Raw genomic sequence first — 57,671 nt, 5'->3', positions numbered from 1 at the left:
CCCACACCGCTGTGGAAGTCCTGCACCACGACCTGCCGTTCCTGGTGGACTCGGTCCGCACCGAGCTCAACCGTCGCGGCTACAGCATCCATACCCTGCAGACCACCGTGCTCAGCGTGCGTCGCGGCAGCAAGGGCGAGCTGCTGGAAATCCTGCCCAAGGGCACCCAGGGTGAAGGCATCCAGCAAGAATCGCTGATGTACCTGGAGATCGACCGCTGCGCCAACGCCGCCGAACTCAGCGTGCTGGGCAAGGAGCTGGAGCAGGTACTGGGCGAAGTGCGGGTGGCCGTGGCCGACTTCGAGCCGATGAAGGCCAAGGTCCAGGAGCTGATCGAAAGCATCGACAACAGCCAGTTCGCCATCGCCGCCGATGAAAAGACCGAGATCAAGAGCTTCCTCGAATGGCTGGTGGGCAACCACTTCACCTTCCTCGGTTATGAAGAGTTCGTGGTTGGCGCCGACCAGGACGGCGGGCATATCGAATATGACCCGAGCTCGTTCCTCGGCCTGGCCAAGCTGCTGCGCGCCGGCCTGACCAGCGAAGACCTGCGCATCGAAGACTACGCGGTCAACTACCTGCGCGAACCGACGCCGCTGTCGTTCGCCAAGGCCGCGCACCCGAGCCGCGTGCACCGTCCGGCCTACCCGGACTTCGTCTCGATCCGCCAGATCGATGCCGACGGCAAGGTGATCAAGGAATGCCGCTTCATGGGCCTCTACACCTCTTCGGTGTACGGCGAGAGCGTGCGCGTGATTCCCTACATCCGCCGCAAGGTCGAAGTCATCGAGCAGCGCTCGGGCTTCCAGGCCAAGGCGCACCTGGGCAAGGAACTGGCCCAGGTCCTGGAAGTGCTGCCCCGCGACGATCTGTTCCAGACCCCGGTGGACGAGCTGTTCAGCACCGTGATGTCGATCGTGCAGATCCAGGAACGCAACAAGATCCGCGTGTTCCTGCGCAAAGACCCCTACGGCCGTTTCTGCTACTGCCTGGCCTACGTGCCGCGTGACATCTATTCCACCGAAGTGCGGCAGAAGATCCAGCAAGTGCTGATGGATCGCCTGCAAGCCACCGATTGCGAATTCTGGACCTTCTTCTCCGAGTCGGTGCTGGCTCGCGTGCAGCTGATTCTGCGGGTCGACCCGAAACAGCGCATCGACATCGATCCGCTGCTGCTGGAAAAAGAAGTGGTGCAGGCCTGCCGCAGCTGGCAGGACGACTACGCCAGCCTGGTGGTGGAAAGCTTCGGCGAAGCCCACGGCACCAACGTGCTGGCAGACTTCCCGAAAGGCTTCCCGGCCGGCTACCGCGAGCGCTTCGCAGCGCACTCGGCGGTGGTCGACATGCAGCACCTGCTGAGCCTAAGCGAAGCCAACCCGCTGGTGATGAGCTTCTACCAGCCCCTGGGCCAGGTCTCCGGCCAGCGCGAGCTGCACTGCAAGCTGTACCACGCCGATACCCCGCTGGCCCTGTCCGACGTGCTGCCGATCCTGGAAAACCTCGGCCTGCGGGTGCTGGGTGAGTTCCCGTATCGCCTGCGCCACAACAATGGCCGCGAGTTCTGGATCCACGACTTTGCCTTCACTGCCGGTGAAGGCCTGGACCTGGACATCCAGCAGCTCAACGACACGCTGCAGGACGCCTTCGTCCATATCGTCCGCGGCGATGCCGAGAACGATGCCTTCAACCGCCTGGTGCTGACCGCCGGCCTGCCATGGCGCGACGTGGCGCTGCTGCGTGCCTACGCCCGCTACCTGAAGCAGATCCGCCTGGGCTTCGACCTGGGCTACATCGCCAGTACCCTGAACAACCACACCGACATCGCCCGCGAGTTGACCCGGTTGTTCAAGACCCGCTTCTACCTGGCGCGCAAGCTCACCAGCGATGACCTGGAAGACAAGCAGCAGCGCCTGGAGCAAGCGATCCTCAGCGCCCTGGACGACGTTCAGGTGCTCAACGAAGACCGCATCCTGCGCCGCTACCTGGACCTGATCAAGGCCACCCTGCGGACCAACTTCTACCAGACCGACGCCAACGGCCAGAACAAGTCCTATTTCAGCTTCAAGTTCAACCCGCACCTGATCCCCGAACTGCCCAAGCCGGTACCGAAGTTCGAAATCTTCGTCTACTCGCCACGGGTCGAAGGCGTGCACCTGCGCTTTGGCAACGTCGCGCGCGGCGGTCTGCGCTGGTCCGACCGTGAGGAAGACTTCCGTACCGAAGTCCTCGGCCTGGTAAAAGCCCAGCAAGTGAAGAACTCGGTGATCGTGCCGGTCGGCGCCAAGGGCGGCTTCCTGCCCCGTCGCCTGCCGCTGGGCGGCAGCCGGGACGAGATCGCGGCCGAGGGCATCGCCTGCTACCGCATCTTCATCTCCGGCCTGCTGGACATCACCGACAACCTGAAAGATGGCGCCCTGGTGCCACCGGCCAACGTGGTGCGTCACGACAACGATGACCCGTACCTGGTGGTGGCGGCGGACAAGGGCACCGCAACCTTCTCCGACATCGCCAACGGCATCGCCATCGACTACGGCTTCTGGCTGGGTGATGCGTTCGCCTCTGGTGGTTCGGCAGGTTACGACCACAAGAAAATGGGCATCACCGCCAAGGGCGCGTGGGTCGGTGTGCAGCGTCACTTCCGTGAGCGCGGCATCAATGTGCAGGAAGACAGCATCACCGTAGTGGGCGTCGGCGACATGGCCGGCGACGTGTTCGGCAACGGCCTGTTGATGTCCGACAAGCTGCAACTGGTCGCGGCCTTCAACCACCTGCACATCTTCATCGATCCGAACCCGAACCCGGCCACCAGCTTCGTCGAGCGCCAGCGCATGTTCGAGCTGCCGCGTTCGGCCTGGTCCGACTACGACACCAGCATCATGTCCGAAGGCGGCGGGATCTTCTCGCGCAGCGCGAAGAGCATCGCCATCTCGGCGCAGATGAAAGAACGCTTCGACATCCAGGCCGACAAGCTGACCCCGACCGAACTGCTCAACGCCTTGCTCAAGGCGCCGGTGGACCTGTTGTGGAACGGCGGTATCGGCACTTATGTCAAGGCCAGCACCGAAAGCCACGCCGATGTCGGCGACAAGGCCAACGACGCCCTGCGGGTCAACGGTAACGAGCTGCGCTGCAAGGTAGTGGGCGAGGGCGGCAACCTCGGCATGACCCAGCTGGGTCGTGTGGAATTCGGCCTCAATGGCGGCGGTTCCAACACCGACTTCATCGACAACGCCGGTGGCGTGGACTGTTCCGACCACGAAGTGAACATCAAGATCCTGCTCAACGAAGTGGTGCAGGCCGGTGACATGACTGACAAGCAGCGCAACCAGCTGCTGGCCAGCATGACCGACGAAGTCGGCAACCTGGTGTTGGGCAACAACTACAAGCAGACCCAGGCCCTGTCCCTGGCCGCGCGCCGTGCCTACGAGCGTGCCGCCGAGTACAAGCGCCTGATGAGCGACCTGGAAGGCCGTGGCAAGCTGGACCGCGCCATCGAGTACCTGCCGACCGAGGAGCAGCTCGTCGAGCGCGCCGCGACTGGCAAGGGCCTGACCCGTGCGGAACTGTCGGTGCTGATCTCCTACAGCAAGATCGACCTCAAGGAAGCGCTGCTCAAGTCCCTGGTCCCGGATGACGACTACCTGACCCGTGACATGGAGACTGCGTTCCCACCGAGCCTGGTGGCCAAGTTCTCCGAGGCCATGCGCCGTCACCGCCTGAAGCGCGAGATCGTCAGCACCCAGATCGCCAACGACCTGGTCAACCACATGGGCATCACCTTCGTGCAGCGCCTGAAGGAGTCCACCGGCATGAGCCCGGCGAACGTGGCCGGTGCCTACGTGATCGTGCGTGACATCTTCCACCTCCCGCACTGGTTCCGGCAGATCGAAGCGTTGGACCACCAGGTCTCGGCGCAAGTGCAGCTGGAGCTGATGGACGAGCTGATGCGCCTGGGGCGTCGTGCCACGCGCTGGTTCCTGCGCAGCCGTCGCAACGAGCAGGATGCTGCCCGTGATGTGGCGCACTTCGGTCCGCACCTGGCGGCGCTGGGCCTCAAGCTCGACGAACTGCTGGAAGGCCCGACCCGCGAAGGTTGGCAGAACCGTTATCAGGCGTATGTCGAAGCCGGTGTGCCAGAGTTGCTGGCGCGCATGGTTGCAGGCACTACCCACCTGTACACCCTGCTGCCGATCATCGAAGCCGCTGACGTCACCGGTCAGAGCGCTGCCGATGTGGCCAAGGCCTACTTCGCCGTGGGCAGTGCCCTGGACTTGCCGTGGTACCTGCAGCAGATCAGCGATCTGCCGGTGGCCAACAACTGGCAGGCCCAGGCGCGTGAAGCCTTCCGCGATGACGTGGACTGGCAGCAGCGGGCGATCACCATCAAGGTTCTGCAACTGGCCGATGCGCCAGAAGACATGGAAGCCCGCGTGGCCCTGTGGCTGGAGCAGAACGCGAGCATGGTCGATCGTTGGCGCGCCATGATGGTGGAAATCCGTGCCGCCAGCGGCACCGACTACGCCATGTACGCGGTGGCCAACCGTGAACTGCTGGACCTGGCCATGAGCGGTCAGTCGATCCTGTAACGGTCCGACCCCGCTGTAACGCAAAAGCCCCGTGTCGCGAGACACGGGGCTTTTTTATTGCACGATGATTGTGCGTGTAGCGTTCAAGTCCGCCTTCAGGCTGCCCTTATAGAGGGGTGTGCCCGGGACCTGAGTGGGTTACCGGGTCTTGGCCGAGGCGTCCTGCTCGACCACCATGTCCAGTACGTAGACTTTGGCAGGTGCGTCGGCGGGCGGGTTCTTCCAGTCGTATTGCTTGACTCGCAGGACGTTGCGCACGCCGTCCTGGTGTGCATAACCTTCGATGGACTGGTACAGCGGATGCCACGGGTCCTGGGTGGGCAACTGCAGGCCGGCGGCGTCATAGCGGCGCTCGCGTACTTGCAGGCACTGGTAGTTGGGGATCAGCGGGTGGCTGCACTTGACGGTGCTGGCGGCGACTTCCAGGAAGCGGATTTCGCCCTGGCTGCCGTAGCGGGTTTCCGGGGTGGCTTCACCCGCGAATTTGAGCACGGCGCCGTCCTGGGTGGTCAGTTGCAGGCCGGGCTCGGCGCTGTCGCCGATGACGACGGTACGCAGTTCGCCCTTGAGGCGCTTGCCGACTTCGGCGTCCAGGTCCATCAGGCTGCGCTCGCAGGCCATCATGGTGGAGGCCAGTTGGGTGACGTGCAGCACGCCATTTTCATAGCGATAGCCGCCGAACTGGCCATTGCAGCCGCCGCTGATGTTCAGTCGTTGATCGCCAAAGCTCAGGCGCAGCTTGCGCTCGATGCCCTTCTGCAAGGCGGCGATCGGCTGGCCCGCCGCGTCGGTCGCCGAGACCAGGTGCCAGTAGTAGGCGGACAGCGCCGGCTGGGCGGTGGCGGACGTGGTGGTGGCGGGCACGGAAGGCGATCCTTCATGAGAGGTAGAGACCGGGGCACAGGCCTGGAGCAGGGCAGCGCAGACGGCGACTAGGAGAATATTTTGCTTCATGGTTCGCTCTTTCAGCCTTGAGGGGGGAGGCGGCATTCTGCGCTAGCAGGATGCACACGCCGGTAAACAGGGGCACCGCGGTCGCTTGAAGATCATTGTGCAAGGTCAAAGGTGCCCGCAGTGCGGGCCTGGGCCATCCACTGCAATTCAGAGTGGGTGGCCTCGGCCTTTACCGATTGCAATGTGACAGCACCACGTGGCTTCGGTTTCATTGCCCAGCCCGCCCGGGAGTGTTACCAAATTTTGCGTGACCGTCGTGACGTGGCCGCGTGCGATCCCCCCGGATCAACGATCAGCCCTGTCTGCTTTGCGGTTTCGCGGTGCTTGCGTTCAATGGGCCAGGGGCGTCAGCACTTCATCCTTGGCCTCCATCAGCATGAACACCAGCAGCTTGGCCGGTTCGGTCTGGCTGGCGTTGGCCGACACCGGGTGCTGCGAGCCGGCCGGTTCGAACCAGGACTCCCCGACCTTGTAGGTGATGCTCGGGCCATCGTTGACCTGTGAGGTGATGGCGCCTTGCAGCACATAGGCCATGGCCGCACCGGCGTGGCGATGGGGCACGGTGGCCTGGCCCGGGGCGTAGTCGACGGTGAGCAGCATGACCTTCTTGCCCGGCAGGTTGCCGAGGGCATGCTCTTGCAGCACCGCGAGTTTTTCCTGGCCATACACCGGGTCATGGGCAACGGCGCCCAGAGAGGTCATCAGGGCCAGGGCGGCAAGGGCAGCAGTCAGGGTTTTCATCTTCGGCTTCTCCAGCAGGTTGAGATGGACCCAGGCTAAGTCCCCAACCGCTGAAGCCCCATAACCAATCCCGGCAAAGAACGGCAGACCAATGCGACGTGCCGGGACACAGCGTCAGGCGATCTGCCGCAGGAGGTCGCGCACCTTGTCCAGGGCCGGGTCGATATCCAGGGTTTCAATGGCGCCGAAACCGATGAACAGGCCGTCGCGCACCGGGCTGTCATGGAAGAAGTGATGCAGCGAGTAGAGGCCCACCTCGACCTTCTTCGCCAGCTCCAGCAGCAGCGGGATATTCACCGGCACCTTGCACAGCGCCGCCATGTGGAACCCGGCGGTGCAGGGCACCGCTTCGAGCCAGGGCGCCAGATCGCCCTGCAGGCGCAGGAGGATGCGTTCCCGGCGCCCGGCGTACACGGTGTGGCAGCGGCGGATATGTTTTTGCAGGCAGCCGTCGTTGATGAACCTGGCCAGCGCCCACTGGGTCAGGGTCGGGGTGTGGCAGTCGCTGAGCTGCTTGGCCTTGATCACGGCCGCGAGGATCGCCGGTGGCAGCACCGCATACCCCAGGCGCAACTGCGCCAGCATGTTCTTGGAGAAGGTTCCGACGTAGGCCACCACGCCGCGGTTGTCCAGGCTTTGCAGGGAGTCGGTGGGCCGGCCTTCGTAGCGAAATTCGCTGTCGTAGTCATCCTCGATGACAATCGCCCCCAGCTCCCGGGCGCGTTCCAGCAGGGCTTCGCGGCGGGCCTGGCTCATGGGCATGCCGAGGGGGAACTGGTGGGACGGCGTGACATAGATCAGCCGCACGCCGTCGGGAATCAGCGCGACCTGGATGCCTTCGTCGTCTACCGGGATGCCCAGCACCTGCGCGCCCTGGGCGCTGAACAACAGGCGCGCCGGGGTGTAGCCGGGGTCCTCCATGGCCACTAGGCTGCCGGGTTCCAGCACCACCCGGGCGATCAGGTCCAGGGCCTGTTGTGCGCCGTTGCAGACCACGATGTCCTGATCGCTGCAGACCACCCCCCGGGAAAACGCCACGTGCCCGGCGATAGCGCTGCGCAGGGCCGGCAGGCCTTCGGGCTGGCTGTAGAAACCGCCGCTCTGGGCCATGCGCCGCAGAGCGTCCTGGGTGCAGCGGCGCCATTCCTCCTGGGGGAACTGGGCGCGGGTCGTGGCGCCGCCGATGAACTCGTAGCGCAAGGTGCCTTCCAGGGTCGGATGGCGCAGGGGCGCGGGCAGCGCCTGCCAGCGCGCCAGGCTCTGGGCACAGGCCAGATCCTGGGCGCCCTGTTTTCGCTCGGTCTTGACCGGGCGCGGGGTGACGAAGGTGCCACGGCCGATTTTGCCTATCAGGTAGTTTTCATAGGTCAGCAGGGCGTAGGTATCGGACACGGTCTTGCGCGAAATACCCAGCTGCTCGGCCAGCAGGCGGCTGGGGGGCAGTTGCGCACCGGCCGCCAGACGGCCGCAGTCGATGGCGGCGCGGAGCTGCTGGTAGAGCTGTTCGGCCAGGTCCTTGCGGCCATTGATGACGACGTGAAGTTCCATTGCTACACCAGGATCTGATTTATCGGCGCAAGGTTACTCGTCCTGCCGGGCTTCGTGTAGCTGCCCGGCGGGCCAGTGATAGGGCGTTGCAGAGGGCAGGGGGCCAGACCCTGTCCCGGTGTTCTGTTCGCTGGCCTGGAGCAGGCCTGGCACTGCGCAGTTGTGTAAATAACTGCATATAAGCCCGGTCGGGGGTGTCGATGCTCGGGCTTTTACAATTATTTAATGTTTATCACAAGATAACTGGTGATCTGTCCCCCCAATACGGGCTACCAGAACCAATAAGGGAGGAACTTTGGTGTGGGTTCGTTTGCCAGTTCGAGGTGGTAGGTTATGGAGTTGAAGAAGAATGCATCCAGCGAGAGAAAGGCAGTTGCGCCAAACGCCAGAATAATGAGTTCACGTTGTGGGTGCCTGGAGTAGTTTCGCTCAATGAAGTAGCGAGCGACCAGAAGAACTGCCAGGCTGATCAGAATGCCGGGGTAGTTCGGTTTCAATGCTGTTGTGGCGTATTGATTGTAAATAAGCGTAAACAAGGCCAGGGCCGGGCCGGCCATTGGAAGTTTCAGGCAGAAACCCAATAGCCATTTTTTTACACCCTGAAAAATCCCACTCTTATCAACGAAAATATACGCCGCCAACAATGAAATGGCAGGCGTGATTGAAAGTATGTAGCGAGCCTTTTTCGAGTTGGGAATGGTAAAGAACACCAGCAAGGCAATGAGCCAGGCGCTGAGATAGAACAGCAGGCTGGTCTCCGGCGGTCGTGGTTGGGGGAAGAATTGCTTGTAGGTCCTGGCGATCACCATCAAGGCGAAAATCGCGGTGAAACCGTAGGTCAGCAAGCCCACGGTAAAGTAAAAGTAATAGCGTGGCGCATGGTCGCTGGCGATGCGGTCCAGGCCCTGCATCATCAGCACCTCGCGCATGAAGGCCTCGCCGCCCTGGACGTAGGCGGCCCAGGCCAGCAAGGCGACGCCGATGCCGAACAGCAGGCCGCTGAACAGTGAAAACCAAAACAGCCGGGACCACTGCTTGCTCAGCAGGTAGTAGGAGCCGACCACAATCGCCGGGCCGATCAGGCCGATGGGGCCGCGAAAGACAAAACCCAATGCCAGGGCGACGAAGACAAAAATCAGCCGCGAGTGGTCCTGCTTGTAGTCGGCGGAGTAGGCCAGGTAAAAACAGATCACCGTGAACAGTGCCGGGTATACATCCAGGGCCAGAGAGTTGACGCCGTCGAGGAAGGCCCAGGTAAAGAGCGAAAAGAGAATGGCGTGTAATCCCCACTTCTTTTCATGCAGTGCGCCCAGTTTATAAGTGAAAACCAGCATTAGGGCCGCGGCAATGCAATAGGGCAAGCCCATCGAAAGAATCGATAGTCGGCCAAAAGGCAGTGAACTCAGGTAAATAAGAAAGGTGTTGGCGATCGTATAGTCTGGGTAAGGCTTCAAATCATCGGCAACGGGGAAAAGTGTCATGCCGTTATAGAGCATGTACTGCGAGAAATCGACAAAGCGAGTTGTGTAATTGAGAATGGCGGCCTTGTATTGCAGGCCCATGAATATACTGATTGCGGCCAGGAAAATGCTCAGGCAAGGTTTTCTGGCGAGTTGTCTTGTTAGAACTTCCATGTGCCCCACACATTGAAAAAAAGCGGATCATACATTGGCCATTAATCGGGCGCCAGAGAGCAAGGCTGGTCTGTTCCAGGAGGCGTCTCGATGGGTTTTTCAGGCCTCGTCGGCAAGCGTCTGGCGGGCCCGGTTTTTTTAATGGTCACCAGGTAAAAACCGGAATTGGTTATAGGGGCCAAGTTCTCCCGGCCTTAACCTTGGCAGCGCCGCCGACTGCCCAGGGTAATGCCCATGAAACCGCGTCTGGACTACTACAGCGCCTCGCCCGAAGCGCTCCAGGGGCTGCTGATGCTGGAAGCCGCATGCCTGGCGCTGGCCATCGAGAAACCGCTGCTGGAGTTGGTGAAGATCCGCGTCTCGCAGCTCAACCACTGTGCCTTCTGCTGCGACATGCATGCTGTCGAGGCGCGGCGCCAGGGCGAAACCGAGCGCCGCTTGCATGCCCTGAGTGTCTGGCGCGATTCGGGCTTCTTTACACCGCGCGAACGTGCTGCTCTGGCCTGGAGCGAAGCGCTGACTCGGCTGCCCGCCAGCGGCATCGCCGATGAGCTCTACGCCCAGGCCCGAGACCAGTTCAGCGAGCGCGAACTGGTGGACCTGACCCTGGCGATTTCCACCATCAACAGCTGGAACCGTCTGGCGGTGAGCTTCGGCCAGCAACCCAGCGAATAAACCCCGATCCGTTCATTTGTGCTTTACAGGAACCTTTCATGAAACTGCTTCACGTCGACGCCAGCGCCAAGGGCGAGCGTTCCAATTCCCGGGCCCTGGGCCGTTATTTCATCGAGCAGCTACAGGCCCAGGGCCCGCAATTGGAGATCGACTACCTGGACCTCGCCCAGCAAGCGCCCGCCGCGGTGACCGAGGCTTTCGCCATCGCCACCTACACTGCCCCCGAGGCGCGCACCGCGGCCATGCGCGAGACCCTGGCGGCCTCCGATGCCTTGTGCAAACAGGTGATGGAGGCCGACGCCTGCCTGTTCGCCATGCCCATGTACAACTGGTCGATGCCTTCGACCTTCAAGGCCTTCATCGACAGCATTACCCGTACCGAGCTGACTTACCTCAATACCCCTGATGGCATCGTCGGTCAGTTGACTCGGCAGAAAGTGCTGTTTCTCACCAGCCGTGGCGCCGATCTGCGCCCGGGTAGTCCCATGGCCTGGATGGACGCGCTGACGCCGTCGCTGAGGGCGGCCTTCGCCTTTATCGGCGTGCAGCACCCGCAGTTTGTCGATGCCCAGCCGTTGCAGTTCGCCGACCCCGAGGCGCGTACCGAGGCCCTGGAGCGGGCGCGGATCGAGCTGCAACAGGTGGCCCGGCAATGGGTTGCCTGATCTCCGGCTGATCTGGCTTCGACCGGCTGGCCTTCAGGGCCTTTGCGGCTTGACCGAGGTGCCAAAGGTGTTGCCCATGCGCACGCTGGTGGCGGCCGGGGTCGACAGGCCGATCTGGTTCGGCGGCCGTTTGTTCACCGGGTCTTCCATGGCTTGCTGATTGGCCTGGGCGGCCTTGGCCGCGTCCGGGTTGTTGCCCATCTGTTGGCTCAGGCAGTGATAGTCGGGGGCTTTGTAGCCGCCGACGCTGACTTCCACGCAACCTTCGCGGGTTTCCTCGGCTTGCACCGTCCAGGGCAGGGCATTGAGCAGCAACAGGGTCGTGGCGTATCGGCTTAAACGTTTCATCCTGGCCTCCTGGAAGGCCCGGGAATGCGGGCCTCGATGCCGGCCGAGTGTAGTGCAAACAGATGACTGAAAAAGTGATGGTTTTTTTGCCGTGGCCGTAACACCAGATTCATAAACTGGCCTCAGGATGACGCTTTTCAGGGATTGGACCGCAGTGCAGCGAGGCAGAGCGCAGGTCGGGCGATGGACTTCATTGCACGGGGGCTTGGCGACCTGTGTGGTGGGGCTCGTGCTGCTGACGCCGATGCCAACGGGCTGGGGGCAAACCGCTGCGCAGGGGCCGCCGCAGGTGAATTCACAAAGCTTGCTGGCGCTGGAGATTCCGGCACAGGACCTGGCCGATGCTCTGGAGCTGTTCAGTCGCGCCACCGGGATGGCCGTGTTGGTGGACCGGGAACTGACCCGGGGCCGGCGTTCCGTGGGGGTCAAGGGCCGCTACAGCGCCCGCGAGGGCTTGAGCCATTTGCTGGCGGGCAGCGGCCTGATGGCCCGTTATGCCCGCAGTGATGCCTTCACCCTGCAGGTGCCGGAGGCCACGCAGCCGGCGCCGCTGCACGGTGCCGGGGCCAGCCGTGCGGCGCGGCTCAACAGCAGTTATGCCAGCGCCGTGCAACGGGCAGTGGAGCGCAGTTTGTGCGCTTCGGCCGTGACCCGGCCCGGCAGTTTTCGCGCCTTGCTGCAACTGTGGATCGGTGCCAACGGTGTGGTGCAGCACAGCCGCCTGGTGAGCTCCACCGGCGACCTGGGCCGTGATGAGGCACTGGTGCAGCGCCTGGCGCAGACCCGGGTCGAGCGTCAGGCGCCGAACTCGCTGCGCCAGCCGCTGACCTTACTCTTGATACCGGATACAACAGGGAAACGCATGGACTGCAGGGAATGGGATGGAGCTTCCGGGGTATGAAAAATACCGGACACAGTGCGATGGTCAGGCTGTTCCTGACGTCCTACGAGGATTTTCGGGTGCGCTTGCGCAGGCGCCTGGGCTCCGAGGACCTGGCCAACGACGTCCTGCATGAAACCTACCTGCGGGTCGACCGCATGGAAGAGCCGCCGAACCTTGTGCAACCCAATGCCTACCTGTACCGCATGGCCTTGAACATTGCCGCCGACCGCCGCCAGTCCGATGCCCGGCTGCTGACCGGCGACGAAGTCGAGGAGCTGTTGCAGATCGCCGATGAAGCCCAGGACCCGTTGCGGGTAGTGGGCGGCCAGAAAGAAATCCAGACCCTGCTCAAGGCCCTCTACGAACTCCCGGCGCGGCGGCGCAAGATCTTTATCGCCGCGCGCCTGGAAGAGGCGCCGCACCTGGAAATCTCCCAGCGCTTCGGCATTTCCACACGGATGGTGGAGAAGGAACTCAAGGCCGCGCTCGGTCACTGCGCCCTGCGCCTTGAAAGAAAAGTCATCCAGCGGTTCGGTCCCGGGGCCGGAAAACCGTCCTAGACAAAGAGTCCCTGATCAATCCGTGAGAACCTGCGCGCTTGAACATTTTTAGCATTTCCACCCCCCAGGCCTCGGCGGACCCGCAATTGCTCGGCGAAGCCCGGGATTGGCTGGTCCTCCTGACCTCGGGCCAGGCCACTGCCGCCGACGCCCGGGCGCTGCGCCAGTGGTATGCGCAAAGCCCGCAGCATGCGGCTGCCTTCGACCAGACCAAGGCCTTGTGGCACTGCCTGCAACCGGCTGCCGAGTTGCTGGAGCAACAGTCACGGTCCCGGCACTTTGGTCGTCGGGCCTTTCTGGGCGGTGCGATTGCCGCTTCGGCGGCGCTGTTCATGGTCCGAATCAGCGTGCCTGGCGGTTTCGCCGGGCTGACCGCGGATTTCTCCACCGCCGTTGGTGAGCAGCGGCGAGTGGACCTGAGCGAGGGCGTGAGCCTGGAGCTCAATACCCAGACCCGCATCAGCCGTCGTGACCTGGGCGCCGGGGAGCAGGGCCTCGAACTGCTGGAGGGCGAGGTGGAAGTCTTCAGCCAGAATCTGCAGCCGCTCAAGGTCCAGGCCGGCGAGGGCTGGTTGAGCGCCCGCCAGGCGCGTTTCAACCTGCGCAACACCGAACATCAAGTCTGCGTGACTTGCATCGAAGGCAGCCTGCAAGTGGACGTGGCGGGCCGCAGCATTCGCCTGGACAGCGGCCGCCAGTTGACCTACGACGCCACGGCCGTGAGTGAGCCGGTGGTGGTGGACCCACGCAACGTGAGCGCCTGGCGCGAGCAGGTGCTGGTGTTCGATAACGCCAGCCTCGACACCGTGATCAGCGAGATCAATCGCTACCGTCCGGGGATGTTGGTGCTGCTCAATGCCGAGCTGGGCAAGCGCAAGGTCCAGGCGCGTTTCAACCTCAACCAGTTGGCCGGCGTGGCGCTGCTGATCCGCGATGCCTACGGCGCCAAATGCACCGAACTGCCAGGCGGCGTAGTGTTCCTGAGCTGACCTGTGCCGAGCGCTGCCCGTTCTTAAGCAGGCGCTGGCTTGCCAGCGACGGCAGCAGCGCGATCACCATCGCATCCCAGGTGAGAGCTGCTTGGCTGCTGCGCGGTTCGCCGGCCGGCTCCTACAAGCTTATTCCAGCGGACCCAGTACTTGTCGGTAGCGTTCTTCACCCTGGGGCGTTTGCCGCACCAGGCGGATTTCCAGGCCCGGGGGATTGTCCTGGCGATTGCCACTGAGCTGGCGCCAGCCTTTGTCCGGGTCCCAGACCCGAACCTGCAGATCGCTGACCCGACTCAAGACGGCAACCCCATCCCGGGGGGCTGGCAACGGGTAGCGGTCCCGAGCCTCGGCGACCGCGCGGTACAGAGTGTCGCCCTTGAGCCACCAGCGCACCCGTTGCAGTCCGTCCCCCGGAGTCGCCGCGCTGCGGATCACTTCCAGGCGAAAGCCCTTGCTGTCGGAACTGCGCACGCTCAGTGGCGCGGGGCTGTCGGGCTCGGCACTGTCATTTTCACTGTCACCGAGGTTCGGCTCGCGCAACTGAGTGCTGGCACGCAGGGCCACGTCGCGCTCCAGCTGATTGAGGGCGCGCAGCAGTTCTTCGGTCTGTTCGGTGCTGGCCTTGAGATGGCTGTCAGCCCGGGTCACGCTGTCCAGGCCGCGCCAGGCAATCAGGCTGACCAACGCCATGAGCATGATCGCGACCATTACTTCGATCAGGGTAAAGCCGCTCTGGCGCGGGTTCATGGCTGACTCACCACGCGCAACTGGCCGGCGGCGGTGCGTTCGACGCTGAGGCGGTGTTGGCCGTCGGACAACACCACTCGCAGGGCGGGGTTGATCCATTCGGCATTCAATACCAGGCGTTGCTTGGGTTCGATGCGCACCTGCAGGGAGGGCGTCTCCCAGTTGCGCGGCCGCAGTTGGTTGTCGTTGCGAAAGTCATCGATGCCGTTGCCGGTGTCCTCGCGGCGGCTGAAGGCAAAACCCTTGGCGTTGGCACGCCAGTTGATCGGGCGGCCATCGGCCCGGGCTTCGGCCTGGGCTACCTGCAGCAGCTGCGCCAGGCGTTCGGCGTCCTTGCGTAACAATTGCAGCGGGTCGGGCTTGATGCTCAGGCCCACGGCGGCGCTGGCGATGCCGATGATCACCAGGACCACCATCAACTCGATCAGGGTGAAGCCCCGTTGCTTGCTTGCCTGCATCACTTTGCACTCCTTGGCGACGGCATCAGCAGGCTCGCCGCCGATGATCGTCCAGTGAAATAAAACCGTGAGAATTGACCTGTAGGCTGCTGGAACGGACAAACAGGAGGTCCTGCTCATGCTCAGTGCCATGCTACGTGCCCCGGGCTTTTCAGCCCCCCAACTGCTGCAGTACACAGCCCTGCTGGCGGCCCTGGCCGGTGTCGTCACCTGGTCGTCGCTGCTGCTGACCCCGGCCGCATCGCCAACCCCGGCGCTGGCGCCCCAAGTGCTCGCCGCAGGTTCCGACAACCCGGCCCTGCAGTGGTTTTCCAACCAGCCGACCCAGGTGCAGATCAAGGTCGCCGGGGTCATGGCCGGAGGCCGTGGCGCGGTGGCAATCCTGCAACTCAACGACGGCCCGCCGCGCAGTTTTCTGGCCGGCGAGCAACTGACCCAGGGCGTGCGCCTGGCGGCCATCGAAGGTGACGGCGTGCTCATCGAGCGCGGCGGCGAACAATCGCGGATCAAGGTCAGCAAGCTGCCGGACCCGCCGAGCCTGCCACGCCTGAGGCGCTGAGCTTCACTGGCGCGCTACCCGCGGCGGGCTGATCAGGGTGTCCAGCCGCGCCAGGGGTGGTGCTTCGCGGCTGCGCTCGCTGACCTGCACACTGACCCGCAACAGCCCGGCGCTGCGGTCGGCGACAATCGTCTGCTGGCAGCGCAATTTAAGCCGTCCCTGGTCGCAGTCGAAGTCCTTCACGCCACTGTTCACGCGACCTTGCAAACGCAGCTCGGCCACCCGGCTCTGGGCTGCCAGCAGGGCCAGGGACTTGTCCCGCAGCAGGCCGTTGCTCTGGGTCATCAGGCCGGCCACGCGCACCGCAGCCGACATCGCCACGGCAATGATGGCCAGCGCCACCAATACTTCTATCAAGGTAAATCCAGCTTGCTTGGGCAGGGCTTGCATGGGCCGCTCGAGACCGGGAAACAGCCTCGCAGACTAGCCTTCGGGCTTGACCGAATGGCGACTGAACCTCCCGAGGTTTTTCAATACCACTGACATATCTTCTTGCAACACTGCGCGACGAATCGAACTCAAGCCAAGGAATGTCGAGATGGATATCGCGCCTGTAACATCCCCACCCCGAGGCCGTCGTGGCCAACGGGGCTTCACCCTGATCGAGATCATGGTGGTGGTGGTCATCCTCGGGATTCTCGCCGCCATGGTGGTGCCCAAGGTCCTGGATCGCCCGGACCAGGCTCGCGCCACTGCGGCCAAGCAGGACATTGCCGGGCTGATGCAGGCATTGAAGCTGTACCGCCTCGACCACGGCAGCTACCCGAACATGAACCAGGGGCTGAAGGTGCTGGTGGAGCGCCCGGCCAATGCCAAGGACAGCAACTGGCGTTCCTACCTGGAACGCCTGCCCAACGATCCCTGGGGGCGTCCCTATCACTACCTCAATCCGGGCGCCAACGGCGAAGTGGACGTGTTCTCCCTCGGTGCCGACGGCCAGCCCGACGGCGACGGCGTGAATGCCGATATCGGCTCCTGGCAGCTCTAGGGCCGGCCATGAACAGCCATTCGCCCAGTGTGGCGAAGCAGCGTGGCATGGCGATTATCAGCGCCTTGCTGATTGCGGCGGTGGTGGCGGTGCTCGCCGGCGCCATGCTCACCCGGCAGACGTCCTTCATGCGTGCGGTGGAAGCCGAGCAGGGGCGTATCGTCGGTGCCGGGGTGCTCCAGGGCAGCCTGGAATACAGCCGCCAATTGCTTTGGGAGGCACGCCAGCGAGACGTCCTGACCCGTCTCGACCAGGCCTGGGCGCGGCCCATTGGCGACCAGGCATTGGCTGGTTTCAACGCGGTGTTCCAGGGCCATCTGGAAGACCAGCAGGGCAAGTTCAACCTGCGCAACCTGGTGTTTCGCGACCAGGTGGATGAGGCGCAGTTGCACAGTTTTGAACAGCTGTGCCAGTTGATTGGTATCGACGCGGCCCTGAGCCGACGCATCAGCCAGCGAGTGATTGGCGCTTATCCGCAACGTTTGCACAGCTCGCAGGCGACGAGGCCGCAAGGCGCGTTCAACAGCGGCCGCCTGACCTCGCCGGGAGCGGCGGCGCAGACCTTGCCACCTAAGCAGCCGATGCTGCGCAGCCTGGAAGACCTGCGAGGCATCCAGGGGCTGAGCGACACCACGCTGGCGCGGCTCAATCACTATGTCAGCATCCTGCCGGGCAACACTTGGATCAACGGCAACACCGCCAGCGCCGAAGTGTTGGCGGCGGTGGTCCCGGAGCTGGCGTTGTCCCGGGCCAAGGCCCTGGTGGCTGAGCGTGACGCCGGGCACTGGTTCATCAACCGCGGCGACTTCGTCAATCGCCTGCGCATGCCGCAAGTGCAGATGGATCAGGTCAAGGTCGGCATCACCAGCGAATGGTTCCTGCTCCAGGGCCAGGCCCGTCGCGATCAGCGTCGGGTCAGTCTCGAAGCCTTGTTGCACCGCGCCGAAGACCGCATGCCCCAGGTGATCTGGTCGCGGGTGGGCGCATGAGTCGCTTGCGCATTGCCCTGCCGCCACTGGATGAACTGGCACTTGAAGGGCCGGTGGACTTTGCCCGGCTCGATCGCAGCGGGCGGGTCAACGAGATTGGCCGCTGCCCGCTGGGGCAACTGGGCAAGGCCGGCAAACCGACTGCGGTGGAGTGTTTCCTGCATCCTCTGGACAGCCTGCTGACCAGCATCGAGCTGCCGCAACTGCCGGCGGCGCGGATCAAGGCCGCGGTAGCCTGTGCCGCCCAGGCGCTGATCCTTGGTCCCAGCGAGCAGATGCATTTGGCTCACGGGGCCCGGGATGGCCAGGGGCAAGTGTCCCTGAGCTGGTTGCCCAGGAGCACTTTGCAGGCCTTGGGCCGGGTGCTGGAGCAGGCCGGGTTGAAACTCCAGGGCTTGTACCCGGCGCCTTACGCCTTGCCGGTACCGCTGCCCGGGCAACTCAGCCTGTGCCTGGTGGACGGCCAGTTGCTGGTGCGCCAGAGCATCGGGCAGGGCAGTGTCCAGCCCTTGGTGGAAGAGACCCTGGAGCAACTGCGCGCCTCGGGCAGCGAGCTGTGCTGGGTGGGTAATGACCCGCCGCTGCCGCTGCTCCAGCAACTGCCTGTGGAGCAACGCTGGAGCGGTACGCCGCCGTCCTGGGGGTTGCACAGTGGTGCCGCGGCAGGTGGCGTTGCGGTCCGGGGCTGGGGGCGGGCGCTGGGGTGTTGCGCCCTGGCGGTGGCGGTCTGGGTACTCGGCCTGAACCTGTATGCGGCCCGTGAGGCCGAGCAGGGCCAACGGCTCAAGGCGCAGATGAGCCAGCGGGTCAAGCAGGTGTTTCCCGAGTTGCCGGTGGTGCTCAATCCCCTGCAACAGGCCCGCCAGCAACTGGCGGCGCGCCAGGCCGGTGCGGCAGCGGACCCGAGCCAGGGTTTTGCCAGCCTGCTGGCACAGGCCGGCACGGCCATGCCGTTCATGGTGGGCAGTGTGCAAAGCCTGACGTTTGCCCAGGAGCGCTTGCAGCTGGAACTGCTGGCGGACACCCCAAACAGCGCCGACAGCGGCTGGCAGGGCACCTTGACCCAGGCCGGCTACAGCGTCCTGCGCGAGGGCAATGGCTGGGTTCTCGGCCCGGCCGCCGGGCAGCCTGCCAACACCGTCGATAACGCCTCGGGAGACGACAATGAATAAGGCCATGCTGGCGCAGTATCAGGCGCGCTGGTCGCGCCTGCGAGGCCAAGCCCAGGGCCATTGGAACGGCCTGGCACTGCGGGAAAAACGCCTGTTGGGCGCCACCACGCTGGGGCTGTTGGGGCTATTGCTATGGCTGCTGCTGATCCAGCCGCCGCTGAAGAAAATCGATTACTGGCAAGCCGAGACCCCGAAGCTGCGTGCCCAGGCCGAAGCCCTGGAAGTGCTGCTGCACGAGGTGCCGGCGGGCAGCCGCAACAGCCAGGGCCAGAGCCTTGAGCAATCCCTGCGCGAAGCCCTGGACGGCGCCGGGCTGAAAGACCATTACCAGTTGCAACAGCCTGATGAAGCCGGCCCCGAGAGCTGGCGGTTGACCTTTGAGCAGGCCCCGGCGGATGCCGTGGTCGGCTGGCTGCTGGGGACGCCCCGGCAGTTTTCACTGCAGGTGGTGGAGGCTCGTCTGCAACGCGCAGGCCCGGCCGCCGCCCAAGACTCGGCAGGCACACTGTCCGGGACCGTTCGCATGGATCAGGCGCAGGGCGCTAAGGAAGCTTCATGAAGTGGTCAGGTTGCAATTACGTGCGCCAGTGTCGCAAGGCCGCACCTTTTCTGCTGCTGGCATTGGGGGCCTGCAGCAACACCCAGTCCACCACCCCCGCACCGTTGCAGGTGGACAGTGAGCTGGGCCAGCCCCTGGCCGACACTCGACGCAGCGGCGATGTCCTGGTGGACCGCCAGCGCCTGCAGGCGCAGCAGGCCCAGCGGCCGAAAGTCGTGCATCCGCTGACCAACAGCAGGCGCACTCACAGCACGCCAGGCAGTACCAGCGTGGCGCGCAATCCCCTGGGGGATCAGCCGGTGCAGTTGAACTTCGTCGACAGCGATATCCAGGCGGTGGTGCGCGCCTTGTCCCGCTCCACCGGCCAGCAATTTCTGGTGGACCCGCGGGTCAAGGGCAACCTGACCCTGGTCAGCGAAGGCCCGGTGCCGGCCCACCAGGCCTACGACATGTTGCTGGCGGCCCTGCGCATGCAAGGTTTCAGCGTAGTGGACGTGGGTGGCGTGGCCCAAGTGGTGCCCGAGGCCGATGCCAAACTGTTGGGCGGGCCGGTCTATAGCGCGAGCAAGCCGGCGGGCAACGGCATGCTGACCCGGACCTTCCGCCTGCAATATGAAAACGCGGTGAACCTGATTCCGGTGTTGCGCCCGATTGTCTCGCCGAACAATCCGATCAACGCCTACCCGGGCAACAACAGCATCGTGGTCACCGACTACGCCGAAAACCTGCAGCGGGTGGCACAGATCATCGACGGCATCGACACCCCAAGCGCCATCGACACCGATGTGGTGGCGGTGCAGAACGGCATCGCCGTGGACATCGCGACCATGGTCGCCGAGCTGCTGGACACCCAGGGCGCCGACCCGACCCAGAAAATCAGCGTGATCGGCGACCCGCGCTCCAACTCCATCATCATCCGTGCCGGCAGCCCGGAGCGGACCGAGTTGGCACGCAACCTGATCTACAAACTGGACAATGCCCAGAGCAACCCCAGCAACCTGCACGTGGTCTACCTGCGCAACGCCCAAGCCGGCAAACTGGCCCAGGCCTTGCGTGGGCTGCTCACCGGTGAAAGCGACAGCGCCAGCAGCGACGGCGCCCGGGCCATGCTCAGCGGCATGGGTGGCGGTACCCAGAATGGCCAGAGCAGCACCCAGAACAGCAGCGGTACGCCCACCGGCAGTGGCGCCCTCAACAGCAGCAGTAGCGGTGGCGGTGCCTATGGCCAGGGTGGCAGTGCCAGCAGCGGGGCCAACGCCAATGCCCAGCAGAACGATCAGAGCAACGCATTCAGCGCCGGTGGCGTGACCATCCAGGCCGATGCCACCACCAACACCTTGCTGATTTCCGCACCGGACCCGCTGTACCGCAATTTGCGCGAAGTCATCGACCAGCTTGATCAGCGCCGGGCCCAAGTGGTGATCGAAAGCCTGATCGTCGAGGTGAGCGAGGACGATGCCAGCGAGTTTGGCGTGCAATGGCAGGCGGGCAACCTTGCTGGCCGCGGTGGCTTTGGCGGAGTCAATTTCGGCGGCAGCGGGCTGGTGGGCACGCCGACCAGCAAGACCAGCATCGATGTGCTGCCCAAGGGCCTCAACGTTGGCCTGGTCAACGGCAGCGTGGACATCCCGGGGATTGGCAAGGTGCTGGACCTCAAGGTCCTGGCCCGGGCGTTGAAGAGCAAGGGCGGGAGCAACGTACTGTCGACGCCGAACCTTTTGACCCTGGACAACGAGGCGGCGAGCATCTTTGTCGGCCAGACCATTCCCTTTGTCACTGGCAGCTATGTAACCGGTGGCGGTGGCACCAGCAACAACCCGTTCCAGACCGTGCAGCGCGAGGAAGTGGGCTTGAAACTGAACGTACGGCCGCAGATTTCCGAGGGCGGCACGGTCAAGCTGGACATTTACCAGGAGGTCAGCAGTGTCGACCTTCGGGCCTCGGTGGATGCGGGGACGGTGACCAACAAGCGGGCGATCGATACCAGCATTCTGCTGGATGACGGGCAGATCATGGTGCTTGGCGGGTTGCTGCAGGATGGTTACAGCCAGAGCAATGATGCGGTGCCATGGTTGTCGAGCATTCCCGGAATCGGCGCGTTGTTTCGCAATGAGAAGCGCAGCGTGAGCAAGACCAATCTGATGGTGTTCCTGCGGCCTTACATCATTCGCGACAGCGGGGCAGGTCGCAGCATTACCTTGAATCGCTATGACTTTATGCGCCGGGCCCAGGGTGGGTTGCAGCCGGAGCACAGTTGGGCCATGCCGGACATGCAGGCGCCGCAGTTGCCTTCGGCGGCGAAGGGGGTGCCTGAGGCGCAGCCGGTGTCGTTGCAGGTTGTGCCGCAGGGTGGCGGGCAGGCGCCGCGGGCGACGATTCGGGCGGTACCGGTGCAATGAGCCAGCTCCCCTACGCCTGGGCCAAATCCCAACGCATCCTCCTGCGCCACAGCGAAGAAGGCGCAGTGTTACTGGTCTGCCCCTCAACCCCCGGCTGGTCCATCAGTGAAGCCCGCCGCCAGTTCGGCCCGGCCCGCCTGGAGCGCATCCGCGACGATCAACTCGACGGCCTGCTGGCCAGCGCCTATGCCGACACCGGCAGTGCCGCGGCAGTAGTCGGCGCCGCCGAAAACGAAGTCGACCTGGACCGCTTGATGCAAGACATGCCGGAAATCACCGACCTGCTGGACACCCAGGACGGCGCCCCGGTAATCCGCATGATCAACGCCTTGCTCACCCAGGCCGCGCGGGACGAGGCCAGCGACATCCACATCGAACCCTATGAAACTCATTCAGTGGTGCGCTACCGGGTCGATGGCACCCTGCGTGACGTGGTTTCGCCGCGCAAGGCGTTGCACGCGGCCCTGGTGTCGCGGATCAAGATCATGGCGCAGTTGGACATCGCCGAAAAACGCCTGCCCCAGGACGGCCGCATCGCCTTGCGGGTGGCCGGGCGGCCCATCGACATTCGCGTGTCCACGGTGCCCACCGGCCACGGCGAACGGGTGGTGATGCGGCTCCTGGACAAACAGGCCGGGCGCCTGCAACTGGAAACCCTGGGCATGGACCCGGACCTGCTGGCCCGCCTCGACACCTTGATCCGTCAACCCCACGGCATCGTCCTGGTCACCGGACCCACCGGCAGCGGCAAGACCACCAGCCTCTACGCGGCCCTGGCGCGGCTGGACGCCAGCACCAGCAATATCCTCACCGTCGAGGACCCGGTGGAATACGACCTGCCAGGCATCAGCCAGATTCAGGTCAACGCCAAGATCGACATGACGTTTGCCCTGGCCTTGCGGGCGATCCTGCGCCAGGACCCGGACATCATCATGATCGGCGAGATCCGCGACCTGGAAACTGCGCAGATCGCGGTGCAGGCCTCGCTCACCGGGCACTTGGTGCTGGCAACCCTGCACACTAACGACGCGGTGTCGGCGGTCAACCGCTTGATCGACATGGGGGTCGAGCCGTTCCTGCTGGCTTCGTCGATGCTCGGGGTGCTGGCCCAACGCCTGGTGCGGCGCCTGTGCAACCAGTGCAAGGAGCAGGACCCGGCCAGCCCCGGCACTTGGCGCCCGGTGGGCTGCCCGGCCTGCAATCACATTGGCTACAGCGGGCGCACCGGGATTCATGAGTTGTTCTGTATCGATGACGCTATCCGCAGCCTGATCCACCAAGGGGCCGACGAGCAGGCCTTGAGGGCCGCCGCGCGCCAGGCCGGGATGTTCAGCATGCGCGAGGACGGTGAGCGTTGGGTGCGCAGCGGTGCCACCGCGCCGGAAGAAATCCTTCGTGTGACACGGGACGCCTGATGAATCGCTATCGCTACGAAGCCGCCGACAGCCTCGGCAAGATCGAATCCGGGCACCTGGAGGCGGACAGCCAGGGAGCCGCGTTCGCGACCCTGCGCAGTCGCGGCCTGACGGCCTTGCAGGTGCAGCTTGAGAGCAATAATGGCGCCGGCGCAGCAGGGGGGCTGTTCAGTCCCAAGCTCTCGGACAATGACCTGGCCTGGGCCACCCGCCAGTTGGCAAGCCTGCTGGGAGCCAGCCTGCCGCTGGAGGCGGCGCTGAGCGCCACGGTGGAGCAGGCCGAGCGCAAGCACATCGCCCAGACCCTGAGCGCGGTGCGCGCCGATGTGCGCAGCGGCATGCGCCTGGCGGAAGCCCTGGCGGCCCGGCCGCGGGATTTTCCGGAAATCTATCGGGCGCTGATCGCCGCTGGCGAGGAGTCCGGCGACCTGGCCCAGGTCATGGAGCGCCTGGCGGACTACATCGAAGAGCGCAACGGCCTGCGCGGCAAGATCCTCACCGCCTTTATCTACCCGGGGGTGGTGGGGCTGGTGTCCATTGGCATCGTGATCTTTCTCTTGAGCTACGTGGTCCCCCAGGTGGTCAGCGCCTTTTCCCAGGCGCGCCAGGATCTGCCGGGGCTGACCCTGGCGATGCTCAATGCCAGTGATTTCATTCGCGCCTGGGGCGGCCTGTGCTTTGCCGCGATGGTGGCCGGGTTCTGGGGTTGGCGGGTGTATTTGCGCAACCCCCAGGCGCGCTTGAACTGGCACAGCCGGATTTTGCGCCTGCCATTGATCGGGCGTTTCGTCCTCGGGCTCAATACCGCGCGCTTTGCCTCGACCCTGGCGATCCTCGGCAGTGCCGGGGTGCCGCTGCTGCGGGCCCTGGAGGCGGCGCGCCAGACCCTGTCCAACGACCGCCTGAGCCAGAGCGTCAGCGAGGCCACGGCCAAGGTCCGCGAGGGCGCCAACCTGGCGGCGGCGCTGCGGGTGGAGAAAGTCTTTCCGCCGGTATTGATCCACCTGATTGCCAGCGGCGAAAAGACCGGGACCCTGCCGCCGATGCTCGAACGGGCGGCGCAGACCCTGTCCCGGGATATCGAGCGTCGAGCCATGGGCATGACCGCCTTGCTGGAGCCGCTGATGATCGTGGTCATGGGCGGCGTGGTGCTGGTGATCGTCCTGGCGGTGCTGCTGCCGATCATCGAGATCAACCAGCTGGTGACCTGAGCCGTCCAACCCAACCCAACCCGACCTGATTCAATCCGATCCGTAGGCGCTGGCTTGCCAGCGAATGCGTCGGCGCCGGCGATGCAGGCCTCGCGGGCTCCTTCGCCGGCAAGCCGGCTCCTACGAGAGTGAAGCTGTGGTTCGAAGGGCAGGGCAGCGATAAAACTTCACCCCGCGAGCGTCACTCCCGACCCGGCAATCGGCCAAGCTCGGGTTCCTCGTTCTGTCATGTTCCAACGCCGTCTGCAGCACCCTCGGCGCTTGCCGGGCGATGCCGGCTCCAGCCCCGGAAACCTGGCTGTCACCTTCGCGGAACAGGCCGGTAAATCCGCGACGAACACCCGAGAATCTTTTGCAAAAACAGTGGGTTTCTCCCGAGGTTTTTTCCTTTATCTGTCACCGGAAGCTGCGAACTTCTCTCCCCATGGCCTCACTCATCAAGCCGTCTGGATCAAGGCTTCTGGCCCGAGTGCCATGGCGTCATGCAAGAGCTATTCACCCAACGTACGAACACGACGAAAGGAGATTCTTCATGTTTAAGCGCAACGTTCTCGCGGCATCCCTGACCCTGGCAGCCCTGTGCTCGGCACAAGCTGCCATGGCTGATATCAACGGCGGTGGCGCCACCCTGCCACAACCGCTGTACCAGACCGCTGGCGTGCTGACCGCCGGCTTCGCTCCCTACATCGGCGTAGGCAGCGGCAACGGCAAGGCTGCCTTCCTGAACAACGACTACACCAAGTTCGTGGCCGGCACCACCGGCAAGAACGTGCACTGGGCCGGTAGCGATTCCAAGCTCACCGCCTTAGAGCTCAAGGGTTATGAAGACAATCACCAAACCGCCTGGGGCAAGCTGATCCAGGTGCCTTCGGTGGCGACTTCGGTGGCCATTCCATTCAACAAGGCTGGTAGCACTGCTGTTGACCTGAGCGTCAACGAGCTGTGTGGCGTGTTCTCGGGTCGCGTGTCGAAGTGGGAGCAGATCCCGACTTCAGGCCGTACTGGCACCATCACCGTGGTTTACCGTAGCGAAAGCAGCGGCACCACCGAGCTGTTCACCCGTTTCCTCAACGCCAAGTGCGCTGAAACCGGCACCTTCGGCGTGACCACCTCCTTCGCTTCCAGCTACACCGGCGGCCTGCCTGCCGGTGCTGTGGCCGCGACCGGCAGCCAGGGCGTGATGACCGCTCTGAACGCCGCTGACAGCCGCATCACCTACATGAGCCCGGACTACGCCGCGCCAACTCTGGCCGGTCTGGACGACGCCACCAAGGTTGCCCGCATCGCCGGTGTCTCGCCTGCTCCAGACAACGTTTCCGCTGCCATCGGCGGTGTCGCGATTCCAGCCCTGACTGACCGTGGCAACCCGGACAAATGGGTACCTGTATTCGGCAAGGCCGGCGCTGCTGGCACCGTGCCTTATCCAGACAGCGGCTATCCGATCCTGGGCTTCACCAACCTGATCTTCAGCCAGTGCTACGCCGACGCCAACCAGACCAGCCAAGTGCGTGATTTCTTCGCTCGTCACTACGGCCAGAGCACTTCGCCGAACAACGACGAGGCCATCCAGGCCAACCGCTTCGTGCCGCTGCCAGCGTCCTGGAAAGGCGTTGTTCGCAACACCTTCCTGACCGCCAGCAACGCTCTGAGCATCGGCAACAGCAACGTCTGCAACAACATCGGTCGTCCGCTGTAACTGCGAACCCCACCGAGAGGCAACACCCGATCAGCAACGGTTTCGGCCGTTGCTGATTTTTTTTGCTCGGCGCTGCTGATCAGTCCGAGCCTTGGCCCGTCTCTGTGCACAGGTCGCCGGGTCGATTTGAGCACAGCCTGATCCGACAGGAGTCTTGTCATGTTCAAAACGCATTGGTTAGTCACGTCACTGATGGGCAGCGCCTTGTGCGCGCAGTTGGCCCTGGCAGATATCAACGGCGGCGGCTCGACGCTGCCCCAGCCGTACTACCAGACCTCAGGGGTGCTGACAGCGGGCTTTGCGCCCTACATCGGCTCTGACCTGGGCGACAAGGAAGCCTTTCTGAACAACGATTACAACCGCCTGATTCCGGGCGCTCCCAGCAATAACGTGCATTGGGTGGGCACTGAATCGAAGTTGAGGAGCATCGAGCTCGACGGCTACGCCAACGCTCACGGGCAGGCCTGGGGCCCGTTGATCCAGGTGCCCGCCGCAGCGACTTCGGTGGCGATCCGCTTCAACAAGCCGGGCGGGGGCAACCTGAACCTGAGCATCAATGAGGTGTGCGGGATTTTCTCGGGCAGGCTGGACCAATGGCAGTACCTGACGAACAGCGGAGGTCGTAGCGGCCCCCTGACGGTGGTCTATCCGCAAGGACCCAGTGGCACCACCGAACTGTTTACGCGCTTTCTCAACGCCAAGTGCTCTGAACCTGGCGGGCCTTTTTCGGTCACCCGGTTCTTCGTCTCCGCCTATCCGGCTTCGGTGCCACTCACGGCCAAGAGTGCTCAGGGCAGCCCACAGATCATGGAACTGCTGAACGCGACCCCGGGAAGCGTGACCTTTATTGGTCCGAGCCATGCGGCCAGCAGCCTTGCCGGGCTGGAAGATGGCAGCAAGGTGGCGCGGGTAGAGGGGATGGCCCCGACACCGGCGAACATCGCTAACGCCATCAGCACCATCAACCCGCCGACGGGGAATCCATCGACCAACCCGTACCGCGACCCCGCCAGGTGGGTGCCGGTGTTCGCCGCTTCGTTCGATTCCAATGACCCCACGGTGGTGCCATTTCCCAACGTCGGCTATCCGATCCTGGGCTTCACCACGGTGATTTTCAGCCAGTGCTACGCCGATGCGGCGCAAACCGCTCAGGTGCGGGCGTTCTTTGCCCGTCAGTACGGTCTGCTGGCCAATAACGATGCGGCGCTCATGAACAACAACCTGCAGCCCTTGCCGGCCATCTGGAAGACGGCCGTGCGCAACGCCTTCGTGACGGCCACCAGCCCGCGCAGCATCGGCAACCCCAACGTCTGCAACGCTATCGGCCGAGCCTTTTAACCGCCCTTCGCCGCCTGCCCCTGTCTGCCCCGTGGCGGGCAGGGGCAACACCCTGCACCCGGAAGATGAATTTTCCGTGACATCCGTTCGGTCGCGCCCCGCGCCAACGGCCTATCCCCTATAGCAGTGACGCGCGCCCTGGGCCCTACAAGCGTCGCGCTCCCGTGGGCGTCATAACAAAGGATGAGTAGTAATGGTTCGCTGCAAACCACCGGTCAAATCCCCAGCCCTGCGCCATGACGGCGAGCTGCCGAGCCTGCGGCTCAAGCCCCTGGCCCATGCCATCGCCTTGCTGATGATGGCCGGCAGTGCCCATGGCGCCACGGCCTTCAGTTCCGCCTGGTTCGCCGACAAGGGCGCGTCCCAGGCCGCCACCGCTGCGCGCACCAATGGCCAGGTGCCGGGCATGCCGCCGCCGCTGTCCCAGCAGACCCGGGCCAACCAGCAGATGCAGCGTTCCCTGGGCAACCTCAACGCCAGTGTCGCGGCGATTGCCGCCCAGCAAGCGGCCCAGGCTGCTGCACGCCAGGCGGCACTGGCCTCGGGCTCGAGCATTCCCGATGGCCTTGGCAAAGGCGGGTTGCAGGTCGACACCAGTCTGAGCCAGGGCTGGAGCAACGCCAAAGGGCCGGTGCAGAGCCAATCCGGTGGCAAGACCACGGTGACCATCGAACAGACCGCCGATAAAGCCATCCTCAATTGGGAAACCTTCAACGTCGGGCGCAATACGACGGTGGACTTCCAGCAGCAGTCCACCTGGGCGCTTTTGAACAAGGTCAACGACCCCAATGGCCGGCCCAGTGAGATCCAGGGCCAGATCAAGGGCGCGGGCACGGTGATGATCATGAACCGCAACGGGGTGATCTTCAGCGGCAGCAGCCAAGTCAACGTGCGCAACCTGGTGGCGGCGGCAGCCACTATCACCGACGATCAGTTCACCCAGCGCGGGCTGTATGTCGACGCCAATGGCACTCTGCCGACCTTCAGCGATGCCCTGGGCAAGGTCGAGGTACAGCGCGGGGCGCTGATCCAGACCCACGGCCCGGCCAGCTCCACTGAATCCGGTGGCTACGCCTTGTTGCTGGGAGCCGAGGTGGAGAACGCCGGGACCATCGTCACCGCCAAGGGCCAGACCACCCTGGCCGCCGGCGACAGCTTCTACATCCGCCGCGGGGTCGGCACCAGCGGCAACCCGCATTCCACCACCCGCGGCAATGAAGTCGCCACCTCGCTGAAGGCCGGCAGCAGCGCCGGCCAGGTCAGCAACAGCGGCCTGATCATGGCCGCCACCGGCGACATCACCCTGACCGGGCACCAGGTAGCGCAGAACGGCGTGGCCCTGGCCAGCACCTCGGTGGACACCCGCGGCACCATCCATCTGCTCAACTCCGCCAGCGACCGCACCGGCAGCGTGACCCTGGGGCAGGGCAGCACCACCGCGATCCTGCTGGACAGCAGTGGCAGCAACGCCCTGGACAGCCAGCGCAACAATGGCCTGATCAACCTCGACGGCACCCCGACCAACCTGATCACCGGCCAGTTCAACAACTTGAGCAGCGTCGCCGATCGTACCGACCAGTCGCGGGTGGAGATCGTCAGCGGCGGCACCGTGGACTTCCAGAACGGTTCGATCACCCTGGCCACCGGTGGCCAGGTGGCGGTCAGCGCCGGGCAGCGCAGCCTGGTGCGCGATGGTGCGGTGATCGATGTCGCCGGCGCCGTCGGGGTCAAGGTGGCGATGGAGTCCAACAACATCAAGATCAACGTCCAGGGCAACGAGCAGCGCGACTCGGCGGGCAACCGCGACAGCGGCCAGTTGATCAATAACGACGTCTGGGTCGACCTGCGCGAGTTGGTGTTCGTCCCGGCGGGCACCAATGGCTACGCCACCGATCGCTGGTACACCGCCGGCGGCTTGCTGGAAGTCGGTGGTTACCTGGGCACCCAGGGCCACAACGTCGGCGAGTGGATGGCCCAGGGCGGCACCCTGACGTTCACCGGCAAGGACGTGGTGACCCAGTCCGGCGCCCAGTTGAACCTTTCCGGCGGCACGGTGGACGTGCAAGGCGGCTATATCCAGCAGAGCTGGCTGCGCGGCGTCGACGGACGCTTGTATGAATTGTCCCGGGCTCCGGGCGATTTGCTCTACACCGGGATCTACAAGGGGTATGTCGACAACAGCCCGCGCTGGGGTCGCACCGATTACTACTACAACCCGCTGATCGCCCAGCAGCGTCGCTATGAGGCCGGCTATACCGTCGGCCGCGACGCCGGCAAACTGGTGATCGGCACCAGCAATGCGGTGCTTGAAGGCCAGTTGATCAGCGAAGTGTTCAAGAGCGATCGCCAGACCCAGGCCCCCAACGTCAATCTCGATGGCTACCAGCAGTCCTACAAGGCCGCGGCCCAGCGCGCGCAGCTGATCATTGGCAACTACACGCCGATCTTCAATAAAACCACTGGCACCCTGCGCTATGCCTTGAGCCCGACGGTGGACCAGGTGCTGATTGAGGGCAATCAGCAGAAGATCGCTGACGGCCTGGACCTGAATACGGCCTTGCCGGCCAATCGCCAGGGCCAACTGGTGCTCGACAGCGATCTGCTCAATGGCATGCAGCTGGGGGCGATCAAGGTTGGCGCCAAGCAGCAGATCCAGGTCAACAGCGCGCTGCAGGTGGCCGACGGTGGCGACATCACCCTGTTCGGGCCGCAGGTCAGGATCAACGCCAACCTCACCGCTCACGGTGGCAGCATCAACGCCGGCAACGTGCTCAATCAGGTGGACTTGAACCGCAACTTTGTGGTCGGCGACGTGATCCTGGCACCCACTGGCGCGGTTCAGCCGCGGGTCGATCTGGCCAGCGGGGTCAAGCTTGACGCCAGCGGGCGCTGGAGCAACTTGGCGCTCAACCCCGTCGACAACTCCACGGTGGCCTTCCACAACGGTGGCAAGGTATCGCTGCGCAGTACTGGTGAGCTGAACCTGGCCAGTGGCTCCCTGGTGGACACCGCGTCCGGGGCGAGCATCGGCTATGACGGCAAGACCACCGGCGGCAAGGGCGGTGATGTAACCCTGGCGGCCGATGGCAAGCTCGACCTGAATGGCCAACTGCGTGGCTATGGGCTTAACGGTGGCGGCACCCTGGCTCTGCAGGCGCACAAGGTGCTGATTGGCGCCAAGGATACCGCGCCCGAGGACGGCACCCTGCAACTGGCCGGGGACTTCTTCAACAAGGGCTTCTCGGCCTATGACATCACCGGCAACGAGGGCCTGAGCGTCGCTGACGGCGCCCAGGTGGACGTCAATATGCCGGTCTACCGCTTCGGCTCCCAGGCCAGCAGCAGTGTCAGCGGCAGCGATCCGTCCAGTGTGCTGGAGCGCTGGCTGCCGGAGCTGTACCAGCAGGACCCGGTCAAGAGCGTGCTGAGCCAACGCCGTGGCGCCGGGCTGAGCCTGACCGCAGGCAACCAGTATTCCACCGTCGCCCAGTTGGCCACCACGGCGTTGACCGTGGGCCAGGGCGCGGTGATCAATGTCGACCCGGGGCAGGGCATCAACCTGCGCAGCGTCGGCCAGTTGACCATGAACGGCACCCTCAATGCCTGGGGCGGCAGTGTCAGCCTTGGCGGCTTGACCGTGGCCAGTTCCGAGGCGGCCAATGCCGCCGGTCACGGCCGTTCGATCTGGATCGGCGAGCAAGCGCTGATCGATGTGGCGGGCCGTGCCGTGACCGCGGTGGACAACCGTGGCCGCAGCTACGGCCAGGTGCGCAATGGCGGCAAGATCGCCATCGGCGGCGAGATCGACCTGGCCACTGGCATCGCCAAGGCCAGCGACCTGTTCGTGGTGGTACGCGACGGCGCGCGGTTGGATGCCTCCGGCACCCAGGCCGCCCTGGACCTCCCCGGCCAGGGCCGGGTGCAGGTGGCCAGCAATGGCGGCAGCATCAGTTTTGCCTCCAACAACGGCCTGTACCTGGATGGCAGTTTCGTCGCCCGGGCCGGTGGCGCGGGTGCGGCGGGGGGCAGCTTGTCCCTGGCCCTGGAAAGCCCGTACTACATCAAGAACGCGGTCAACGACCGGGTGCTCAAGGCCCGGGAACTGCTGCTCAGCCAGGTCCACCAGGGCAGCGCCTTGCCGGGCAGCGCCGATGCCGCAGCCGCCAGCCTGGAATACGGCCACGCTCGTTTGGGGGTGGATCAGGTCACGGCCGGCGGTTTCGACAATCTGGCCCTGCTGAGCAATGGGCTGTTGAGTTTTGACGGCGATGTGTCGCTGAACATGGGCCAGAGCCTGCGCCTGTACAGCGGTGCGCTGAACCTGAGCGACAGCGCCGCGGCCAACTCCCGGGTCAACCTGTCGGCGCCGTACCTGCTGCTGGCGGGCATCCTGGCGCCGCTGGAGGCCAAGGACCAGTACCTGCGCCCGGTGGCCACCGGCACGCCGTCGCAACGGGCTACCCAGGCGCAGTTCAATGCCAGCGGCAACCTGATCGATGTGCGCGGCAACGTGGTGTTCGGCAGCAAGGGCAACCTGATCCAGGCCGACAACAGCCTGGTTGGCGTCGAGCGTCGGGGTTTCGATGATGTGCAACTGACCAGCCAGGGTGACTTGCGTTTCCTTGCCGGTGCCGGCGCGGACGTCATCGCCACGGGCATCAGCACCCAGTTGCTGACCCAGGGCGACATGACCCTGCGGGCGGCGCAGCTGTACCCGGCCACCGAGGTCGGGGCCCGGGTGCTGGCCGGCTACCTGAACGAAGTCTCCGGCGTCAGCGTCAACTTCGATCCCTCGCGGACCCTGACCATCGGCCGTACCGGCAACGACCAGGTGGCGCTGCCCTATTCGGCTTTCGGGCGCCTGCAACTGGGCGCTGCAACCATCCGCCAGGGCGGGGTGGTGCGCGCCCCCCTGGGCCTGATCGAGATCGGCAACATGGGCTCGAGCAAGGTCGAGCTGCTGCCCGGCAGCCTGACCTCGGTCAGCGGCAAGGGCCTGGTACTGCCCTACGGCGGCACCGTCGACGGGCAGATCTACAAGTACAACGGCAAGACCGTGAGCTTCCTCGGCCAGGGTTCCCTGGTGAATGAAAACAGCGACCTGCACGTCGGGGTGATCCTCGGTGGCCGCTCGGTGAAGGTACTGCCCGACGCCACCGTGGACCTGTCCGGGGGTGGCGAGCTGCTGGGGGCCGGGTTCGTCTCCGGGCGCGGCGGTTCCACCGATGCGCGCTACAGCCCGCTGGTGCAGATCGGCGCCAACGGCAGCTTTATCCTCCCGGGCCTGGGCAGCAACCCGATCTACGCCATCGTTCCCGGGGTGCAGCCGGGCTATGCCCCGGTAGCGCCGGAGGGCGGCGCGGTGGACCCGCTGATTGGCCAGCAGATCAGCATCGGCGCCGGGGTGCCGGGGCTGGCGGCGGGCACCTACACCCTGATGCCGTCCACCTATGCGCTGATGCCGGGGGCCTTCCGGGTGGAGATCAACGGCCTGGCCGGGCTCGGTACCGAAGGCGCGACCCAGCAACTGCGCAATGGCTCCTGGTCCACCGCCGGGCGTCTGTCGATCGCCCATACCGGGATCAGCAACAGCGTGGCCAGCCAGTTGATCCTGACCTCGGCCGATACCCTGCGGCGCTATTCGCAGTACAACGAAACCGGCTACGCCCAGTTCGCCCTGGCCGATGCGGCCAAGCTCGGGGTGCCACGGCCGATGCTGCCGGTGGACGCCAAGACCCTGAAGCTGGCGTTGCTGCCGGGCGCTGGCACGGAGGCTTTTTCCTTCCAGGGCATCGGTCGCTTCGATGCCGCGGCCGGTGGCTACGGCGGCACCGTGGCGGTGCTGAACATGGGCAACGGCGACATCGAGGTGGTGGCGGCCGGCAAGTCGGCCACCAGCGGTTACGCCGGAGTCACCCTGGAGGCGGACAGCCTCAATGCCCTGGGCGCCGCGCGCTTGATGCTCGGCGGCATGACCCTGATCAAATATGGCCAGCCCGGCAATTTCATCACCCTGGCCGAGGGCCTGAATGCCGCCAAGGGCTCGATCACCCTGCGTGAAGGCGCGACCCTGGCCGCCCCCGAGGTGTTCCTGGTGAGCAATACCGGGGCCATCGTCCTGGAGCAGGGCGCCTCGATCAACAGCATCGGCCGCGGCAAGGCCAGCTACGACGCGCGTGACGGTTTCACCTACCAGATGGCCAACGTGCTGGCGGTGTCCAATGGCCTGCTGAATGTGATCAACAAGGGCCAGACCGCCGGCACCAGTGGCGGCATCCAGCTGGGCAGTTGCGCCAGCCCACCCTGCGGCGGGCAGACTGCGCTGTACTCCGAGGGCAGCATCGTCGCCTTGACCGACGGCAGCTTCGAGCTGGGGGATCAGGTGAGCTACGGCACCCGGCATCTGAACCTGGGCTTGAACACGATCAATGTCGGCAGCCCCGAGGCCCTGGCGGCTGCGGCGGCGGCAAACCGTCTGCCCAGCGGCATGACCCTGACCCAGCAAGTGCTCGACCGCCTGCTGCGAGGCGACACCCGCTTCGGCGCGCCAGCCCTGGAAACCCTGCAGCTTTCGGCCCGCGATGCGTTCAACTTCTACGGCAGCACCACCCTGGACACCTACGACCCGCTGACCGGCAAGTCGCTGCTGAGCAACCTGATGCTCTCGACCCCGGCGATCTACGGCGCCGGTGATGCCAGTGACGTGGCCCGCATCCACACGGCCAACCTGATCTGGCAGGGCGCCCAGAGCCCCGCCGGAGCGGTGGTGGCCGGTGGCGCCGGGACCGGCAGCGGGCGCCTGGAGATCAATGCCGAACGCATCGAGTTCGGTTATGGCGCCTTTGCCCAGCCCAGTACCACCAAGGCGTTCGAGCGCCTGGCCCTGGGTTTTGCCAACGTCGACCTGAAGGCCAGCCAGCGGATGACCGCCAACCACAAGGGCAGCCTTGCGGTGTACCAGGCTCAAGGCGCCTACGACCCGCTCAAGGGCTTTGCCTACAGCGGCGGCAACCTGAATATCCTCACCCCGCTGATGACCGGCGAGGCCGGTTCGGTGAACCGCATCACGGCCGGTGGCGCCATCGATATCAGCGCCTCGGCGGGGCCCCGCGGCACCGCCAATGGCCAGGGCGCGGAACTGTCGCTGCAGGGCGACAGCATTCGTCTGGCCAGCGCCGTGGTGCTGCCCAGCGGCAAGGTGACCCTGGGGGCCCGGGGTGATGTCAGCCTGACCGACGGCTCGCTGATCGACGTGGCGGGCCGGGCTATTGCCTTCAACGATCTGACCCGCTACGGCGCCGGTGGCGACGTGCTGCTGGAAAGCCGCGCCGGCAATGTACTGCAGGCGGCTGGCGCGACCATCGATCTCTCGGCCAGCAACAACCAGGCCGGCAAGCTGCGGGCAGTGGCCGTCAATGATGCTGCCGGGCAGGTGGACCTGGCCGGCAAGATCCTCGGCAGCAGCAGCGGCTCTTACGATGCCGGTGGCACCTGGGTGCCTTACCTGGGCGGCGCGGTGGAAATCCAGGCCCAGCGCCTGGGCGGCAGCGGCACCCTGGACGAACAGTTCGCCGCGCTCAACCAGCGCCTGAACCAGGGCCAGGTCTTTGGCGCACGCAGCTTCCAGCTCAAGCAGGGCGACCTGAGCATCGGCAACGGGGTCAAGGCCAGCAGCGTCAACGTCTCGGTGGACCACGGCAGCCTGCGGGTCAATGGCCTGATCGACGCCAGTGGCGAGCGGGTCGGCAGCATCAACCTGGCGGCCAGGAACGGCCTGACCCTGGACACCGGGGCGGTGCTCGATGCCCATGGCAGCCAGCTGCGGGTGGACAGCTACGGCAAGATCATCGACTCGCCCAACCGTGCCACTGTGGTGCTCGGCTCCGGCCTGGGCCGGCTGACCCTGGCCGATGGCGCGCGCATCGACCTGCGCCATGGCACCGACGTGGCCGTGGGCAGCGCCGCGAGGCAGAACGACGGTCGCAGCCGCGGCACCCTGGAGCTGAACGCGCCGCGGCTGTTCAAGCCGGACGGTAGCAGCAACGACATCGACATTGATGCCCGTGGCCGGCTGGATATCCAGGGCGCGCGTTCGATCGCGGTCAACGGCATGGTCAGTTATGACGACGCGCCGCAGAAGAACGACGCCGTCAGCGGTCGTCCTTACCAGGAAATCACCCAGGACTATCTGAAAAAGAAGCATGACTTGAGCACGGCGTTCATCAACGCCGCCCTGCAGAACAACGACCTGCTGCAGAACAAGCTCGCCGGCCTGAACAACCCGACCTACGCTGATGCCTTCCACCTGCGGCCCGGGGTGGAAATCGTCAGCAAAACCGCGGATGGCGATCTGGTGGTGCAGGGCGATCTGGATTTGTCCGGTTATCGCTACACCAGTCTCAATCCCCACACCCGCAAGGACGACAATGTCTACGGCTCGGGCGAGGTGGGCAGCCTAACCCTGCGCGCCGGTGGCGACCTGAATATCTACGGCAGCATCAACGACGGTTTTGCGCCACCGCCGCCGACCGATGATGACAACGGTTGGGTGCTGTTGGCGGGTATCGACTACACCGGCGGCGTCCAGGTGGTGCCGGGCAGCGGCGTGACCCTGGCCGATGGCAGCCGCTTCCCGGCCGGCTCGATCCTCAATTTCGATCTGCCGATCAAGGCCCAGACCTTGCCGGCTGGCACCCGCCTGCCGGTGGCGGCGACCCTCAGTCAGCCACTGGTGTTGCCTGCGGGTAGCGTGCTGGCGGCAGCGGTGCGCGACGCTTCGGGCAATGTGCTGTTCGCCGCGGGGACGCTGTTGAGCCAGAGCCAGACCCTGGCCGTCGGCAGCACCCTGGATGCCGGTCACCTGCTGGGCAGCGACGCCAGTGTCGCGCCTCTGACCTGGCCCAAGGGCGTGCCACTGCCCGGACGCCTGGGCAGCAGAGAGATGGTCACCCTCAGGGGCAGCAAGCCGTTGCTGCGTGGCGCGCTATTGCCGGCGGGTACCGACGTCAAGTTGCCGGGGGGCGCGACCTCGGTACAGCTGCGGGCCCAGGAATCCGGCCGGCAGGGCAAGAACTGGGCGCTGGCGCCGATGCTCGCCGAAGGTTCCCAGTCCTGGTCGATACGCCTGGTGGCGGGGGCCGACACCCAGGCGGCCGACAGCCGCCTGCTGCAGCCTGCGCCGTTGAGCGGCCACTTGCGTCTGGCCGACAGCCACTACGGGATGTTCGGCGAGGGCGCACTGGTCTGGACCGAGGAGGGCTCCCTGGGATGGTTCGGTGACGACAGCCGGACGGGCCAGCCGATCGATTTCGACGAAGCCTATGCCGGAATCTGTGAGGACTATCTCGGGTACTGCGCCTCGGGAGGCGATGAGTACACCCTGTTGGCAGGGGGCAGCACTCGCTTCAGCGTGATCCGTACCGGCGCGGCAGACCTCGACCTGCTGGCCGCAGGCAACCTGAACATGGAGTCGCTGTTTGGCGTCTACACCGCCGGCAGCTCCTCCACCGGCACTGCGGCCAACGATCCTTACAACCGCCCGCGGGCCCTGGGTAGCAATGACAAGGTGCTGGGCAACGCCGCCGGGGGCAACGAGAAACGGGTCAATGGCGGTACCGACAGCCTGTACCGTGCCTGGTACCCGGACGGTGGCGGCAACCTGCTGTTGAAGGTGGGGGGCAACCTGACCGGCAACATCACCAGCCTGGCGCAGAGCAAACAGGGGCGCCCGGTGGTGGGCGACCTGGGGCAGGATTCGACCAACGTCGGCAACTGGTTGTGGCGCCAGGGCAACGGTTTGAGCGGCAACCAGGCGCTAGCCACCGCCTGGTGGATCAACTTCGGTTCCTACGCCCCCAACATGAACCAGGGGGCTGCCGACCAGCTAGTGGGGTTCACCGGGTTCGGCACCCTGGGCGGCGGCAACCTGAATGTCGAGGTCGGCGGGGATGGCGGGATCCTCCGGCCGCTGGCGGCAGACTCCACAGCGCAAAACATCAGCCCCCGCAGCCAGGGGCTGGTGCTGGCGGTGGGCAGCACCGGGCGGGTCGCGGCCGATGGCAGCCTGCAACTGACCGGCGGCGGCGACCTCAACCTGCGGGTTGGTGGGGTGCTCAACCCGGGTAGCCAGATCAGCCAGGGCCATCTCAATGGCGTCCTGGTGGATGTGCGCGGGCATGCGCAGCTGAGCGGCGGTGCCCTGGGCAGCCTGACCCTGCGCTATGGCAACCAGCGGGTGGATCAGAGCCCGAGCGAGGTCCGCGCCTATGATCCGCTACGCGCCACTTCGGCCCTGGCGGCCGGGGGCTTGAGCCTGTTGCCGGGGGACGCCACCTTCAGCCTGGCCACCCGCGGCGACCTGGTGCTGCAGGATGTGGCCGACCCGGGGCGTGCCCCGCAGATGAATGCCCAGGCGTTCAAAAGCGGCGCGGTCAACGGGGTCGGACAGAGCTGGTTCAGCCTGTGGAGCGAACGCACGGCGGTGGACCTGTTCTCCGCCGGGGGCAACCTCACACCACTGACCCAGACCACGGAAACCGATATGGCGGCGGTCTATCCCGCGACACTGCGTGCCGTCGCCGCCAGCGGCAGCCTGTATTACGGTCGAGCGTCGGTCATGGACGTGGGCAACCTGGGGCCGCTCCGGGCCCTGGTGCTGGCGCCCTCGAACCAGGGGCAGTTGCAACTGCTGGCGGGGGATTCGATCTATGGCGGTGACCTGAGCATCAGCCGTTCCAGCGCGGCGCCAGACAGCCTGGCGACGATCTGGAATCCGGCGTTCGTGGGCTTCCTCAACGGTGACCAGGTACTGGGCAGTGGCAACCTGTCCAGCGATGGCAACCGGGCCAAGATCGGGGTTTCGCCGTTGTTTGCCTTCGGCCCCGACAGCGCCAGCCTGCTGTGGAGCAATACCCAGGAACCGGCACGCTTCTACGCATTGAGCGGGGACCTGCTGGGGGTCAACAGTGGGCGCAGGTTGACCATCACCACCTCGGATGATCCGCGTTATGGCCAGACCTACCATGCCGGCGCAGGGCCGGTGTGGATGCTGGCCGGGCGCGATATCGTCAGCAGCGGCACGCCTCTGGGCGGTGCCACGGGCGGCGAGAAGGAGTTCGGCCGCTACAGCTTTGCCGGCAACCTGTTCGTGCACAACAACCCCAACGATATCTCCGTTGTCAGCGCCGGCCGCGACATCCTCTACAGCAGCTTCAACGTCGCCGGCCCCGGCACCCTGGAGCTGACGGCGGGGCGCAGCATCCTCATGGAGGACCGGGTCAGCGTCACCAGCATCGGTGCCGTGGCACCGGGGGACAGCCGGCCCGGGGCGAACATCGTGATGCAGGCCGGGTTCGGCGCCCACGGCCCGGACTACCGGCGCTTCGTCGCGGCCTACCTCAATCCGCTCAACCTCGCCCAGCCTGGCGAGACCCTGTCAGGCAGCAAGGTGGCGAAGATCTACGACAACGAACTGCTGGCCTGGCTGGCCGAGCGCTTCGGTTTTGTCGGTGACAGCACCCAGGCCCAGGCTTACTACATGGCCTTGCCGGCCGAGCAGCAGCGAGTGTTTGCGCGCAATGTGTATTTTGCCGAGCTCAAGGCCGCCGGCCGTGAGTACAACGAGGAGGGGGGCGTGCGCCAGAGCAGCTATGCCCGGGGCCGAGCGGCGATCGCCGGGTTGTTCCCGAGCACCGATGTGGCCGGCAACCCGATCACCTACAAGGGTGACATCACCCTGTTCGGGGGCGCGGGGGTGCACACCGATTTCGGCGGCAATATCCAGATGCTGACCCCCGGCGGCAACCAGACCTTCGGCATTGAAGGCACGGCGCCACCGGCAACGGCGGGGATCATCACCCAGGGTTCCGGCGACATCCAGTTGTTCTCCCTGGGCAGCATCCTGCTGGGCCAGAGCCGGATCATGACTACGTTCGGCGGTTCGATCATGGGCTGGTCGGCCCAGGGCGACATCAACGCCGGTCGCGGTTCCAAGACCACCGTGGTCTACACCCCGCCCAAGCGGGTCTACGACAACTGGGGCAACGTCAGCCTGTCGCCGTCGGTGCCGAGCACCGGGGCCGGGATCGCCACCCTCAACCCGATCCCCGAAGTGCCGGCCGGGGACATCGACCTGATCGCGCCTCTGGGCACCATCGATGCCGGTGAGGCGGGCATCCGGGTTTCGGGCAACATCAACATCGCCGCCTTGCGGGTGGTCAACGCGGCGAACATCCAGACCCAGGGCAAGTCCTCCGGGGTGCCGATCAGCGCGGCGATCAATACCGGCGCCATGACCTCGGCCAGTGCCGCGGGCTCGGCGGCGTCCCAGGCGGCGGAAGACGCGGCACGCAACCAGCAGGCCGCGGCCAAGCAGGGCCGGGCGTCGATCGTCACCGTAGAAGTGCTGGGCTTTGGCAGCGAGCCGGTGCAGCGCAACCGTGAGGAAGCCAGCCGTGCCCCGGGCTACAACCCGGACAGCCCGGTGCAGGTGCTGGGCGCTGGGCCCTTGAGCGAGCAGGCGCGGGCGCGCCTGACCGATGAGGAGCGTGGGCAACTGACGCTATAGGTTCTCTCGTGGTTGCAAGGCTTGGGGGGCGATCACTGATCGCCCCCTTTTTTTATTCTTGCGTGGCGATCTCAGGAGCAGGCGGGAGCCGTGGCATCCGCGCGGGCCTCGGAGGGGAGGGTGCGGTGGCCCTGCAGCCAGTCGAGGATTTCATCCCAGAGCGGCATCGAGTCGTCGCGAAAGTAGCCCATGTGGCCGATAGGCCTGGCCCCGGCCCGTGGTTGCAGGTCGAGGTGGATTTGCGGTGCGTTGCGGTAGTGCTTGACGAAGGCGTCGCGGGAACGGGGCGGAGCCCACAGGTCGTCCACGGCGCTGGCAAACACGCAGGGCGTGCGGACGCTGGCGTAAAGCGCTGGCAGATAAGGCATCGCGGGGTCGTCGAAGAAGTAGTTCGGGTAGGTGCACCAGTGCTTCCAGTCCCGGTAGACCCCCAGCGGCAGATCAACGCCCATGCCCAGCAGGCTCCAGGCCATGTAGCCTTTCCAGGCAACGATCGGCGGCATGATCAGGTTCCAGAACAGGCGCACCTTGAGGGCTTCGGTCCTCGGCATCCAGCCGCTCCATCCGGCACCGGTGCCCAGGTTGTAGCAGGCGGTGAGTGCCTGATGGTTGGGCAGCAGGCCAATGGCGTGGCCGCCAAAAGAGTGACCGACCCAATACAGCGGTAGCGCCTCCTGGCTTAGCAGGTCGACGGCCGCTGCCAGGTCCAGGTGGGCCCAGTCCAGGTAGGCCATGGCAAACCCCTTGAGGCTGTCTGGCTTGGACTGGGCAATCCCGCGGTAGTCCAGGGTCAGGACATTGAAACCCTGGCGCGCCGCGTGCTCGGCGAAGCGTCGGTAGAAGCGCTGTGGTACGCCGGTGGCGCTGGCCACCAGCAGGTTGCCCTTGACCTGGCCTGCGGCGAGGTAGCGCAGGGCAGCCAGGCGGTAGCCGTCACGGGCAACGAGGACCAGGCTTTCGCAAGGGATCGAAGGGGGCGGAGTGCCGGTTGTGGTTTTCAATGGTTGTGCTCCTCAATGGCCGCTCTGGAAAGCCGCTGCAATGCCCGGAAGTTACTGACCAAGTGTTTGCTTTGAGTAAACTAAACAAACATTCGGTAACCGTCAAATTGAGGCGGGCTGGCTTATGGCCTAGAATCACTGGCCGTGATCGACAGCAGGAACCCCCGTGCGACCGCCCAAAATCTCTCGTGATGAATTGCTCCAGCGATGTGCCACTGCCTTCAGGCGCCTGGGGTATCACGGCACCACCATGGACACCCTGGCCAGCGCCTGTGGCTTGACCAAGGCGTCTTTCTATCATCACTACCCGAACAAGGAATCGTTGCTCCGGGATGTACTGGAGTGGACCCATCAGGCCATCAGCCAGACCTTGTTCGCCGTGGCGTTCGACGCAACGCTGAGCCCGGCGCAGCGCCTGGAAAAGATGGGGCGCAAGGCCCTGCGCCTGTTTCAGGGGGAGGCCACGGGCTGCCTGATGGGCGTGATCGCGGTCGACGCAACCTATGGCAAGGCCGAACTCATGGTGCCCATTCGCAACTTTCTCGATGAGTGGGCGAGGACTCTCGCGCACCTGTACCAGAGCCGTTTCGACCCGGCCCAGGCCCTGGCCATGGGACGTCAAGCGGTGGCGGATTACGAAGGCGCGATCCTGCTCGCGCGCATTTATGCTGACCCGGGCTATATCGAGCAGGTCACGCAACGGGCCCTGAAGGCCCTGGATCAGGAGTTGGAGCAATAAGGATCGATATGGATATTCAACGCTTGCTGAAAAAGCGTCAGCTTAATGTCCAGCAACAGAATGCCCTCAGCGCCCATGCGCTTGAGTGCACGGCCCGGGCCTGGCGGGATGAAGGGGTTCCCATGGCGTTACGCCGTTACGCCGAGGCCCAGGGGGTGGACTGGGCGGCAACCGTGGTCCTCGCGCTGGATATCGACTTTCCCGGGATGTGCAGTCTGTTTGGCCGGTTGCTGACCCAGGACGAGCGCTTCATCGATTTTGAAATGGATACCGATGCTGCACACCAGCAGGTTGAAACGGTGGAGTGTTGGCAGGACGTCACCAGCAGCCTCAACCACTCGACGCGCAACCGCGGTACGGGCCGGGGTTTTGCGGCGATTGCCCGGCAAGTCCGGCGCGAGCTGCTTGGACTGGCCGATGACAACTGATCGACGGCTGGAGGGTCTCCAGGCCAATAAGGAGTATCTGCACGTGCCTGCATCAACAGACGACTTGCGCGCCGATTTCATCGAGGCACTGGCTGAAGTATCCAGTCTGATGCGGCGTGCCTACGAGCAACTCGGTCCGGTGCCGCAAGAGCATGTGCTGGCTCAGGCGGGGCTGGAGCAGGGGCACGCTATCGTCCTGGACTACCTCGAGCATAACGAGGCCGGCATCGCGTTCGACCACCTGCTGTACATGATCAACGAGCCGCCCCTGGTGGTTTCGGCACACTGCATGAACGTCCTGGCGCGCATTGCCAGGCACCTGGGCAGGGCGCTTGCCTGACGCTGGCGAGCGTCAACCCGCGGCCCTGGCCCTGGCCTGGCCCGGGTTGGCGGCCCCCAGGCAGTAGAACAGTCCACCGGCGATGATAAACAGCGCCAGCATGTAGAAGATCGCGTGGGGTGGCTGGGTCGCCAGGAGCATGCCGCAGAGGATCGGGCCCAGGGCCCCGCCGAGGCTCGAGAGATTTTGCGCGGCGTAATACAGCCCCCGCAGAGGCTCGGGAGCAATGCTGTCGATGAACATGTATTCGGCCGGAAACACGATGATTTCGCCGAGGGTGAACAGGGCCATGGACAGCATCCACAGCGGCAGGCTGGTAGCCAGGGCGAAGCCGCCGACCCCCAGCATGAACAGGCTCAAGCCGGCCGCCAGCCAGCGCCCCAGGTGCCGCTGGGAAATCCTTCGGCCAATGCTGTATTGCAGGGTTATCACCAGCAGTGCGTTGGTCGCTACCAGGTTGCTGATGATCCTGTAGGTGGCTTCAGGTGAGGTGGTGACCATCAGGTACTGCGAGAGATAAGCCGAAAACTGGCCAAAGACCACGGCGCTGAGCAAGCCGCCCAGGGTGAAGCAGACGAGGCGGTAATCGCGCAGCAGCTGTTTTCCCAGCGCCAGGAAGGCCATAGGCGGGTGCGTCGCATCGCGGCTGTTCAGGTGCCTGTCGCCCAGCGCCAGGTAGAGGCAGAAGAACCCCGCGCCCAGCCCGCTGGACAACAGGAACGGCAGGCTGATGTCCAGCGTGGCCAGCCCGGCCCCGAGAAAGGGGCCGACGGCATAGCCGATATTGCTCAAGGTGTATTTGATCGAGAACGCTTCGCTGCGCTCAGCCACCGGCAACTGCCGGGCAAACCCGGCCTTGACCGCGATATCCAGCACTGCGTAAGCCAGGTTGATCAACACCAGGCACAGGTAGAACAGCCACAGCTCGCGGGCGGCAAAGGTGCCGATAAAACCCAGGCTGAATACTGCGCAGCAACCCAGGATCAGCCGGTAGCTGGCGATTCGGTCGACCAGGAAACCGCCGTAGAGACTCAGCACCGAGCCGAGGATCAGGCTGCTGCCAATCACCAGGCCGATATCGGCCACGTCCAGGTGGAAGCGGCTGGCCAGGTAGATGACCAGATAGGGCAGGGTGATCGCCCGCGCCAGGGTCAGGATCAGGGCGCCTGAGAGCAACAGGTTGATCGTGGTCGGGTAGTTTTTCAGGGTGCGCAGCATCCGTGCCTCTGTAAATTCTGCCGATTGAGCGGCGGGCTGCGATCCAGCTTACTGGGGAATCCTGTTCTGTTTTATGATGATTTCTATCGAATGGATGGAACTGAATTCATGAATAAGGAGCCGCCATGTTTTCCTCGGAGCGCTTGAAGGGCATCGATGTATTTGTCTGTGTCGCCGACTCCGGCAGCTTCAAGGGCGCTGCCGAACGGCTGAACCTGACGGCGTCGGCGATCAGCAAAGCCATTGCCCGACTGGAAAGCCGGCTGCAGGTCCGGCTGTTCCACCGCACGACCCGGCGCCTGTCGCTGACGGATGTGGGGGCTGCGTTCCATCGCACCTGCACGGGCGTGCTGGCGGACCTGGAGGAGGCCGAGTGGGGGTTGCAGGCGCAGAGCACCGAGCTGCGGGGCAAGGTGTGCATCGACCTTCCGGGGGCTTTTGGTCGTTCCCAGGCGCTGGCGGTGATTCTGCGCTTTGCCCAGGCGCACCCACTGCTGCAGCCCCAGGTGACGTTCTCCGATCATTGGGTCGAGCCGCTAGCGGCCGGTGTCGATATTGCCGTGCGGCTCGGCGGCCCGGACTTTTGGCCGCAGGCACTGGGGCAGCGCCAGCTGGGCAGTGAGTGGCATCTGTTCTGTGCCTCCGCCGATTATTTGCGCAGGCATGGCACGCCATTGACTGCTGGCGACTTGCAGCAGCATCAGTGCATCACCTACGGCTGGGTGGATGGCCGGGTCAGCCCCTGGAGCTTCGCCACTGGCCGTCCGGGCGAGATCGAGCGCCGGGTAATGCCTGCCAGTTGCATCATCGGCGACGGTGAGGGTTTGTTGATGGCGGTGTTGGCGGGGTATGGCATCGCGCAAATGCCTTCATGGCTGGTCAAGCGTCAGCTTGCAGAGGGGACCCTGGTTGAAGTACTGCCGCAACTGGCAACCCGCGGGCAGGTGATCAACCTGCTCTGGCTGAAAAGCCGCCAAGGCCTGCCCAAGGTCGCGGCATTGCTGGAGGTGCTTGCAGACAGCCTGGCGCCGGCTCAATCGAGCAGTGCATGAGCAAGGTGGGGCTGAAACAGGGCGACGGTTCGGCACTCGGGCCATGACAATCGGCTGAGTTGTGTGTTTACCAACATAAGGAAAATGGCAGGGGCGGCTGGATTCGAACCAACGCATGGCAGGATCAAAACCTGCTGCCTTACCGCTTGGCGACGCCCCTGTAGCTATTGCGACGTTACTTGCGCTGATAACCGGTCTTGGGAGGACCGCTGCAAGAACGGGCGCAAATTTAACAATTTTTGCGCGCTCTGGGAAGCCCCTGAATAAAAAAATAAGTGTGAAAACAGCTGGTTAGTACTGATCAGGGATATTTTTCCCCCTTGCCAGCTCAGATTGCCAGGTACGCCTCCTGGCAATCCTGCAGTGGCTGGGCGACCTGCAGTACGCGTTTGATGGCGCGCAATTCATCCCCTGAAAGCACCCGTCGGCCAAAGTCATAATCGTCGCCGCCCGGGCTCAGGTAGACCGAAAACAACCCGACAATCTGCTGCTCGTTCACCTCAACGATCATCTCCAGATAGGTTTCGCAAGGGCGAGTGGCTACCAGGTAGGTCAGCCCTGCGACCTCGGCGCGCCCACACCAGGTCAGTTCATCCCAGCTCAGGCAGGTGCCAGCTGCGCTGCCGATTTTTGCCAGTTGCCACGCGGCGGGGTCGAGCGGTTGTGCTTGCAGGGCGGCTAGCAACGGCTTGCAGGACAGGACGTCGAATGCGTACCGCTGCATGCCATGGTGGATGGCATGCAGCGGTGCTGCCGGTGCCTGGGCCGGGCCGCTGATCTTGACGCGCAACAGCTGGCTCAGGGCAATCTCCGAAGGCTGTTCACTCCAGCCATTGAGGTCGGAGACCGGCGGGCACCAGATCAGTTGCAGGGTTTCGCCGATCTGGATGCGGTCCTGGCGAGCAAAGAACGCCGAGGTTTTCTGGCCCACCACCGGCACCAGGTCCTTCAGGTTCAAGAGCGGGGCGCTGTAGTCGATGCCCAGGTCCGTGGACCAGAACAGCGGTGTGCAGGTTTTCATGGTTGCAGGCATTGGTTGATCAACCCGGATATTCGAACGGTGGGCTCTTCGCCCGTGGATAGCATATCTACGAGATGTCGTATTGTTCAGGCTGTAACGTCCGTCTGAACGCTGGTAGGGCTACCTGCTCTTGTGCAGTTCAAAGTCGTATGGTTTTTTGTATGTATTATTTCAATGATTTTGAAAGAGTTTTTAGTTGAATAGTCGGTTTTTACAATGTCTCCTGGTGAGACTTGATGGTGCAGTGTTATTAGCTGTCCGCAATCAGTTTTTGATGTTTCGTTGATTATTCTTATTTCGTAGTTGTACTGGTTGAATATTTTTTCTTCGTCTGCAAGGAGTTCGTTGAATTTGAACGCGTCCAGTCTTTTTAATGTATCAATGTCGTCATTGTTAATGGCTGATATTTTATCTTCATGAAGCGCTTCTAGGGATTTTTTGATTTGTATGTGCGTGCAGAGTAATCCGATAATTAAAATGGATATCGTTAAGATTGAACAGAGCAGTGCGGGTATGAAATAAAACCAGATCAAGGCGAGAGTGCCGAAGAAAGGAGCACTCCAGGACATGGTTTCAAGGGTGTTATACGCTCCCGTCAGATGGGCTTGCCAAATTGTTTCACGGTCGCTGCTGCCAAGGTAGTGAAGGGTGAAAAGCAAGACGTTAGTGATGAGGCTGATAGAGAATAATATGATTGCAGCCTGTAATGAGAGGCTGTTTTTTATATTGGCATCACCAGCGCTGAATAACGCTAGAAAAAAGGTAAAAGAGATTGCGCTGAGTACGGAGTGAATGTACTGGTACTGTTTGATTGTACTTCCATTCTCAAAGTCGGCTTTGTAGGCTTTGTAAGCCATTAGCTTTATCTTTTCTTCTTGGTTTGTCATGGTGGTTCATTCCTTTGAGTGGGCGGGTATGGTATTGAATTAATTTTCAATGTCAATATCTGTTGGGGCTTTAATGGTATTTGTGTTTATTTAGGTGCTCTGGTGTCGGCTTTTAGTGTGTTGTTGGCTGGCTGGGGTTTGTGGGCTTTAGTGGCGCTAGACATGTGGGGGTACTTGCGAGTGTTGTGGCTGAAGTGGGTTTGCTGGATGTAAGAGGGCGAACTAAACGCTTGGCTGTGTTGTGTGACTTAGGGCTAAAGCCGGTCAGTGGTATTTACTGAAAAGTGTGCTTCGTGCTCATTGGCTTAGACATGTATTTCTCCTTTGACATAGCGTATTGGCGCTCCTGGCTAAAGCCAGCAATAGCGGGTGTTGTCCGGTGCCGGGCCAGGCGGGTGACGCCATTGGCTACACCCACTGGCACCATACGACCGTGACAGCCCCCAGTGGCTGACTACTATAGGGAACCTGAAGCAAGACCTATAACAACAGCACAAGGACACACGCATGCGACGCTGGAATGGCTGGGGGGAAGCAACCACGGTGGTCGAATTGCCGGCCCAGGGCGCGGGGTTTCTCGCCGAGCGGCTGGGGCCGGGGCAGCGGTTGCCGGAGGCGACCCTGGAGCAGGCGCTGTCCAGGGTGCCGGTGTCACGCCTGCAAGCCCACTCGCTGTACAGCATTGACCCTCATGAGCGCCTGCTGCATGCCCGTGGCCAGAGCCTGCCCGACTGGCTGGCGCTGCGCGAAGGCGAGCTGGGGGTTTATCCGGACGCGGTGGCGTTCCCGGAAACTGCCGAGCAGATCCGCCAGTTGCTGGCCCTGGTGGAGGACCGCGACCTGTGCCTGATTGCCTATGGCGGCGGCACCTCGGTGGCCGGGCACATCAACCCGGCGCGCTCCGAACGCCCGGTGCTGACGCTGTCCCTGGCGCGCATGAACCGCTTGCTGGAGCTGGACGAAGACAGCCTGCTGGCGACCTTCGGCCCGGGTGCCAGCGGCCCGCAAGTGGAAAGCCAACTGCGGGCCCGGGGTTACACCCTGGGGCACTTTCCGCAGTCCTGGGAACTGTCGACCCTCGGTGGATGGGTGGCCAGTCGCTCCAGTGGCCAGCAGTCGTTGCGCTACGGGCGCATCGAGCAATTGTTCGCCGGCGGCACCCTGGAGACTTTTGCCGGACCGATGCCCATCGCCACCTTTCCGGCGTCTGCCGCCGGGCCGGACCTGCGCGAAGTGGTGCTGGGCAGCGAAGGGCGCTTCGGAATCATTTCCGAGGTCAAGGTTCGGGTCAGCCGCTTGCCCGCTGACGAGCGTTTCTATGGGGTGTTCCTGCCCGACTGGCAGCAGGCTCTGCAAGCAGTGCGCGCCCTGGCTCAGGCCCGGGTGCCGCTGTCGATGCTGCGCCTGTCCAATGCCCTGGAGACCGAGACCCAACTGGCCCTGGCGGGCCACCCGACGCAGATCGCCTGGCTGGAGAAATACCTGGCGCTGCGCGGCGCCGGGGTGGGCAAGTGCCTGTTGACCTTCGGCGTGACTGGCAACCGCCAGCAGAATGCCTTGTCCCTGCGCCATGCACGCAAGCACCTGAAGGCCTTCGGCGGGGTGTTCACCGGGACCTTGCTCGGCAACAAATGGGCGCAGAACCGCTTTCGTTTTCCCTACCTGCGGGAAAGCCTGTGGAACGCCGGCTACCTGGTGGACACCTTGGAGACGGCCACCGACTGGCGCCATGTCGACGGCCTGCTGCAGCGCATTGAAGGCAGCCTGCGCGACGGCCTGGCTACCGAGGGCGAGCAGGTGCACGTGTTCACTCACCTGTCCCACGTCTACGGCGAAGGTTCGAGCATCTACACCACCTACGTGTTCCGCCCGGCGGCCGGCTACCCGGCGACCCTGGCGCGCTGGCAGGCGCTCAAGCATGCGGCCAGCCAGACCATCGTCAACCACCACGGCACCATCAGCCACCAGCATGGCGTGGGCAAGGACCACGCGCCTTACCTGCTGCGGGAAAAGGGCGCATTGGCGATCGACACCTTGCAGGCCCTGAGCCGCCATTTCGATCCTGCCGGGCGCCTCAACCCCGGCACCTTGCTGGAGCAGTGATGCCATGAGCCAGGAGTGGAACGACCGATGGCGGCAACAGGCGCTGCCCGGGTTGGCGGCGCAGACCTGGGACCTGATCGTGATCGGCGGCGGCATCAGCGGTGCCGGCATCCTGCGGGAAGCGGCCCGGCGTGGCTGGCGCTGCCTGCTGCTGGAGCAACGGGACTTTGCCTGGGGCACTTCCAGCCGCTCGTCGAAGATGGTCCATGGCGGCTTGCGCTACATCGCCAAGGGCCAGTGGCGCCTGACCCGGGACTCGGTGCGCGAGCGCCAGCGGCTGTTGCAGGAAGCGCCCGGGCTGGTGGAACCGATGAGTTTCCTGATGCCGCATTACCGCGGCAAGTTTCCCGGGCCCAAGGTGTTTGGCGGTCTGTTGAGTGTCTATGACGCCCTGGCCGGGCGGCGCACTCATCGCTTCCACGATGCCCAGCAGCTGCGCTACCTGGCGCCGGGGGTGAAGGCGCCGGGACTGCTGGGCGGTACCAGCTTTCTCGATGCCCTGACCGACGATGCACGACTGGTGATGCGGGTGCTGGCCGAGGCCCGGGCCGACGGCGCACTGGCCCTCAATGGCCTGCGGGTCACGCAGTTGCTGCGCGAGGACGGGCGAGTGTGTGGCGTCGAGATCGAGGACAGCGAGGGCGGCGCGCCGCAACAGTTGCGTTGCCAGGCCCTGGCAGTGGCCACCGGTGCCTGGGCCGAACGCCTGCGTGCGACGGACAATGGCCGGCAGTTGCGACCGCTGCGAGGCAGCCATCTGTTGCTGCCGGGCTGGCGCTTGCCGGTGGCCCAGGCCTTCAGCTTCATGCACGCCGAGGACGGTCGGCCGGTGTTTGTCTTCCCTTGGGAAGGCGCCACGGTGGTCGGCACCACCGATCTCGACCACCGCGAGGACCTGGACCAGAGCGCCAGTATCAGCCAGGAAGAACTTGACTACCTGCTGGCCGCCTGCGCCCAGCAGTTTCCCCAGGCCCGGGTCGAGGCTGGCGACGTGCTCTCGACCTGGGCCGGTGTGCGCCCAGTGGTGGCCGCCGCGGGGGCCGAGCAGCAGGGCAAACCTTCCAATGCAACCCGCGAGCACGTGCTGTGGCAGGAGCCCGGCTGCGTGACCTTGGCCGGCGGCAAGCTCACCACCTTCCGGCCTCAGGCTATCGAAGTGCTGCAAGCCTGCGCCGCGATGCTTGGCCGTAGCGTCAGCGATGACGGTTCGGCGGTGTTCGCGCCGGTAGCGTCGCTGGACATTCCCGGGCTCAGCGGCGCCCAGCTGCGGCGCCTGGCCGGGCGCCACGGCCGCGATTTGCCGCGCCTGGCGCAATTGGTCGCAGCCTTGGGCGCTGACTGCGTCGGCGCCAGTGACACCCTGTGGGCGGAGCTGGCCTTTGCCGCCGAGGCGGAAATGGTCCTGCACCTGGACGACCTGCTGTTGCGCCGCACTCGTCTCGGCCTGCTGCTGGCCAGGGGCGCGGCGGATTACCTGCCGGCCATCCGCCGCCTGTGCCAGCCGCGGCTGGGCTGGGACGACAGCCGCTGGCAAGCCGAAGAACAGCGCTACCTGACCTTGTGGCAACGCCATCACAGCCTGCCGTCAGCCTTGCATTGATGCCCAACCCAGAGAGCCTCATGGATAACCACAACAACAATAAGCAGGCCTACCTGCTGGCCATCGACAACGGTACCCAGAGCGTACGTGCACTGTTGTTCGACCTGCAGGGCAACCTGCTGGGCAAGGGCAAGGTCGAGCTGCAAGCCTACTACTCGACCCAGCCCGGCTGGGCCGAGCAGGATCCGGACTACTACTGGGCCAAGCTCGGCGAAGCCTGTCAGCTCCTGTGGCAGCAGACCGGCATCGACCGCTCGCAGATCCGCGGCGTGTCGCTGACCACCCAGCGCGGCACCCTGATCAATGTCGACGCCCAGGGTCAGGCCCTGCGCCCGGCGATCCTCTGGCTCGACCAGCGCCAGAGTGAAATCGAAGGCCGCATCAAGGGCCCTTGGGGCTGGTTGTTCAAGCTGATCGGCGCCGAGGCCACGGTGGATTACTTCCGTGCCCAGGCCGAGGCCAACTGGGTGGCCCAGGAGCAGCCGGAGGTCTGGGCCGCCACCGACAAGTTCCTGCTGTTGTCGGGGTTTCTCACCCATCGCCTGACCGGCAACTTCGTCGACTCGGTGGGCTGCTGCGTGGCCTACCTGCCGTTCGACTACAAGCGCCTGCGCTGGGCCGCTCCCAGCGACTGGAAATGGCAGGCGCTGGCAGTGCGCCAGGAGCAATTGCCGACCCTGCTCAAGCCCGGCGAGACCTTGGGCCGGATCAGCGCCGAGGCCAGCCGCCACACCGGCATTCCCGAGGGCCTGCCGCTGATCGCCGCGGGTGCCGACAAAGCCTGTGAAGTGCTCGGTTCCGGGGTCCAGGACGCCACCACGGCCTGCCTGTCCTACGGCACCACGGCGACCATCACCACCACCCGCTCGCGCTACCTGGAAGTGGTGCCGCTGATTCCGCCGTACCCGGCGGCGGTGCCGGATCACTACAACTGCGAGGTGATGATCTTTCGTGGCTACTGGATGGTCAGCTGGTTCAAGCAGCAGTTCGGCCTGCGGGAAGTGCAGCAGGCGGCAGAGCAGGGGCTGGAGCCGGAGCAATTGTTCGACGCCCTGGTCCAGGCCGTGCCGCCCGGGTCCATGGGTTTGACCCTGCAGCCGTACTGGTCGCCGGGCATCCGCGAGCCGGGGATGGAAGCCAAGGGCGCGATGATCGGTTTTGGCGACGTGCACACCCGGGCGCATATCTACCGGGCGATTCTCGAGGGCCTGGCCTATGCCCTGCGCCAGGGCATGGAGCGCATCGAGCAACGCTCGAAGCTGAAGATCACCCGCTTGCGGGTGGCCGGTGGCGGTTCCCAGAGTGATGCGGCGATGCAACTCACGGCGGACATCTTCGGCCTGCGGGTCGAGCGGCCCCATGTGTATGAAGCATCGGGCCTGGGAGCGGTGATTGCCTGTGCGGTGGGGCTGGGGCTGTACCCGGATTTCCCCACGGCAATCAGCGCGATGACTCGGGTGGGCGCGGTGTTCGAGCCACAGCCCGAGGCGCAGCAGATGTACCAGCGGCTGTACAGCGAGGTGTACCTGCGCATGTATCGCCAGCTCAAGCCGCTGTACCAGAGCATTCGCGAGATCACCGGGTATCCGGCATGAGAGGGCGCTGCCTGCTTGCCTGAAGGCGTGGTTTTTTCCGGCGGAAAAAAACATCTCGGGCGCCAAGGCTCATCTATCTTGATAAAGGCAGGCCGACCTCTCCAACCACCTGAAGCGGCGAGATGAACATGAATCGTCAGGACGCGCTGAACACCCTATGGAAGCGACTGTTCATCATCTTTGTGCTGCTGTTGCTGTTGTCCCTGTTGGCGGTCTCCAAAGCGGAGGGCTACACCATCCCTTCGATCGTGTTCATCGCCGGCAATATTGGCGGTTATGTGGGGTTTCACCGGCAACTGTCGAGCCTCAGTGACGATGAACTGGTAGGCCTGTGCAGCTCCTGGTTCGGCGTGTTGCTGCCTTCGTTCATCGGCGGAATTCTCGCGGGCCTGCTGTACATCCTGTTTCTCTCCGGGGTGGTGCAGGGGGAGCTTTTTCCGCTGATCGTCAGTGATGAGAACTGCCGCTTCACCGAGAACAACTTCTATAAGATTTTCTGTCAGCATGCCGCAGGTTATGCCTCCTACGCCAAGCTGCTGTTCTGGTCGTTCGTGGCGGGTTTCAACCAGAACTATGTGGTCGATCTCATCGACAACATCAAGGGCGGGAAAAAGGCCGGGGAGTGAACCTCGGGCGACCGCTTGAGAACTTCCAGGAGGCCAGAGGGGCTGTGCCGTCGGCAAGGCGGGCAGGGCGCTAGTGGTTGCCCATGGCGCTTGATCGGGATCAACCGCGCCCTGGCGACGACGCGGTAGCTTACCTGCCTCGCCAGTGCTAACCCCGGAGCCTCCATGGCCAAGCCATTTCCCGCCAACCCCAAGCACCCCGAGCGGATCTGCTGGGGCTGCGACCGCTACTGCGCGGCCAGCGCCCTGGCCTGTGGCAATGGTGCGGACCGCACCATGCACCCCGCGGAGATGTTTGGCGAGGACTGGAATCAACAGCGCGACTGGGGGCTCGAATCCCCCCAGGAGCAGGACGGCGTCACGGCTGCGCGGGTTGGAGCGGATACGCCTTGAGCGCCGCAGTGTCGATTCATGACTCACCCAAGCCGCTGTAACAGGCATTCGGGAGATGCCGGGCATTCAGCCTGAAGTAGCGTTTGTCATTGCAACGAGAAGGCTGCAACAACAGGCCCGGCCCTTTGCTTGTGTGACGCGACTGTTTGCTGCTTGCAGAAGAGTAAGCGCCTGGAAAACCGCTGCCCTGAACGGTCTGCGGGCAGCGGCTAATGGATGAGATCTAGGCCGGTTTGAACCAGGTTTTTCCTGGCGTGAAAAACAGCAACCACACCGCAATCACTTGCAGCAGTGCTTGAATCACGCTGAGCGAACCGATGAGAGGAGAGCGCCCGAACTCCGCCATGATCTCTGGGAAAAATGGCAGGAATCCAACCACCACCATCACCATGAAAACAATTCGTGCCCAATTTTTTCCTGTGTGGATCTTGTAAAGCAGAAAGCTGGCGAAGGCGGTGATCAGCACAATCACAACAATGGCCGTCAATACGGGAATCCCTTGCTCCTTGATATACGAGAGGTTCAACAGGGTTTTCACCACACCCAGTGCAAAACTCGCTAAAACACAGTAAATCGCTTTTGAAACTTCTACAGGTCTTTCCATGGTTTCATCTATCCCTGGTGAACGTAACGGTACGGCACATGTGTAGCGTGCTGGCCGGGGGGCAAACTACTGGTTGGCCATTATCCTGTCCACGGTTTTTCAAGCACTGCGGCGAAGGCTGATGGTCGTCGCCAGCTATTGCACAACAATCGATCCAGAGGTCATGGCGGTGATGCAGACCTGGCTGGACGCAGTGCGTGATAGCGCAAGTCTGGTGGCTACTCATTACCTTGGGCAACCGAGTGGCGCTGGCTTTCCTATACGAGTCTGACGGGCTGCTTGTTGCGGTTCTGCTCTGCGCAAGCCGGCGTATGTGCATCGACAGCTGTCCCCTTGAGAAAAAAGCCAAATTGCCATGTGTTTCCTTCGTTCCTTGATACGTCGCAGCTTGCACTGCCCGTTTCTCTGCGTTGGAGTTTTTCAGATGCCCTTGCCCAAATCCTTGCCCACAGCCCTGTTGGGCCTGGCCTTTGCCTGTCCGGCGCTGGCCGAGACTCAGGGCGTGGAGCTGGCCCCGGCGCTGATCCAGGGGCAGGGGCCGGTTGGCGAAGGGCAGCGGATGGAAGAGGCCGCGGCCCGATTGGCCCAGGTGCCGGGCGGCACTAATGGGGTGGACATGCGCGGCCCGTTGCAGGGCCGTGTGGCCAGCAACCAGGACGTCCTGGCCTATCAGCCCGGGGTCTATGCCCAGTCTTCGGGCAATGAAGGGGTCAAGCTCTCGATCCGCGGTTCGGGCATCAACCGCGCCCCGGGCGCCCATGCCTCGGGGCTGTACAGCCAACTCGATGGCCTGCCGCTGACCGGCCCCGGCGGCACCCCTTATGAACTGTTGGAGCCGCTGTGGCTCGACCACGTTGAAGTGCTGCGCGGCGCCAACGGTTTCGATCGCGGCGCCCTGGCCCTGGGCGGCGCCATCGACTACGTCAGCCATACCGGCTACGACTCGCCACTGCTGCAGGTGCGCTACGCCACCGGCAGCCATGGCTATCGCCAGCGCCAGGTCAGCTCCGGCCAGGTGCTGGGCAATTTCGACTACTACGTGGCCCTGACCGACGCCCGCGCCGACGGTTACCAGGACCACACCGCCAGCGACAGCCAGGGGGTGATTGGCAATTTCGGTTATCGCTTCAATCCGAACCTGGAAACACGTTTCTATCTGCGCTACCGCGAGACCGACAACGACCTCGCCGGGCGAGTGACCAAGCACTCCATCGAGCACAGCCCACGGGCGGCCAACCCCGCCTACCTGCCCCGGGACGATCGCCGCAAGCAGCCGGGCAGTACCTTTGTCGGCAACAAGACCACCTACTACATCGATGACGACTCAAGCATCCAGACCGGCCTGGTCTACCACGACTACCCGATGGACCTGCGCGAGGGCCCGAACCGCCTGAAGGTGGCCTACAGCGATGTCAGCGGCACCTTCGACTACAAGCGTCGCGACACCCTCTGGGGCCTGGAAAGCCATAGCACCGTGGGACTACGGGTGACTAAACACCTGCCCAATGACGGCGCCAGCGAGTTTGTGCGTATCCCTACCGGCAACACCGCTGGCTACGCGCCGGGTACGCGAATCCGCAACTTCACCTACCAGGGTTCGGACACGGTCCTGCACGTGGGCAATGACCTGGAGATCGCCGACGACCTGTGGCTGACCACCGGCCTGGCGGCCATCTACACCCGCCGCGAGAGCGCCGTGACCTACCCCGCAGGCGGCGGCAAGACCAGCCTCGGTGACTGGGACTACGCGCCACGCCTGGGCCTGCGCTACCAGCTGACGCCGGATGTGCAGCTGTTCGGCAACCTCAGTCGCTCGGTGGAAGCGCCCCATCCCTGGTCGCTGATCTACAGCGCCAACCAGCGCTTCCCGACCGGCAGCGGTGTCGCCACGGGTGCCCAGCGCGACCCGATCAAGTTGCGCAACCAGACCGCGACCACCCTGGAACTTGGCGGTCGCGGTGACAGCGCCCTGGGGCAATGGAGCCTGGCCTGGTACTACGCCCAGGTGCGCCACGAGTTGCTTTCGGTGCTGCCGGACGCCAACGCCACCATGCCCTATGAACTCAACGCCAGCCCCACTGTGCACCAGGGCGTGGAAGCCAGCCTGCAGAGCAACCTGTGGTCGCCGGAGGGCGGTGGCCAACTGAGCTTGCGCCAGGCCTACACCTTCAGCGACTTCCACTACCGTGACGACCCGCGCTTCGCTGACAACCGCCTGCCGGGCCTGCCGATGCATTACTACCAGGGCGAACTGCGCTATGACTGGCCCCAGGGTTTCTTCGCCGCAGTCAACACGCAACTGGTGTCCAAGGTCGCGGTGGATTACGCCAACAGCTTCTACGCCGATCCTTACGCACTGTTCGGCGCGACCCTGGGCTACAACGCGCCGAAGCACGATTGGCAGACCTGGATTGACCTGCGCAACCTGACCGACAAGCGCTACGCCGCCACCGTCACTCCGGGCTATGACGACAAGGGAGTGGACTTGGCACGGTCGACGCCGGGAGAAGGACTGGGGGTGTATCTCGGGGTGTCGTGGAGTCTGCTCTGAGGGGCGGCGAATGACGCCTGGGGCGAGTTAGTCTGGTGGCTGGCGCGAGCTGTCCAGCGTGCTCCGATAGCAGGCCAGGAGTTGCTCTCGAGTGGCGAGCGCCAAGGTCTCCTGCGCTTGGCAACGAAGTGTCGATGAGCGCAAGCCAAACTGCATGACAAGCACATCCCGCGGTTGTTCGCTGCGGTTGGCTGCGCCGCCGTGCAGCGTGGCCGAGTGCAGGGCCACGCCGGGCATCAGCGTCAGGGCCAGCCAGTGTGTTCTTGCGCTAAGCAGGGTGTGCGGTTCCTGCCGGATCAGAGAAATTCCATTGGCGCCGCGGATGATCGCAGATGGCCGGACAAGTGCAAGCTTGAGCGATTGCCAATGACCCGGGTGATCTTGGCGATGGCTCAGAGCACCGCGCCATTAGCACATTTGAGCTAATCGACGCTGCTGTATCACGGCGATATATTCCCCGACGTATCAGCATCAGGCCCTAGCCGGCGTCACGGTTTCACCGGCTGTCCAAGGAAAGGAACACCATGCGCTTGTCCTTCAGGTTCACCCTATCCCTGGTCCTTCTTGCCACGCTTACCGGCGCCGGGGCCACCTGGGCGCAAGAAGCCGCCGGTGACTTCTGGGCGGTTTATGGCCGGGGTGAGCGCTACAAGAACCAGATGTTCGTTGCCGATGCCCAATCCATTGCGCCGCTGGCCAAGCCCAAGGGGGCCCAGTCGCTGCTGCTGTTCCAGGTGTTCGAGGAGCGCAGCATGCCGGTGCTGGTGGCGTACACCCTGGAGTTCCAGTGTGGCGCGCGCAAGGTGCGCTTTGCCGACGCCAAGGCCATGCGCCGGCCGGACAATGCAGTCAAGGAACTCAAGGTGTCCCACGAGTGGCAGGACCTGAAGGATTACTGGGTACAGCGCAGCTTTGCCTTTGTCTGTGCACCAGGCAACCGCGAGAACAACCAGATGCTGCACCTGGGCCAGATGCCGGCGATACAGATGATCAGCACCACCCAGGCGATGTTCCAGGAACTGATGGGGATCCAGGAGAAGGGCGAAGTCATGGATGACCTGGACGTAATGCTGGGCAATCGGCCCAAGGCCCAATGAGGCCGGCCATGCAGAGCAGCCGCAGCTTGGCGGTGCTGTTGCTGGTGACGCTGTTCGCTGGCTGCATGCACGTGCCTTCGCTGCCGGAGCTGCGCGCCCGCAGCCAGTGGCAGCAGCGCAGCGCCCAGGATGCGCTGGACTTCTTCGGGCCGCCGGGGCGGATGGTGCCCACTGCCGACGGCCAGCAAGTGGTGATGAGCTGGTACCACGACACCACCTATGTGCGCCAGGAAGTGGTGGCCCAGGGCTCGCAGATGCAGGGCAATGTCATGGTCCATACCAACTACATGGATGACGTGGAGCATCCGGGTTCTTGCGTGGTGTCGATCACCGTCGACAAGGCCAAGCGAGTGGTCGACTTTAGTGTCCGCGGGCGTTGTTACTCAGTGGAATTAGGGCCGTCGTGATGAGGGCTTGATCGAAGCAAGCACTGCGCAACTGACAGGCCCTGGTGATTGTGCGCACGGGTATCAGCGCTTCAGTTGCTGAAGTACAACTCATCCAGCTGCCGCCGGCGAATCTGCTGGTACTCCTCCCAGACTCCGGGAAAATCCTCATCTGGGGTGAGCGGGAAGGTCAGGTAGATAAACCTGCCAGTCACCCTGATGTACTCGCGCACCCGCTTGAAGGCGGGCTGTTCGAACAGCGAGACGCTTTCGTCATAACCCTCATGGTGATGGGAAATCCGCACGCGGTGCGGGGCAATCCTGCAGTGGGCAAAATCGAGCACCCAGCCG

At 64.2% G+C, this 57,671-nt stretch carries 43 protein-coding genes and 1 tRNA gene (2 of these 44 running past the window's edge); 29 read left to right on the top strand and 15 right to left on the bottom strand.

Features of this window, described 5'->3' with window-relative positions:
• On the top strand, nucleotides 1–4,586 hold the 3' portion of the coding sequence (locus GV819_RS08060; RefSeq protein ID WP_161755263.1) for an NAD-glutamate dehydrogenase. The gene continues 274 nt to the left of window position 1, outside the view; only the last 4,586 of its 4,860 coding nucleotides appear in the window; its start codon lies beyond the left edge, outside the window; it ends in the stop codon at nucleotides 4,584–4,586.
• A gap of 138 nt (nucleotides 4,587–4,724) precedes the next feature.
• Here the strand turns inward: GV819_RS08060 and GV819_RS08055 are convergent, their stop codons facing one another.
• The 4 genes from GV819_RS08055 to GV819_RS08040 all read right to left on the bottom strand — a co-directional run bounded on the left by GV819_RS08055 (nucleotide 4,725) and on the right by GV819_RS08040 (nucleotide 9,463).
• Complete coding sequence (locus GV819_RS08055; RefSeq protein WP_368668877.1) at nucleotides 4,725–5,450, bottom strand: DUF4377 domain-containing protein; 726 nt, start codon at nucleotides 5,448–5,450, stop codon at nucleotides 4,725–4,727.
• A 420-nt stretch (nucleotides 5,451–5,870) separates the two neighbouring features.
• A complete protein-coding gene (locus tag GV819_RS08050; protein ID WP_161755258.1) occupies nucleotides 5,871–6,281 on the bottom strand; it encodes a cupin domain-containing protein in 411 nt (136 codons plus the stop codon).
• A 114-nt stretch (nucleotides 6,282–6,395) separates the two neighbouring features.
• Complete coding sequence (locus GV819_RS08045) at nucleotides 6,396–7,829, bottom strand: PLP-dependent aminotransferase family protein (protein WP_161755256.1); 1,434 nt, start codon at nucleotides 7,827–7,829, stop codon at nucleotides 6,396–6,398.
• Between the two features lie 269 nt (nucleotides 7,830–8,098).
• Nucleotides 8,099–9,463 carry an ArnT family glycosyltransferase gene (locus GV819_RS08040; RefSeq protein ID WP_161755254.1) on the bottom strand — a complete coding sequence of 455 codons (1,365 nt, stop codon included), beginning with the start codon at nucleotides 9,461–9,463 and terminating at the stop codon, nucleotides 8,099–8,101.
• A gap of 234 nt (nucleotides 9,464–9,697) precedes the next feature.
• Here GV819_RS08040 and GV819_RS08035 point away from each other — a divergent pair, with 234 nt between their 5' ends.
• Complete coding sequence (locus GV819_RS08035; protein ID WP_161755252.1) at nucleotides 9,698–10,138, top strand: carboxymuconolactone decarboxylase family protein; 441 nt, start codon at nucleotides 9,698–9,700, stop codon at nucleotides 10,136–10,138.
• 38 nt (nucleotides 10,139–10,176) lie between these two features.
• Complete coding sequence (locus GV819_RS08030) at nucleotides 10,177–10,803, top strand: FMN-dependent NADH-azoreductase (RefSeq protein WP_161755250.1); 627 nt, start codon at nucleotides 10,177–10,179, stop codon at nucleotides 10,801–10,803.
• A gap of 33 nt (nucleotides 10,804–10,836) precedes the next feature.
• On the opposite strand, the gene GV819_RS08025 is transcribed toward GV819_RS08030, so the two are convergent.
• A complete protein-coding gene (locus GV819_RS08025) occupies nucleotides 10,837–11,151 on the bottom strand; it encodes a hypothetical protein (RefSeq protein ID WP_161755248.1) in 315 nt (104 codons plus the stop codon).
• Between the two features lie 289 nt (nucleotides 11,152–11,440).
• Between GV819_RS08025 and GV819_RS08020 the strand changes: the two genes are divergently transcribed.
• The 3 genes from GV819_RS08020 to GV819_RS08010 are packed head-to-tail and all read left to right on the top strand — an operon-like array spanning nucleotide 11,441 to nucleotide 13,583.
• The gene (locus GV819_RS08020; protein WP_434738423.1) at nucleotides 11,441–12,052 is read left to right on the top strand and encodes an STN domain-containing protein; all 612 of its coding nucleotides are present in this window, start codon (nucleotides 11,441–11,443) and stop codon (nucleotides 12,050–12,052) included.
• Nucleotides 12,049–12,594, top strand: coding sequence for an RNA polymerase sigma factor (locus GV819_RS08015; RefSeq protein WP_161755246.1), 546 nt, complete (start codon nucleotides 12,049–12,051; stop codon nucleotides 12,592–12,594). The genes GV819_RS08020 and GV819_RS08015 overlap by 4 nt, the downstream gene beginning before the upstream one ends.
• A gap of 38 nt (nucleotides 12,595–12,632) precedes the next feature.
• On the top strand, nucleotides 12,633–13,583 hold the full coding sequence (locus GV819_RS08010; protein ID WP_161755244.1) for a FecR family protein: 951 nt from the start codon (nucleotides 12,633–12,635) through the stop codon (nucleotides 13,581–13,583).
• A gap of 129 nt (nucleotides 13,584–13,712) precedes the next feature.
• Here the strand turns inward: GV819_RS08010 and gspJ are convergent, their stop codons facing one another.
• Together gspJ and gspH are read right to left on the bottom strand one after the other, a co-directional pair.
• The gene (gene gspJ / locus GV819_RS08005) at nucleotides 13,713–14,330 is read right to left on the bottom strand and encodes a type II secretion system minor pseudopilin GspJ (protein ID WP_161755242.1); all 618 of its coding nucleotides are present in this window, start codon (nucleotides 14,328–14,330) and stop codon (nucleotides 13,713–13,715) included.
• Nucleotides 14,327–14,788, bottom strand: a complete 462-nt coding sequence (gene gspH / locus GV819_RS08000) for a type II secretion system minor pseudopilin GspH (protein ID WP_161755240.1) — start codon at nucleotides 14,786–14,788, stop codon at nucleotides 14,327–14,329. The genes gspJ and gspH overlap by 4 nt, the downstream gene beginning before the upstream one ends.
• Nucleotides 14,789–14,906: 118 nt before the next feature.
• On the opposite strand from gspH, the gene GV819_RS07995 reads away from it, so the two are divergent.
• Entirely contained in the window at nucleotides 14,907–15,347 is a 441-nt protein-coding gene (locus tag GV819_RS07995; RefSeq protein WP_161755238.1) for a type II secretion system protein N, read from the top strand.
• 3 nt (nucleotides 15,348–15,350) lie between these two features.
• Here the strand turns inward: GV819_RS07995 and gspI are convergent, their stop codons facing one another.
• Entirely contained in the window at nucleotides 15,351–15,737 is a 387-nt protein-coding gene (gene gspI / locus GV819_RS07990) for a type II secretion system minor pseudopilin GspI (protein WP_161755236.1), read from the bottom strand.
• Between the two features lie 148 nt (nucleotides 15,738–15,885).
• On the opposite strand from gspI, the gene gspG reads away from it, so the two are divergent.
• The 10 genes from gspG (at nucleotide 15,886) to GV819_RS07940 (ending at nucleotide 39,679) form a co-directional block, all read left to right on the top strand.
• Nucleotides 15,886–16,335 carry a type II secretion system major pseudopilin GspG gene (gspG, locus tag GV819_RS07985; protein ID WP_161755234.1) on the top strand — a complete coding sequence of 150 codons (450 nt, stop codon included), beginning with the start codon at nucleotides 15,886–15,888 and terminating at the stop codon, nucleotides 16,333–16,335.
• An 8-nt stretch (nucleotides 16,336–16,343) separates the two neighbouring features.
• On the top strand, nucleotides 16,344–17,324 hold the full coding sequence (gspK, locus tag GV819_RS07980; RefSeq protein ID WP_161755232.1) for a type II secretion system minor pseudopilin GspK: 981 nt from the start codon (nucleotides 16,344–16,346) through the stop codon (nucleotides 17,322–17,324).
• A complete protein-coding gene (gene gspL / locus GV819_RS07975; protein ID WP_161755230.1) occupies nucleotides 17,321–18,496 on the top strand; it encodes a type II secretion system protein GspL in 1,176 nt (391 codons plus the stop codon). Before gspK ends, gspL begins: the two co-directional genes overlap by 4 nt.
• Nucleotides 18,489–19,055 (top strand): type II secretion system protein GspM, encoded by a 567-nt coding sequence (gspM, locus tag GV819_RS07970; protein WP_161755228.1) that lies wholly within the window; start codon nucleotides 18,489–18,491, stop codon nucleotides 19,053–19,055. Before gspL ends, gspM begins: the two co-directional genes overlap by 8 nt.
• Nucleotides 19,052–21,454 (top strand): type II secretion system secretin GspD, encoded by a 2,403-nt coding sequence (gspD, locus tag GV819_RS07965; RefSeq protein ID WP_161755226.1) that lies wholly within the window; start codon nucleotides 19,052–19,054, stop codon nucleotides 21,452–21,454. The genes gspM and gspD overlap by 4 nt, the downstream gene beginning before the upstream one ends.
• On the top strand, nucleotides 21,451–22,869 hold the full coding sequence (gspE, locus tag GV819_RS07960) for a type II secretion system ATPase GspE (protein ID WP_161755224.1): 1,419 nt from the start codon (nucleotides 21,451–21,453) through the stop codon (nucleotides 22,867–22,869). The genes gspD and gspE overlap by 4 nt, the downstream gene beginning before the upstream one ends.
• Nucleotides 22,869–24,080, top strand: coding sequence for a type II secretion system inner membrane protein GspF (gene gspF / locus GV819_RS07955; RefSeq protein ID WP_161755222.1), 1,212 nt, complete (start codon nucleotides 22,869–22,871; stop codon nucleotides 24,078–24,080). Before gspE ends, gspF begins: the two co-directional genes overlap by 1 nt.
• Before the next feature lie 532 nt (nucleotides 24,081–24,612).
• The gene (locus tag GV819_RS07950) at nucleotides 24,613–25,776 is read left to right on the top strand and encodes a substrate-binding domain-containing protein (protein WP_161755220.1); all 1,164 of its coding nucleotides are present in this window, start codon (nucleotides 24,613–24,615) and stop codon (nucleotides 25,774–25,776) included.
• A gap of 159 nt (nucleotides 25,777–25,935) precedes the next feature.
• Nucleotides 25,936–27,114 (top strand): substrate-binding domain-containing protein, encoded by a 1,179-nt coding sequence (locus GV819_RS07945; RefSeq protein WP_161755218.1) that lies wholly within the window; start codon nucleotides 25,936–25,938, stop codon nucleotides 27,112–27,114.
• Nucleotides 27,115–27,307: 193 nt separating this feature from the next.
• Nucleotides 27,308–39,679 (top strand): filamentous haemagglutinin family protein, encoded by a 12,372-nt coding sequence (locus tag GV819_RS07940; RefSeq protein WP_161755216.1) that lies wholly within the window; start codon nucleotides 27,308–27,310, stop codon nucleotides 39,677–39,679.
• Nucleotides 39,680–39,750: 71 nt separating this feature from the next.
• Here GV819_RS07940 and GV819_RS07935 read toward each other — a convergent pair whose 3' ends face one another.
• Nucleotides 39,751–40,680 carry an alpha/beta hydrolase family protein gene (locus GV819_RS07935; RefSeq protein WP_161755211.1) on the bottom strand — a complete coding sequence of 310 codons (930 nt, stop codon included), beginning with the start codon at nucleotides 40,678–40,680 and terminating at the stop codon, nucleotides 39,751–39,753.
• 166 nt (nucleotides 40,681–40,846) lie between these two features.
• Here GV819_RS07935 and GV819_RS07930 point away from each other — a divergent pair, with 166 nt between their 5' ends.
• The 3 genes from GV819_RS07930 to GV819_RS07920 are packed head-to-tail and all read left to right on the top strand — an operon-like array spanning nucleotide 40,847 to nucleotide 42,187.
• Nucleotides 40,847–41,419: a TetR/AcrR family transcriptional regulator gene (locus GV819_RS07930; protein WP_161755209.1), complete on the top strand. Its 573-nt coding sequence runs from the start codon at nucleotides 40,847–40,849 to the stop codon at nucleotides 41,417–41,419.
• An 8-nt stretch (nucleotides 41,420–41,427) separates the two neighbouring features.
• A complete protein-coding gene (locus GV819_RS07925) occupies nucleotides 41,428–41,847 on the top strand; it encodes a hypothetical protein (RefSeq protein ID WP_161755207.1) in 420 nt (139 codons plus the stop codon).
• 43 nt (nucleotides 41,848–41,890) lie between these two features.
• Nucleotides 41,891–42,187, top strand: a complete 297-nt coding sequence (locus tag GV819_RS07920) for a hypothetical protein (RefSeq protein WP_161755205.1) — start codon at nucleotides 41,891–41,893, stop codon at nucleotides 42,185–42,187.
• A 12-nt stretch (nucleotides 42,188–42,199) separates the two neighbouring features.
• On the opposite strand, the gene GV819_RS07915 is transcribed toward GV819_RS07920, so the two are convergent.
• Nucleotides 42,200–43,405, bottom strand: coding sequence for an MFS transporter (locus tag GV819_RS07915; RefSeq protein ID WP_161755203.1), 1,206 nt, complete (start codon nucleotides 43,403–43,405; stop codon nucleotides 42,200–42,202).
• 125 nt (nucleotides 43,406–43,530) lie between these two features.
• On the opposite strand from GV819_RS07915, the gene GV819_RS07910 reads away from it, so the two are divergent.
• Nucleotides 43,531–44,457 (top strand): LysR family transcriptional regulator, encoded by a 927-nt coding sequence (locus tag GV819_RS07910; RefSeq protein WP_161755201.1) that lies wholly within the window; start codon nucleotides 43,531–43,533, stop codon nucleotides 44,455–44,457.
• An 85-nt stretch (nucleotides 44,458–44,542) separates the two neighbouring features.
• Here GV819_RS07910 and GV819_RS07905 read toward each other — a convergent pair.
• The 3 genes from GV819_RS07905 to GV819_RS07895 all read right to left on the bottom strand — a co-directional run bounded on the left by GV819_RS07905 (nucleotide 44,543) and on the right by GV819_RS07895 (nucleotide 46,365).
• Nucleotides 44,543–44,617: transfer RNA gene (locus tag GV819_RS07905), tRNA-Gln, on the bottom strand.
• 168 nt (nucleotides 44,618–44,785) lie between these two features.
• Nucleotides 44,786–45,478, bottom strand: a complete 693-nt coding sequence (locus tag GV819_RS07900) for a hypothetical protein (RefSeq protein ID WP_256667403.1) — start codon at nucleotides 45,476–45,478, stop codon at nucleotides 44,786–44,788.
• 86 nt (nucleotides 45,479–45,564) lie between these two features.
• Nucleotides 45,565–46,365 carry a hypothetical protein gene (locus tag GV819_RS07895; protein ID WP_161755197.1) on the bottom strand — a complete coding sequence of 267 codons (801 nt, stop codon included), beginning with the start codon at nucleotides 46,363–46,365 and terminating at the stop codon, nucleotides 45,565–45,567.
• Nucleotides 46,366–46,872: 507 nt separating this feature from the next.
• Between GV819_RS07895 and GV819_RS07890 the strand changes: the two genes are divergently transcribed.
• From GV819_RS07890 to GV819_RS07870, 5 genes are all read left to right on the top strand, one after another.
• On the top strand, nucleotides 46,873–48,468 hold the full coding sequence (locus tag GV819_RS07890; protein WP_161755195.1) for an FAD-binding oxidoreductase: 1,596 nt from the start codon (nucleotides 46,873–46,875) through the stop codon (nucleotides 48,466–48,468).
• Between the two features lie 4 nt (nucleotides 48,469–48,472).
• Nucleotides 48,473–50,068: a glycerol-3-phosphate dehydrogenase/oxidase gene (locus GV819_RS07885; RefSeq protein WP_161755193.1), complete on the top strand. Its 1,596-nt coding sequence runs from the start codon at nucleotides 48,473–48,475 to the stop codon at nucleotides 50,066–50,068.
• A 20-nt stretch (nucleotides 50,069–50,088) separates the two neighbouring features.
• Nucleotides 50,089–51,663: an FGGY-family carbohydrate kinase gene (locus tag GV819_RS07880; RefSeq protein WP_161755191.1), complete on the top strand. Its 1,575-nt coding sequence runs from the start codon at nucleotides 50,089–50,091 to the stop codon at nucleotides 51,661–51,663.
• Between the two features lie 128 nt (nucleotides 51,664–51,791).
• A complete protein-coding gene (locus tag GV819_RS07875) occupies nucleotides 51,792–52,289 on the top strand; it encodes a hypothetical protein (RefSeq protein ID WP_161755189.1) in 498 nt (165 codons plus the stop codon).
• 165 nt (nucleotides 52,290–52,454) lie between these two features.
• The gene (locus tag GV819_RS07870) at nucleotides 52,455–52,682 is read left to right on the top strand and encodes a DUF3079 domain-containing protein (protein ID WP_161755187.1); all 228 of its coding nucleotides are present in this window, start codon (nucleotides 52,455–52,457) and stop codon (nucleotides 52,680–52,682) included.
• Nucleotides 52,683–52,905: 223 nt separating this feature from the next.
• On the opposite strand, the gene GV819_RS07865 is transcribed toward GV819_RS07870, so the two are convergent.
• Complete coding sequence (locus GV819_RS07865) at nucleotides 52,906–53,286, bottom strand: hypothetical protein (protein WP_161755185.1); 381 nt, start codon at nucleotides 53,284–53,286, stop codon at nucleotides 52,906–52,908.
• A gap of 424 nt (nucleotides 53,287–53,710) precedes the next feature.
• Between GV819_RS07865 and GV819_RS07860 the strand changes: the two genes are divergently transcribed.
• From GV819_RS07860 to GV819_RS07850, 3 genes are all read left to right on the top strand, one after another.
• Nucleotides 53,711–55,837 (top strand): TonB-dependent receptor family protein, encoded by a 2,127-nt coding sequence (locus GV819_RS07860; RefSeq protein ID WP_161755183.1) that lies wholly within the window; start codon nucleotides 53,711–53,713, stop codon nucleotides 55,835–55,837.
• A gap of 524 nt (nucleotides 55,838–56,361) precedes the next feature.
• The gene (locus GV819_RS07855; protein ID WP_161755181.1) at nucleotides 56,362–56,934 is read left to right on the top strand and encodes a hypothetical protein; all 573 of its coding nucleotides are present in this window, start codon (nucleotides 56,362–56,364) and stop codon (nucleotides 56,932–56,934) included.
• Nucleotides 56,935–56,942: 8 nt separating this feature from the next.
• Nucleotides 56,943–57,341, top strand: a complete 399-nt coding sequence (locus GV819_RS07850) for a hypothetical protein (protein WP_161755179.1) — start codon at nucleotides 56,943–56,945, stop codon at nucleotides 57,339–57,341.
• 71 nt (nucleotides 57,342–57,412) lie between these two features.
• Here the strand turns inward: GV819_RS07850 and GV819_RS07845 are convergent, their stop codons facing one another.
• Nucleotides 57,413–57,671, bottom strand: partial view of a hypothetical protein gene (locus GV819_RS07845; RefSeq protein WP_161755177.1) — the 3' portion only. Its footprint extends 239 nt past the window's final position; 259 of the gene's 498 nt are visible here — the last part of the coding sequence; the start codon falls outside the window, past its right edge; it ends in the stop codon at nucleotides 57,413–57,415.

The organism is Pseudomonas sp. Fl5BN2 (assembly GCF_009908205.1).
Classification (GTDB): domain Bacteria; phylum Pseudomonadota; class Gammaproteobacteria; order Pseudomonadales; family Pseudomonadaceae; genus Aquipseudomonas.
The sequence above is the reverse complement of the archived record's forward strand: the minus strand, read 5'-3'. Positions and strand labels throughout refer to the sequence as shown.

Bases quoted from the DNA above. Each gene is read 5' to 3' on its own strand.
- GV819_RS07860 (WP_161755183.1), top strand. From the start codon at position 53,711: ATGCCCTTGCCCAAATCCTTGCCCACAGCCCTGTTGGGCCTGGCCTTT.
- GV819_RS07910 (WP_161755201.1), top strand. From the start codon at position 43,531: ATGTTTTCCTCGGAGCGCTTGAAGGGCATCGATGTATTTGTCTGTGTC.
- GV819_RS07945 (WP_161755218.1), top strand. From the start codon at position 25,936: ATGTTCAAAACGCATTGGTTAGTCACGTCACTGATGGGCAGCGCCTTG.
- GV819_RS08035 (WP_161755252.1), top strand. From the start codon at position 9,698: ATGAAACCGCGTCTGGACTACTACAGCGCCTCGCCCGAAGCGCTCCAG.
- GV819_RS07875 (WP_161755189.1), top strand. From the start codon at position 51,792: ATGAATCGTCAGGACGCGCTGAACACCCTATGGAAGCGACTGTTCATC.
- GV819_RS08050 (WP_161755258.1), bottom strand. From the start codon at position 6,281: ATGAAAACCCTGACTGCTGCCCTTGCCGCCCTGGCCCTGATGACCTCT.
- gspL (WP_161755230.1), top strand. From the start codon at position 17,321: ATGAGTCGCTTGCGCATTGCCCTGCCGCCACTGGATGAACTGGCACTT.
- GV819_RS08030 (WP_161755250.1), top strand. From the start codon at position 10,177: ATGAAACTGCTTCACGTCGACGCCAGCGCCAAGGGCGAGCGTTCCAAT.
- GV819_RS07850 (WP_161755179.1), top strand. From the start codon at position 56,943: ATGCAGAGCAGCCGCAGCTTGGCGGTGCTGTTGCTGGTGACGCTGTTC.
- gspJ (WP_161755242.1), bottom strand. From the start codon at position 14,330: ATGAACCCGCGCCAGAGCGGCTTTACCCTGATCGAAGTAATGGTCGCG.
- GV819_RS07865 (WP_161755185.1), bottom strand. From the start codon at position 53,286: ATGGAAAGACCTGTAGAAGTTTCAAAAGCGATTTACTGTGTTTTAGCG.
- GV819_RS07995 (WP_161755238.1), top strand. From the start codon at position 14,907: ATGCTCAGTGCCATGCTACGTGCCCCGGGCTTTTCAGCCCCCCAACTG.
- GV819_RS07880 (WP_161755191.1), top strand. From the start codon at position 50,089: ATGGATAACCACAACAACAATAAGCAGGCCTACCTGCTGGCCATCGAC.
- gspI (WP_161755236.1), bottom strand. From the start codon at position 15,737: ATGCAAGCCCTGCCCAAGCAAGCTGGATTTACCTTGATAGAAGTATTG.
- GV819_RS07870 (WP_161755187.1), top strand. From the start codon at position 52,455: ATGGCCAAGCCATTTCCCGCCAACCCCAAGCACCCCGAGCGGATCTGC.
- GV819_RS08025 (WP_161755248.1), bottom strand. From the start codon at position 11,151: ATGAAACGTTTAAGCCGATACGCCACGACCCTGTTGCTGCTCAATGCC.
- gspG (WP_161755234.1), top strand. From the start codon at position 15,886: ATGGATATCGCGCCTGTAACATCCCCACCCCGAGGCCGTCGTGGCCAA.
- GV819_RS07855 (WP_161755181.1), top strand. From the start codon at position 56,362: ATGCGCTTGTCCTTCAGGTTCACCCTATCCCTGGTCCTTCTTGCCACG.
- GV819_RS07895 (WP_161755197.1), bottom strand. From the start codon at position 46,365: ATGACAAACCAAGAAGAAAAGATAAAGCTAATGGCTTACAAAGCCTAC.
- GV819_RS08040 (WP_161755254.1), bottom strand. From the start codon at position 9,463: ATGGAAGTTCTAACAAGACAACTCGCCAGAAAACCTTGCCTGAGCATT.
- GV819_RS07900 (WP_256667403.1), bottom strand. From the start codon at position 45,478: ATGAAAACCTGCACACCGCTGTTCTGGTCCACGGACCTGGGCATCGAC.
- gspE (WP_161755224.1), top strand. From the start codon at position 21,451: ATGAGCCAGCTCCCCTACGCCTGGGCCAAATCCCAACGCATCCTCCTG.
- gspM (WP_161755228.1), top strand. From the start codon at position 18,489: ATGAATAAGGCCATGCTGGCGCAGTATCAGGCGCGCTGGTCGCGCCTG.
- GV819_RS07885 (WP_161755193.1), top strand. From the start codon at position 48,473: ATGAGCCAGGAGTGGAACGACCGATGGCGGCAACAGGCGCTGCCCGGG.
- GV819_RS07915 (WP_161755203.1), bottom strand. From the start codon at position 43,405: ATGCTGCGCACCCTGAAAAACTACCCGACCACGATCAACCTGTTGCTC.
- GV819_RS07925 (WP_161755207.1), top strand. From the start codon at position 41,428: ATGGATATTCAACGCTTGCTGAAAAAGCGTCAGCTTAATGTCCAGCAA.
- gspF (WP_161755222.1), top strand. From the start codon at position 22,869: ATGAATCGCTATCGCTACGAAGCCGCCGACAGCCTCGGCAAGATCGAA.
- gspH (WP_161755240.1), bottom strand. From the start codon at position 14,788: ATGCAGGCAAGCAAGCAACGGGGCTTCACCCTGATCGAGTTGATGGTG.
- gspK (WP_161755232.1), top strand. From the start codon at position 16,344: ATGAACAGCCATTCGCCCAGTGTGGCGAAGCAGCGTGGCATGGCGATT.
- GV819_RS08045 (WP_161755256.1), bottom strand. From the start codon at position 7,829: ATGGAACTTCACGTCGTCATCAATGGCCGCAAGGACCTGGCCGAACAG.
- GV819_RS08015 (WP_161755246.1), top strand. From the start codon at position 12,049: ATGAAAAATACCGGACACAGTGCGATGGTCAGGCTGTTCCTGACGTCC.
- gspD (WP_161755226.1), top strand. From the start codon at position 19,052: ATGAAGTGGTCAGGTTGCAATTACGTGCGCCAGTGTCGCAAGGCCGCA.
- GV819_RS07940 (WP_161755216.1), top strand. From the start codon at position 27,308: ATGGTTCGCTGCAAACCACCGGTCAAATCCCCAGCCCTGCGCCATGAC.
- GV819_RS07950 (WP_161755220.1), top strand. From the start codon at position 24,613: ATGTTTAAGCGCAACGTTCTCGCGGCATCCCTGACCCTGGCAGCCCTG.
- GV819_RS07890 (WP_161755195.1), top strand. From the start codon at position 46,873: ATGCGACGCTGGAATGGCTGGGGGGAAGCAACCACGGTGGTCGAATTG.